Source organism: Flavobacterium sp. (genome assembly GCF_028689845.1).
In the GTDB taxonomy this organism is placed as follows: Bacteria; Bacteroidota; Bacteroidia; order Flavobacteriales; family Flavobacteriaceae; genus Flavobacterium.
In genome coordinates this window covers 1-57,671 of the sequence record NZ_JAQVCH010000014.1, presented here as the reverse complement: position 1 = coordinate 57,671, position 57,671 = coordinate 1, and the positions used below count along the sequence as shown (strand labels likewise).

At 33.3% G+C, this 57,671-nt stretch carries 51 protein-coding genes, 1 tRNA gene and 4 pseudogenes (1 of these 56 running past the window's edge); 15 read left to right on the top strand and 41 right to left on the bottom strand.

The window, feature by feature from the left end:
• Nucleotides 1-265: the final stretch of a DNA repair protein RadA gene (gene radA / locus PHR76_RS07225; RefSeq protein ID WP_300060265.1), read on the top strand. 1,097 nt of this gene lie to the left of the window's left edge; 265 of the gene's 1,362 nt are visible here — the last part of the coding sequence; its start codon lies off the left edge, out of view; it ends in the stop codon at nucleotides 263-265.
• Nucleotide 266: 1 nt separating this feature from the next.
• Here the strand turns inward: radA and PHR76_RS07220 are convergent, their stop codons facing one another.
• A complete protein-coding gene (locus PHR76_RS07220) occupies nucleotides 267-1,022 on the bottom strand; it encodes a LytTR family DNA-binding domain-containing protein (protein ID WP_300060262.1) in 756 nt (251 codons plus the stop codon).
• Complete coding sequence (locus tag PHR76_RS07215) at nucleotides 1,019-2,818, bottom strand: histidine kinase (RefSeq protein ID WP_300060260.1); 1,800 nt, start codon at nucleotides 2,816-2,818, stop codon at nucleotides 1,019-1,021. Before PHR76_RS07215 ends, PHR76_RS07220 begins: the two co-directional genes overlap by 4 nt.
• Nucleotides 2,819-2,974: 156 nt before the next feature.
• Here PHR76_RS07215 and PHR76_RS07210 point away from each other — a divergent pair, with 156 nt between their 5' ends.
• Complete coding sequence (locus PHR76_RS07210; RefSeq protein ID WP_300060257.1) at nucleotides 2,975-4,150, top strand: vWA domain-containing protein; 1,176 nt, start codon at nucleotides 2,975-2,977, stop codon at nucleotides 4,148-4,150.
• A gap of 176 nt (nucleotides 4,151-4,326) precedes the next feature.
• Nucleotides 4,327-5,703: a PQQ-dependent sugar dehydrogenase gene (locus tag PHR76_RS07205; RefSeq protein WP_300060254.1), complete on the top strand. Its 1,377-nt coding sequence runs from the start codon at nucleotides 4,327-4,329 to the stop codon at nucleotides 5,701-5,703.
• Between the two features lie 64 nt (nucleotides 5,704-5,767).
• Here PHR76_RS07205 and PHR76_RS07200 read toward each other — a convergent pair whose 3' ends face one another.
• The 3 genes from PHR76_RS07200 to PHR76_RS07190 are packed head-to-tail and all read right to left on the bottom strand — an operon-like array spanning nucleotide 5,768 to nucleotide 8,587.
• Nucleotides 5,768-6,802, bottom strand: a complete 1,035-nt coding sequence (locus tag PHR76_RS07200) for an aldo/keto reductase (RefSeq protein ID WP_300060251.1) — start codon at nucleotides 6,800-6,802, stop codon at nucleotides 5,768-5,770.
• Between the two features lie 31 nt (nucleotides 6,803-6,833).
• Complete coding sequence (locus PHR76_RS07195) at nucleotides 6,834-7,799, bottom strand: OmpA family protein (RefSeq protein WP_300060248.1); 966 nt, start codon at nucleotides 7,797-7,799, stop codon at nucleotides 6,834-6,836.
• A gap of 26 nt (nucleotides 7,800-7,825) precedes the next feature.
• The gene (locus tag PHR76_RS07190) at nucleotides 7,826-8,587 is read right to left on the bottom strand and encodes an exodeoxyribonuclease III (RefSeq protein ID WP_300060245.1); all 762 of its coding nucleotides are present in this window, start codon (nucleotides 8,585-8,587) and stop codon (nucleotides 7,826-7,828) included.
• 177 nt (nucleotides 8,588-8,764) lie between these two features.
• Between PHR76_RS07190 and PHR76_RS07185 the strand changes: the two genes are divergently transcribed.
• Nucleotides 8,765-10,564: a lysophospholipid acyltransferase family protein gene (locus tag PHR76_RS07185; RefSeq protein WP_300060242.1), complete on the top strand. Its 1,800-nt coding sequence runs from the start codon at nucleotides 8,765-8,767 to the stop codon at nucleotides 10,562-10,564.
• A 31-nt stretch (nucleotides 10,565-10,595) separates the two neighbouring features.
• Here the strand turns inward: PHR76_RS07185 and PHR76_RS07180 are convergent, their stop codons facing one another.
• The 7 genes and pseudogenes from PHR76_RS07180 to serS form a co-directional block, all read right to left on the bottom strand.
• Nucleotides 10,596-10,883, bottom strand: coding sequence for a TM2 domain-containing protein (locus tag PHR76_RS07180; protein ID WP_300060239.1), 288 nt, complete (start codon nucleotides 10,881-10,883; stop codon nucleotides 10,596-10,598).
• 452 nt (nucleotides 10,884-11,335) lie between these two features.
• Nucleotides 11,336-12,280 (bottom strand): annotated as a pseudogene (locus PHR76_RS07175) (2-hydroxyacid dehydrogenase); the annotation flags it as partial.
• Nucleotides 12,281-12,306: 26 nt separating this feature from the next.
• Nucleotides 12,307-13,659, bottom strand: coding sequence for a magnesium transporter (mgtE, locus tag PHR76_RS07170; protein WP_300060237.1), 1,353 nt, complete (start codon nucleotides 13,657-13,659; stop codon nucleotides 12,307-12,309).
• The gene (rsmA, locus tag PHR76_RS07165; RefSeq protein ID WP_300060234.1) at nucleotides 13,649-14,428 is read right to left on the bottom strand and encodes a 16S rRNA (adenine(1518)-N(6)/adenine(1519)-N(6))-dimethyltransferase RsmA; all 780 of its coding nucleotides are present in this window, start codon (nucleotides 14,426-14,428) and stop codon (nucleotides 13,649-13,651) included. Before rsmA ends, mgtE begins: the two co-directional genes overlap by 11 nt.
• Nucleotides 14,429-14,474: 46 nt before the next feature.
• The gene (locus PHR76_RS07160; RefSeq protein ID WP_300060231.1) at nucleotides 14,475-14,804 is read right to left on the bottom strand and encodes a DUF4286 family protein; all 330 of its coding nucleotides are present in this window, start codon (nucleotides 14,802-14,804) and stop codon (nucleotides 14,475-14,477) included.
• A 45-nt stretch (nucleotides 14,805-14,849) separates the two neighbouring features.
• On the bottom strand, nucleotides 14,850-16,628 hold the full coding sequence (locus tag PHR76_RS07155; protein ID WP_300060228.1) for a tetratricopeptide repeat protein: 1,779 nt from the start codon (nucleotides 16,626-16,628) through the stop codon (nucleotides 14,850-14,852).
• A 74-nt stretch (nucleotides 16,629-16,702) separates the two neighbouring features.
• A complete protein-coding gene (gene serS, locus PHR76_RS07150; protein WP_300060225.1) occupies nucleotides 16,703-17,974 on the bottom strand; it encodes a serine--tRNA ligase in 1,272 nt (423 codons plus the stop codon).
• 192 nt (nucleotides 17,975-18,166) lie between these two features.
• Here serS and PHR76_RS07145 point away from each other — a divergent pair, with 192 nt between their 5' ends.
• The 4 genes from PHR76_RS07145 (at nucleotide 18,167) to PHR76_RS07130 (ending at nucleotide 23,495) form a co-directional block, all read left to right on the top strand.
• Entirely contained in the window at nucleotides 18,167-19,768 is a 1,602-nt protein-coding gene (locus PHR76_RS07145; protein WP_300060222.1) for a fumarate hydratase, read from the top strand.
• A gap of 210 nt (nucleotides 19,769-19,978) precedes the next feature.
• Entirely contained in the window at nucleotides 19,979-21,931 is a 1,953-nt protein-coding gene (locus PHR76_RS07140; protein ID WP_300060219.1) for a M1 family aminopeptidase, read from the top strand.
• Between the two features lie 78 nt (nucleotides 21,932-22,009).
• The gene (gene rseP, locus PHR76_RS07135) at nucleotides 22,010-23,329 is read left to right on the top strand and encodes an RIP metalloprotease RseP (protein WP_300060216.1); all 1,320 of its coding nucleotides are present in this window, start codon (nucleotides 22,010-22,012) and stop codon (nucleotides 23,327-23,329) included.
• Between the two features lie 92 nt (nucleotides 23,330-23,421).
• Nucleotides 23,422-23,495 (top strand) — tRNA-Asn (locus PHR76_RS07130).
• A gap of 315 nt (nucleotides 23,496-23,810) precedes the next feature.
• On the opposite strand, the gene PHR76_RS07125 is transcribed toward PHR76_RS07130, so the two are convergent.
• The 3 genes from PHR76_RS07125 to PHR76_RS07115 all read right to left on the bottom strand — a co-directional run bounded on the left by PHR76_RS07125 (nucleotide 23,811) and on the right by PHR76_RS07115 (nucleotide 28,807).
• The gene (locus PHR76_RS07125) at nucleotides 23,811-24,974 is read right to left on the bottom strand and encodes an NUMOD4 domain-containing protein (protein ID WP_300060213.1); all 1,164 of its coding nucleotides are present in this window, start codon (nucleotides 24,972-24,974) and stop codon (nucleotides 23,811-23,813) included.
• A gap of 259 nt (nucleotides 24,975-25,233) precedes the next feature.
• Nucleotides 25,234-25,911 (bottom strand): hypothetical protein, encoded by a 678-nt coding sequence (locus tag PHR76_RS07120; protein WP_300060210.1) that lies wholly within the window; start codon nucleotides 25,909-25,911, stop codon nucleotides 25,234-25,236.
• Complete coding sequence (locus PHR76_RS07115; protein WP_300060207.1) at nucleotides 25,904-28,807, bottom strand: N-6 DNA methylase; 2,904 nt, start codon at nucleotides 28,805-28,807, stop codon at nucleotides 25,904-25,906. The genes PHR76_RS07120 and PHR76_RS07115 overlap by 8 nt, the downstream gene beginning before the upstream one ends.
• A 290-nt stretch (nucleotides 28,808-29,097) precedes the next feature.
• Here PHR76_RS07115 and PHR76_RS07110 point away from each other — a divergent pair, with 290 nt between their 5' ends.
• From PHR76_RS07110 to PHR76_RS07090, 5 genes are all read left to right on the top strand, one after another.
• On the top strand, nucleotides 29,098-29,715 hold the full coding sequence (locus tag PHR76_RS07110; protein ID WP_300060204.1) for a hypothetical protein: 618 nt from the start codon (nucleotides 29,098-29,100) through the stop codon (nucleotides 29,713-29,715).
• 14 nt (nucleotides 29,716-29,729) lie between these two features.
• Nucleotides 29,730-30,857: a hypothetical protein gene (locus tag PHR76_RS07105; protein ID WP_300060201.1), complete on the top strand. Its 1,128-nt coding sequence runs from the start codon at nucleotides 29,730-29,732 to the stop codon at nucleotides 30,855-30,857.
• A 19-nt stretch (nucleotides 30,858-30,876) separates the two neighbouring features.
• Nucleotides 30,877-31,350 (top strand): GNAT family N-acetyltransferase, encoded by a 474-nt coding sequence (locus tag PHR76_RS07100; protein WP_300060198.1) that lies wholly within the window; start codon nucleotides 30,877-30,879, stop codon nucleotides 31,348-31,350.
• Nucleotides 31,350-31,949 carry a hypothetical protein gene (locus PHR76_RS07095; RefSeq protein ID WP_300060195.1) on the top strand — a complete coding sequence of 200 codons (600 nt, stop codon included), beginning with the start codon at nucleotides 31,350-31,352 and terminating at the stop codon, nucleotides 31,947-31,949. Before PHR76_RS07100 ends, PHR76_RS07095 begins: the two co-directional genes overlap by 1 nt.
• A 177-nt stretch (nucleotides 31,950-32,126) precedes the next feature.
• Nucleotides 32,127-32,585, top strand: coding sequence for a hypothetical protein (locus PHR76_RS07090; protein ID WP_300060192.1), 459 nt, complete (start codon nucleotides 32,127-32,129; stop codon nucleotides 32,583-32,585).
• Between the two features lie 239 nt (nucleotides 32,586-32,824).
• Here PHR76_RS07090 and PHR76_RS07085 read toward each other — a convergent pair whose 3' ends face one another.
• From PHR76_RS07085 to PHR76_RS07055, 7 genes are all read right to left on the bottom strand, one after another.
• On the bottom strand, nucleotides 32,825-33,334 hold the full coding sequence (locus PHR76_RS07085; RefSeq protein ID WP_300060188.1) for a hypothetical protein: 510 nt from the start codon (nucleotides 33,332-33,334) through the stop codon (nucleotides 32,825-32,827).
• 19 nt (nucleotides 33,335-33,353) lie between these two features.
• Nucleotides 33,354-33,968, bottom strand: a complete 615-nt coding sequence (locus PHR76_RS07080; RefSeq protein WP_300060185.1) for a TauD/TfdA family dioxygenase — start codon at nucleotides 33,966-33,968, stop codon at nucleotides 33,354-33,356.
• Nucleotides 33,969-34,209: 241 nt separating this feature from the next.
• Nucleotides 34,210-35,259, bottom strand: coding sequence for a carbohydrate kinase family protein (locus tag PHR76_RS07075; protein WP_300060182.1), 1,050 nt, complete (start codon nucleotides 35,257-35,259; stop codon nucleotides 34,210-34,212).
• On the bottom strand, nucleotides 35,252-36,388 hold the full coding sequence (locus tag PHR76_RS07070) for a hypothetical protein (RefSeq protein WP_300060179.1): 1,137 nt from the start codon (nucleotides 36,386-36,388) through the stop codon (nucleotides 35,252-35,254). The genes PHR76_RS07075 and PHR76_RS07070 overlap by 8 nt, the downstream gene beginning before the upstream one ends.
• The gene (locus tag PHR76_RS07065) at nucleotides 36,388-38,277 is read right to left on the bottom strand and encodes a hypothetical protein (protein ID WP_300060176.1); all 1,890 of its coding nucleotides are present in this window, start codon (nucleotides 38,275-38,277) and stop codon (nucleotides 36,388-36,390) included. The genes PHR76_RS07070 and PHR76_RS07065 overlap by 1 nt, the downstream gene beginning before the upstream one ends.
• A gap of 2 nt (nucleotides 38,278-38,279) precedes the next feature.
• On the bottom strand, nucleotides 38,280-39,368 hold the full coding sequence (locus PHR76_RS07060) for a hypothetical protein (RefSeq protein WP_300060173.1): 1,089 nt from the start codon (nucleotides 39,366-39,368) through the stop codon (nucleotides 38,280-38,282).
• A gap of 1 nt (nucleotide 39,369) precedes the next feature.
• Nucleotides 39,370-41,271 (bottom strand): HAD hydrolase family protein, encoded by a 1,902-nt coding sequence (locus PHR76_RS07055; RefSeq protein ID WP_300060169.1) that lies wholly within the window; start codon nucleotides 41,269-41,271, stop codon nucleotides 39,370-39,372.
• 714 nt (nucleotides 41,272-41,985) lie between these two features.
• Between PHR76_RS07055 and PHR76_RS13170 the strand changes: the two are divergent.
• Nucleotides 41,986-42,090 (top strand): annotated as a pseudogene (locus PHR76_RS13170) (type II toxin-antitoxin system RelE/ParE family toxin); the annotation flags it as partial.
• 358 nt (nucleotides 42,091-42,448) lie between these two features.
• Here PHR76_RS13170 and PHR76_RS07050 read toward each other — a convergent pair.
• Nucleotides 42,449-43,792, bottom strand: a complete 1,344-nt coding sequence (locus PHR76_RS07050; protein ID WP_300060166.1) for a DUF262 domain-containing protein — start codon at nucleotides 43,790-43,792, stop codon at nucleotides 42,449-42,451.
• 169 nt (nucleotides 43,793-43,961) lie between these two features.
• Between PHR76_RS07050 and PHR76_RS07045 the strand changes: the two genes are divergently transcribed.
• Entirely contained in the window at nucleotides 43,962-44,270 is a 309-nt protein-coding gene (locus PHR76_RS07045; RefSeq protein ID WP_300060163.1) for a hypothetical protein, read from the top strand.
• A 202-nt stretch (nucleotides 44,271-44,472) separates the two neighbouring features.
• On the opposite strand, the gene PHR76_RS07040 is transcribed toward PHR76_RS07045, so the two are convergent.
• The 18 genes and pseudogenes from PHR76_RS07040 to PHR76_RS06985 all read right to left on the bottom strand — a co-directional run bounded on the left by PHR76_RS07040 (nucleotide 44,473) and on the right by PHR76_RS06985 (nucleotide 56,508).
• Nucleotides 44,473-44,598 (bottom strand): hypothetical protein, encoded by a 126-nt coding sequence (locus PHR76_RS07040; protein ID WP_300060160.1) that lies wholly within the window; start codon nucleotides 44,596-44,598, stop codon nucleotides 44,473-44,475.
• An 840-nt stretch (nucleotides 44,599-45,438) separates the two neighbouring features.
• A pseudogene (locus tag PHR76_RS13165) lies at nucleotides 45,439-45,585 on the bottom strand (immunoglobulin-like domain-containing protein); the annotation flags it as partial.
• 168 nt (nucleotides 45,586-45,753) lie between these two features.
• On the bottom strand, nucleotides 45,754-45,975 hold the full coding sequence (locus PHR76_RS07035; protein ID WP_300060157.1) for a hypothetical protein: 222 nt from the start codon (nucleotides 45,973-45,975) through the stop codon (nucleotides 45,754-45,756).
• Nucleotides 45,976-46,098: 123 nt separating this feature from the next.
• Nucleotides 46,099-46,908 carry a hypothetical protein gene (locus PHR76_RS07030; RefSeq protein ID WP_300060154.1) on the bottom strand — a complete coding sequence of 270 codons (810 nt, stop codon included), beginning with the start codon at nucleotides 46,906-46,908 and terminating at the stop codon, nucleotides 46,099-46,101.
• A 225-nt stretch (nucleotides 46,909-47,133) separates the two neighbouring features.
• Nucleotides 47,134-47,280, bottom strand: coding sequence for a delta-60 repeat domain-containing protein (locus tag PHR76_RS07025; protein WP_300060291.1), 147 nt, complete (start codon nucleotides 47,278-47,280; stop codon nucleotides 47,134-47,136).
• 66 nt (nucleotides 47,281-47,346) lie between these two features.
• The gene (locus PHR76_RS13160; RefSeq protein WP_366143575.1) at nucleotides 47,347-47,472 is read right to left on the bottom strand and encodes a delta-60 repeat domain-containing protein; all 126 of its coding nucleotides are present in this window, start codon (nucleotides 47,470-47,472) and stop codon (nucleotides 47,347-47,349) included.
• Between the two features lie 27 nt (nucleotides 47,473-47,499).
• Nucleotides 47,500-47,580: pseudogene (locus PHR76_RS13155) on the bottom strand (delta-60 repeat domain-containing protein); the annotation flags it as partial.
• Nucleotides 47,581-47,673: 93 nt separating this feature from the next.
• The gene (locus tag PHR76_RS13150; protein ID WP_366143581.1) at nucleotides 47,674-47,781 is read right to left on the bottom strand and encodes a delta-60 repeat domain-containing protein; all 108 of its coding nucleotides are present in this window, start codon (nucleotides 47,779-47,781) and stop codon (nucleotides 47,674-47,676) included.
• A gap of 45 nt (nucleotides 47,782-47,826) precedes the next feature.
• Nucleotides 47,827-47,934: a delta-60 repeat domain-containing protein gene (locus PHR76_RS13145; RefSeq protein ID WP_366143580.1), complete on the bottom strand. Its 108-nt coding sequence runs from the start codon at nucleotides 47,932-47,934 to the stop codon at nucleotides 47,827-47,829.
• Nucleotides 47,935-47,979: 45 nt separating this feature from the next.
• On the bottom strand, nucleotides 47,980-48,087 hold the full coding sequence (locus tag PHR76_RS13140; RefSeq protein WP_366143579.1) for a delta-60 repeat domain-containing protein: 108 nt from the start codon (nucleotides 48,085-48,087) through the stop codon (nucleotides 47,980-47,982).
• 252 nt (nucleotides 48,088-48,339) lie between these two features.
• Nucleotides 48,340-49,197, bottom strand: coding sequence for a bile acid:sodium symporter (locus tag PHR76_RS07020; protein WP_300060151.1), 858 nt, complete (start codon nucleotides 49,195-49,197; stop codon nucleotides 48,340-48,342).
• Nucleotides 49,197-49,592 carry a hypothetical protein gene (locus tag PHR76_RS07015; protein ID WP_300060148.1) on the bottom strand — a complete coding sequence of 132 codons (396 nt, stop codon included), beginning with the start codon at nucleotides 49,590-49,592 and terminating at the stop codon, nucleotides 49,197-49,199. Before PHR76_RS07015 ends, PHR76_RS07020 begins: the two co-directional genes overlap by 1 nt.
• A 134-nt stretch (nucleotides 49,593-49,726) precedes the next feature.
• A complete protein-coding gene (locus PHR76_RS07010; protein ID WP_300060145.1) occupies nucleotides 49,727-50,503 on the bottom strand; it encodes a LytTR family DNA-binding domain-containing protein in 777 nt (258 codons plus the stop codon).
• A 258-nt stretch (nucleotides 50,504-50,761) separates the two neighbouring features.
• The gene (locus tag PHR76_RS07005; protein ID WP_300060142.1) at nucleotides 50,762-51,103 is read right to left on the bottom strand and encodes a hypothetical protein; all 342 of its coding nucleotides are present in this window, start codon (nucleotides 51,101-51,103) and stop codon (nucleotides 50,762-50,764) included.
• Between the two features lie 160 nt (nucleotides 51,104-51,263).
• A complete protein-coding gene (locus tag PHR76_RS07000) occupies nucleotides 51,264-52,805 on the bottom strand; it encodes a recombinase family protein (protein ID WP_300060139.1) in 1,542 nt (513 codons plus the stop codon).
• Nucleotides 52,806-53,033: 228 nt separating this feature from the next.
• Nucleotides 53,034-53,852: a hypothetical protein gene (locus PHR76_RS06995; RefSeq protein WP_300060136.1), complete on the bottom strand. Its 819-nt coding sequence runs from the start codon at nucleotides 53,850-53,852 to the stop codon at nucleotides 53,034-53,036.
• A gap of 28 nt (nucleotides 53,853-53,880) precedes the next feature.
• Nucleotides 53,881-55,698, bottom strand: a complete 1,818-nt coding sequence (locus tag PHR76_RS06990; protein ID WP_300060132.1) for a hypothetical protein — start codon at nucleotides 55,696-55,698, stop codon at nucleotides 53,881-53,883.
• Nucleotides 55,699-55,725: 27 nt separating this feature from the next.
• Nucleotides 55,726-56,508 carry a hypothetical protein gene (locus PHR76_RS06985; RefSeq protein ID WP_300060129.1) on the bottom strand — a complete coding sequence of 261 codons (783 nt, stop codon included), beginning with the start codon at nucleotides 56,506-56,508 and terminating at the stop codon, nucleotides 55,726-55,728.
• Between the last annotated feature and the right edge of the window lie 1,163 nt (nucleotides 56,509-57,671).

Sequence of the window (57,671 nt, the reverse complement as noted above, 5' to 3'; positions counted from 1 at the left end):
GATTGATTTGGCTGTTGTAGCGGCAATTTTATCCTCGAATGAAGATATTCCTGTTGGCAAAAACTTTTGTTTTGCAGGAGAAATTGGATTAGCAGGAGAAATTCGTCCTGTGAATCGTGTTGAACAACGCATCTTAGAAGCAGAAAAACTCGGTTTCTCCACAATATTTGTTTCAAAATACAATAAAATCTCGCTGAAAGACACCTTAATTCAAGTGAAATTAGTGGCGAAGATTGAAGATGTAGTGGGGGAATTGTTTGGATAAATCATTTAAAAACTTTCAAGAAAACTTCTTTATAATTCACTGAAATCTCAATTTCAGTTTCATCAAAAAGCATCACATAACCACCCAACGATTTGTGATAGGATTTTACATAATTTAAATTGATGATGTGCGATTTGTGCACACGCATGAAAGGCAAAGACAACATTTCTTCAAAATGTTTCAAAAACCGACAAACCATTTTTTTGCTTCCATCTTTTAAATAGATGTCGGTGAAATTACCGTTGCCTCGCAGGCGAACGATTTCGTCCATTTTTACGACTTCAAAACCTTCTAAAGTGGGCAAAATAACTTGTTGCTTTTCGATTTTGGATTCGCGAAAATTTTGAACAATAATTTCATTTCTATTGAACACTTCGTATTTTAACAGTTGTTGTTGCACTTTATTGACGGCCAAAATCAATTCTTCAATGCTTAACGGTTTCAACAAATAATAGGCCGCACTTTGGTTCAAGGCTCGTAGCGAATATTCTGAAAAAGCAGTGACAAAAATGGTTTCAAAAGTTAAATTTTTACACCCTTCTAATACATCAAAGGCATTTCCGAATGGCATTTCTACATCTAAAAAAACCAATTGTGGTTGCAACTCCTGCAACAACGGAATTGCTTCTTTAGCATGATGAGCTTCGCCAACAATCTCAATTTGCGGACAATATTTTGTTAAATAATTTTTTAAAGCTTCGCGAGCTGCCGATTCATCCTCAACAATAACACTTTTTATTTTCTTAAAATCATTCATATTATTTTAGTGGTTTTTAAAAAATAAAGGTTAACCAAGGTTCCAACCCCATCGGTTCCGTTCGAAATTGTATAGGAAATTTGCTGATGATACAAATCGTTCAACAAACTAATGCGTTCTTGCACATTGTTCAACCCTCTAGATTCGTGCACTTTTTGATTTTCTGTTTTCAACTCTTTACTTTTTTCAAAGCCAATACCGTCATCTACAATCGAAACTTTTATAAAATTATTTTCTTCCACAAAAGTCACTTTTAAATTTCCGATGGTTTCTCGGTACCGTAATCCATGCCAAATAGCATTTTCTAAATGCGGTTGAATCAACATATTCGGAACTAAAATACTATCCGTTTCTGTTTTATCGTCTATCGTAATCTCGTAATTAAATTTGTCTTGAAAACGCAAATGTTCTAAAGCCAAATATTTTTTTATTTGTTCCACTTCATTCGTCAAGGTAATAAAATCTTTGTTGGAGGATTCCATCATGTTTCGCATCAAATTAGAATAGGAAGTCAAGTATTTATTGGCTTCCAATTCTTTATTTTGAGCAATAAATTGGTTGACGCTGTTTAAACTATTAAAAATAAAATGCGGATTCATTTCTCGCCGAAGCGATTGTAACGCAATTTTTTTGTTTTTGGTTTTGATGGAAAACAAAGCTTTGGCGATCAATCCCAATAAAATCAACATTAAAATCACGGAACCAATCAAGACATAATTGAATTTATTTTTCTTGGTAATTAATTCGTCTTTTAAAGCTCTTTCCTTTTCTAATTGCTTAATTTTTTCTTCGGTAACTTGAAATATTTTAGCATCTACCAACGAACTATCCGCTAGCACCATTCGGTCAAAATCATTTAAAAATTGGTCGTATAATTCAATCGCTTTGGTTTCATTCCCTCGTTTTCTATAATAATCTGAAAGAGCCAACATCGCTTTCTTGGCATCAAATGTTCGTCCGTTTTTTAACGCTAAGCGATAGGTTTCTTCTAACACTAAAACGCCTTTGTCATCGTTTTTATTTTGAAAATATAAACTTGCCAACGTTTGCTGTTGTTCGATTTGTTGAGCAATACTTCCCAATTTTTCTGCATCTGAGATGGTGTTTTTAGTAATCTCGATGGCCTTTTCTACTTCATTATCAGAAGCATAAACTTTAGAAATTTCACTTTTTAATTTTAAAATTTCTTCTGGTTTATCTTTAGAAACGGCGATGGCTTTTTCATAATTTTCAATCGCCCTACTTTTATTTTCCGATTTTAAATCGACTACCGCTTTCTGTTTATAGACTTCTGCCGCAGCTTCTAAATTCCCTTCTTTTTCTAAAATTTTAACATTGGATTCTAAATATTCCGATTGAACACTTGGGTTTGAATTTTGCAAACGGCTTGCATCATTCGAGTTTACCCTAGAATAGCCCGCATCTATCGTTTCTTCACTAGCCGACTGGTAATTAGAAATAGCTTCCTTATACTTTTTTTGTTTCTCTTGAATTTGAGCAATGAAACGGGTTGTGCTGGCAATTTTTTCTTTGTTCTTTTGCTTTTGATAAATTGGCAATGCTCTTTTTAAATAATCCTCCGCTTTCGCGTAAGCCTCTTTTTTTTCCAATTCCTTAGCTAACTCTACATACTTATCAGCGGTCGCTTCTGGATTGCTTTTAGCTAGCGTTTCCTCAACTTCTTTTGCTTTTTTGCTCACCGAAGATTCACTCACTTTTGTTTTGATGCTATCTTGAGCAACCATTAACAAAGGGAAAAGCAAAAAAAGAATAACAATTTTCAGACGATTAGGCATATCATTTTTATTATAGTGTAAAGTAAGAAAATAAAATTGGGTAAAAAAACACCTTTCACCAAGTCAAAAAAGGGTTTCACCAAGTTGCTCCATTTCCCTTATTGGTAGTTTTTACTTTTACTGAAATTAATCGTTTAACCACAAAAATAAATCCATATGAAAAATGTACTGCTCACTTTCGCTCTTTTCACCTCAACCCTTATGATGAGTTGTGAAAACAAAAATCCCGCTCTACTTTCTATCAACAGACCAGAGCCGATTGTAATCCACGAAAACAAGCCGGATGAAACCAAAGGGAACATTCAAGTTGCCTTACTGTTAGACACCTCAAGTAGCATGGATGGTTTAATTGACCAAGCCAAATCGCGTTTATGGAATATTGTCAACACCTTAACGACTTTAAAGTATGAAGGAAAAACGCCTTCCATTGAAATTTCACTTTACGAATATGGAAACAGTGGTCTTAGTCCGTCAAGCGATTATATCCGACAAATTGTTCCTTTAACAACCGATTTAGATTTAATTTCGGAACATTTATTTTCTCTACGCACTAATGGCGGCAGCGAATTTTGCGGTGCAGTTATTAAAGAGGCAAGCAGCAAATTAGCTTGGAAAGAGGGCAGCCAAAACATGAAATTGATTTATATTTCGGGCAATGAACCTTTTAATCAAGGAAGTATTTCCTATAAAGAAGCGATTGCCGATGCCGCTAAAAAAGGAATTTACATCAACACGATTTTTTGTGGCAATTACCAAGAAGGCATTCAAACATTTTGGAAAGACGGAGCCGATGTAGGTCAGGGAAAATATTTCAACATCGATTCCAATGCCAAAGTAATTTATATTGCAACGCCTTATGATGACCAAATTACAAAATGTAATACACGATTAAACGCGACCTATATTGGCTATGGCTCGAAAGGTGTTTCTAAAAAAATGAGTCAAGAAGTTGAAGATTCTAATGCTCAATCCATCTCAGGAGCCAATTATGCGGAACGAGCGGTAAGTAAATCAAAAACTGTTTATAAAAATGAAAGTTGGGACTTGGTTGATATGAACAAAAAAGATACAAAAGCGCTTGAAGCCTTAAAAAAAGAAGATTTACCAGTAGCCCTTCAGTCGAAAACTAAAGAAGAAATTAAAGTCATTATTGCCGAAAAAACAAAAGAACGAGAGACAGTTCAAAAAGAAATTGCAACATTGGCCAAAAAACGACAAGAATTTATTGATACTGAAACAAAAAAAACCAAATCGCAAGACGATTTAGGCGATGCAATGGCCGGTTCTATTGTTTCTTTAGCGAAAACAAAAGGTTATATTGTGGAGAAATAATTTTATTTGAATAGTCTAAAAATGTAAGCCTGTTAAACACAAATTTAGCAGGCTCTCATTTTTTACTGATTATAATTCACAGAATTCTAAAAACAAAACAATTGAAAATCTATAAGTTAGCACCGTTTTAAATTATTTTTAATTAAATTTACCCTAATAAAAAACAATTTAATACGATGAAAAAAACACTGCTTTTAATTTTATGCCTTATTTCATTTCCGATTTGGTCGCAAACCATCGGGCTTCAGACCTTTGCCACTGGCTTATCCAATCCTGTTGCGGTTACTCATGCTGGCGATTCGAGGTTGTTTGTCGTTCAACGAAGTGGAGCCATCCGAATTGTAAATACAGATGGTTCAATTAATGCTACTCCATTTTTAACGTTAACTTCTAGTACAATATTATCAGGAGGAGAACAAGGGTTATTAGGACTCGCTTTTCATCCTGATTATGCCACGAATGGAAGTTTTTATGTGAATTATACTAGAGCTGGAGATGGGGCAACCGTGATTGCACAATATACTGTGAGTGATTCAGACCCAAATAGTGCGAATCCTAATAGTGCATTGGTATTACTAACCATTCCACAACCTTATGGAAATCACAATGGCGGTTCTTTAGTTTTTGGGCCAGATGGTTATTTATATATCGGAATGGGCGATGGCGGCAGTGGTGGCGACCCTCAAAACAATGCTCAAAACATTAATTCGTTATTAGGAAAAATGTTACGAATTGACGTTGATGTAGCCACTGGATATGGAATTCCTTCTGATAACCCTTTTGTTGGAATAGCAGGAGAGGATGAAATTTGGGCGATTGGCATGCGAAATCCATGGAAATTTTCATTTGACAAACAAACGGGCGATTTATGGATTGCCGATGTAGGTCAAAACACACGAGAAGAAATCAATAAAATTGCGAGCCCATTAACGCCAGGACTTAATTTTGGCTGGAGATGTTATGAAGCAAATCTTACTTATAATACTACGGGTTGTTTGCCTGCTTCCAACTACACAATGCCTATTTCTACTTATAATTTAGGCAATGGGTTTTGTTCTATTACCGGGGGATATGTATACCGTGGCAGCACTTACGCAACGATGCAAGGAAAATATTTTTTATCTGATTATTGTGCGAGTAAAATCGGATGGGTTAGCAATAACAGCGGAGCAATTACTTGGACCTCAAGTTTTGGCGGCAGTATTGTTAGTTTTGGCGAAGACATTAACGGCGAATTATATGTTGTGGGTCTTTCAAACGGAACTATTTCAAAACTAATTGATTCCGCTTTAAATATTTCTGATTTCGAAAAAAGCGGATTATTGTTATCACCTAATCCTGCCTCTACTTTTTTTACGATTAAAAACGTAAACGGATTGGCTCTAAGTCAATTAGCGATTTATGATTTGACAGGAAAAATGGTTAAAAAGCAAAGCCTTAACAACGCCGAACAAACAACTATTTCTACAGAAAATCTAACTACTGGATTATATTTCGTATCGGTTGAAGATGAAAATGGAAAACGCTTTCAGACAAAACTAGCAGTAAATTAGTTAGCAGTTTACGGTCGCAGTTTTCAGAAACACTGTAAACTGCGACTGTAAATCACTGACTTAATTAAGGTGCAGGATTAGGAATTAATTCATGAATTTTTTCAATTTCCAATAAAACTTCTGGAGATAATACCGTATCAAACGCATGAATATTCTCTTCCAGTTGTGCTAAGCTTGTTGCTCCAATAATGGTTGACATTACTAAAGATTGTTGGTTCACAAAAGCCAAAGCCATTTGTGTTGAAGTCATGCCATTTGCTTCTGCTAAATTTTTGTATAATTGAGTTGCTTTAAAGCAGTTTTCATTGGTATACCTTACAAAGTTCGGGAAGGTTTTCATGCGGGATTTTTCAGGAAAACCAGTTAAATATTTTCCGGTTAAAAAACCAAAACCTAGCGGAGAATAGGCCATTAAACCAACATTTTCTCGCAAACACATTTCAGACAAACCTACTTCATACAGACGGTTTAATAAGGAATAGGGGTTTTGAATTGTTACGATTCTTGGTAAATTATGGCGTTCACTTTCTTGTAAAAAACGCATCACCCCATACGGATTTTCGTTTGAAAGACCAATGTGCTTGATTTTTCCTTGTTTGATTAAACCATCATACGTAGTAAGCACATCCAAAACAGAATCGCTCCATTGTTCATCAAGCTGCTGAAGGCCTCTTTTGCCAAACATATTCATGATTCGCTCTGGCCAATGCATTTGATATAAATCGATATAATCCGTTTGTAGATTTTTTAAACTAAGTTCAATGGCATCCGTAATATTTTTCTTTGAAAAATCTAATGGTTTTCGGATGTATTCCATTCCTCTGTTTGGCCCAGCGATTTTAGTCGCCAAAACCACTTCTTCTCTTTTACCTGATTTTTTTATCCAAGAGCCAATATATCTTTCTGTACTTCCAAAAATTTGAGCATTTCCGCCAATCGGATACATTTCGGCAGTATCAATAAAGTTTATCCCTTTTTCTAAAGCATAATCCAGCTGTGAATGAGCTTCTGCTTCGGTATTTTGATTACCAAAAGTCATTGTTCCCAAACAGATTTTACTGATTTTTAGGGTGGTGTTTGGAAGGGTGGTGTAGTTCATTTTCTAAGTTGCTGAGTATCTTAGTAACTTTCTACAAATCATTCAACATTTTAGAAATTTCATCTAATTTTGGCGTTAAGATAATTTCAATTCTTCGATTTTTGGCTTTCCCTTCTGCAGTTTCATTAGGCATCAATGGGGCAAACTCACCACGACCTGCGGCAGTTAAATTCTTTTTATCAATTCCTTTGTTATCTGCTAAAATATTGACAATCGCTGTGGCTCTTTTAGTCGATAAATCCCAGTTATTTTCAATTCCGCCACCAATCGAACCTAGAATTTTATCATTATCTGTATGTCCTTCAATTAAAACGGTAATATCTGGGTTTTGAGCCAAGACTTTTCCAACTTCCACCACGGCTCTTTTTCCTTCCGTTCCAACGGCCCAACTTCCGGTTTGAAATAGTAATTTGTTTTCCATAGAAACATATACTTTTCCGTTTTTTTGTTCCACTGTTAAGCCTTTTCCTTCAAAACTATTTAAGGCTTTTGATAAGGTTTCTTTCAGTTTTCGCATGCTTTCTTCTTTTGCAGAAATCATGTTTTCTAAATCGGTTACACGTTGTGAGCGTTCTTTTAAATCGGATTGTAATTTATTTAAACGGTCTTGTTCAGCAGCCAAAGCTTTTTCTTTTGCATCTAATTGAGCCAATAGTTCTCTGTTTTTCTGCATGTTTGCTTTTAAAGCTTCATCTGAATTTTTCTCTAAAGCAGAATAAGAATCCGTTAAGGTTTTCATATTATTAGTCGCAGTTGCTAAATCATTTTGCAATTTATCACGTTCCGCTTTAATTTTAGCTAACTCCTCTTGATTGGCTTTTAAATCGACTTCTAATTTGTTTTTTGTTTTTTCTAAACCATGATTTTCATCATTTAATTGCCGCTGCTCTTTTTTAAGATTGGCATATTTGCCTTCTAAATCGTTGTACACTTTTTTAGAAACACAAGAAGTAGACAAAATGACTACTAATAACACGAGGGAAACTTTTTTGAACATAAGGCTTAATTATTTGAGGTTTTTTGTTAATCAATTTCTACTACGATTGGACAATGATCGGAATGTTTAGCTTCTGATAAAATAACCGCTCGTTTTAACCTACTACGCATCGGTTCGCTTACCAAATGGTAATCAATTCGCCATCCTTTATTGTTATTGCGAGCATTTGCACGATAACTCCACCACGAATACTGATGCGGTTCTTTATTAAAATGGCGAAAACTATCGATAAATCCGCTTTTCATAAATCCGTCTAGCCAGCGGCGTTCTTCGGGTAAAAATCCAGAAACTTTAGCATTCCGAATAGGATCATGAATATCAATGGCTTCATGACAAATATTATAATCGCCACCAATAATTAAATTGGGAATTTCTAGTTTTAGCGTATTGATATAGGATTGAAATTCATCCATATAATTGAACTTATGTTCCAATCTATCAAAATTTGTTCCCGAAGGTAAATACAAACTCATTATCGAAAAATCTTCAAAATCGGCTCTGATGTTTCTGCCTTCCAAATCCATCGAAGTAATTCCGGTTCCGTAAACTACGTTTTTGGGTTCTGTCTTGCTTAAAATGGCCACACCACTATATCCTTTTTTTTGAGCAGAAAAATAATACTGAAAAGGATAACCCGCTTTAGTAATTGCTTCTGTATCTATCTGATCTACCGTGGCTTTAATTTCTTGTAAACAAATCACATCTGGATTTGCTTGGGTTAACCATTCCAAAAAACCTTTCGTTATGGCTGCCCGAATGCCATTCACATTATAAGAAATAATTCGCATGTAACGTTTTTATAAAGTTTCTCAAAAATAGACAAAAACACGGACTAACAAAACGGTGTAATAGAATTATAATAAATGTTTAACAAGTTCACTGTTTTAAGTTTTAATTTAGAATTTACTTTCTCTATTTATTACTATATTTGTTTCTTGTTCCTATAATAAAAAACAAGTAGAAGAATGGGTTTAGTAACCGCAAAAGAAGTTGCCAAAGCAATCAATGTCGATAAATACGGTTTCGCAGGAACATTCATCGGATGGGTTTTGATGAAAGCACTTAAAATATCTACCCTTAATTCCATTTATGATCGCAACAAGCATTTATCTGATGTCACTTTTTTAAATGCTATTTTAGATGAATTCGAAATTAAGTTTGATATTCCTGAAGAAGATTTAAAACGATTGCCAAAAGAAGGAGCATACATCACTATTTCTAACCATCCGTTGGGCGGCATTGATGGCATCTTGTTGTTAAAGCTAATGTTAGAACGTGAACCAAATTTTAAAATAATTGCTAATTTTCTCTTGCATCGGATTGAACCCATGAAACCCTATATCATGCCGGTTAATCCATTTGAAAATCATAAAGATGCAAAATCGAGTGTGATTGGAATTAAAGAAACGCTGCGTCATTTGAGTGATGGAAAACCATTAGGAATGTTTCCAGCAGGAGAAGTTTCTACTTATAAAGATGGCGTTTTAGTGGTAGACCGACCTTGGGAAGAAGGAGCAATAAAGGTCATTAAAAAAGCTCAAGTTCCGGTAGTACCAATTTATTTTCACGCCAAAAATAGTCGGCTTTTTTATTTTTTATCCAGTATTAGTGATACGTTTCGCACCGCAAAATTGCCTTCAGAATTATTAACACAAAAAAAACGGGTTATTAAAGTTCGGATTGGAAAGCCTATTTCTGTCGCAGAACAAAAAGAATATACCACGATTCAAACCTATGCTGATTTTTTGCGAAGAAAAACCTATATGTTGGCCAATGCGTTTGAAAAAGGAAATAGGTTGTTATCTGCTCCTAGTTTAAAAATACCTAAAAGCCCGAAAGAAATTGCAAAACCTGCCAACCACGACAAGATTTTGGAGGAAATGGCGATGCTTAAAGAAAGCGATTGTCGTTTATTGCAAAGTAAGAATTATCAAGTTTATATGATAACCGCAGATAAAATTCCAAATATTCTGCATGAAATTGGTCGCTTGCGAGAAATTACTTTTCGAGCGATTGGAGAAGGCACAAATGAATCGTTGGATTTAGATCAATATGACAAATATTATCATCACATGTTTTTATGGGATGATGATGCTCAAATGATTGCTGGGGCTTATCGAATGGGATTAGGTTCAAAAATTTATGCAAAATACGGAATTGAAGGGTTTTATCTCCATGAACTTTTTCGTTTTGAACCCGAGTTGTATGATATGATGAGTAAGTCTATCGAAATGGGAAGAGCTTTTATCATTGAAGCATATCAACAAAAACCGATGCCTTTATTTTTACTTTGGAAAGGAATTGTACACACGACGCTTCGTTTTCCTGAACATAAATTTTTAATTGGCGGAGTGAGTATTAGTAATCAATTTTCTGATTTCTCAAAATCGTTGATGATTGAGTTCATGAAATCACATTATTATGACCCTTATATCGCTCAGTATATTCATCCGAAAAAAGAATATAAAGTCAAATTAAAAGATGCCGATAAAGATTTTGTATTCAATGAAACAGAAGCCGATTTGAATAAATTTGATAAAATTATTGATGAAGTGGAGCCTGGTAATTTACGCTTACCAGTATTAATCAAAAAATACATCAAACAAAATGCAAAAGTAGTCGCCTTTAATGTTGACCCCTTATTCAATAATGCGATTGATGGTTTAATGTATATCAAAATTGCTGATTTACCTGAAAGCACCGTAAAACCCGTTATGGAAGAATTTCAGGCTGAGCTAGAACGGAAGGAAGAAAAGAAGAAATAAAAAAAGTCTCCAAATTTGGAGACTTTTTTGTTTAGAACCAACCTTTCTTATTCACTTGATAGGTTTGGTAAAATTCTTCATCTGATTTGGTCAAATAGATAATCCCTTCTATAAATGGAATCAAACCACCAATTCCACAAGTAAAAATTGAAATAACAATTTGAATAATTCCTTCATTGGTATAACCTAATACAAATTTATGCACTCCAAGTCCACCAACTAGCAAAGCTAAAACGCCAGCCATAATTTTTTTATTTTCTTGAACTGGAGCTTGCGAATTAGGGCTATTCCAATCTTCATTTGATTTTGATGTTTCCATTTAAATATTAATTTTGGTTAGTTAATGGCATAAAAATATAAAAATTATTGAAATGCTTGGTCAATTGGTTCCCAAAGTTCAATTTTATTTTCTTCAGGGTCTAGAATCCAACCAAATTTACCATAGTCATAACTTTCCATTTCGCCAACAATCGTTACGCCTTCTCTTTTTAAATGCTCTAAAAGCAGTTCTAAATTTGCTACTCTAAAATTTTGCATAAACGGTTTACTTGAAGGCGAAAAATAGGTTGTTTCCTCTGCAAAAGGCGACCATTGTGTAGAACAATCGTTTCCCGCTTTATCTTTCCACCAAAAAGTAGCTCCATAGTCATTGGTTTCTAAACCCAAATGCTTACCATACCATTCAATTAATTTTTTTGAATCGGTTGTTTTAAAAAAGAATCCGCCAAGACCTGTTACTCTTTTTAGCTCTACTTTTATTTCAGACGGAAGATAAATCGCTTTGATTTTGTTTACAATAACTTGAGCTAATTTTTCATGACTTTCAAACGTCCAGCCCGCAATATGTGGTGAAAGCAAAACGTTTTCTGCTTCTAATAAATACGTAAAAGCAGCTGGTTTTTCATCTTCAAATAATTTTTCGAAAGATAATTTCTCATATTCTAACACATCTAATCCAGCACCTAAAATTTTTCCTGATTGCAGTCCTTTTACTAAATCTGCGGTAACAACCGAATTTCCTCGAGCAGTATTGATAAACCAAAATGGTTTTGCAAAAGCAGTTATGAAATTATGATTTATCATTTTATCGGTTTCAGCCGTCCAAGGCGTGTGCAACGAGAGCACGTTGGCTTTTTGTTGTAATTCTGCTAACGAAACTTGTTTCGCATTTTCATCACCCACATTCGGTAAAATATCATAACACAGTACTTCTACATCAAAACCACGCAATTTTTTTGCAAATGATTTTCCCATATTACCATAGCCAATGATGCCGACGGTTTTACCTTCTAATTCGTAACCACGATGTGCTTCGCGAATCCAATTTCCTGATTTGACAGATTGATTGGCTTGATTGAGCTTGTTCATCAATGAAAGTAACATTCCTAAAGCATGTTCGCCCACAGCATTACTGTTTCCTTCTGGAGCGGCGATGAGTTTGATTCCTTTGGCAACAGCATAATCACAATCGATGCTTTCTAAGCCCGCTCCTACTCGAGCAATAAATTGAAGTTGGCTTGCTTTATCTAAAAAAATTTGATCAATTTTAAACCGACTCCGAATGACAATTCCGTGATAATTTTGAATTTTGGCCTCAATTTCTTCTTTAGAAGAAGTAAAATCGTGATGGTTTATAAATCCAATCTCTTCTAATTGATTCCATAACAACGGATGATTTGAATCGAGATGCAAAATGTGTATATCGGTTGGGTTCATTTTTAGAATTTTTTGATGAATTGTTATTAAAAACCTAGAATCAATTTAGCAATGGAAAAATAAATTAAAATCCCGAAGATATCGTTGCTTGTTGTGATAAAGGGTCCAGTAGCCAAAGCGGGATCAATGCCATATTTATTTAAGGTAATTGGAACAAAAGTACCAATTAAAGAAGCTATAATTATCACCGTAATTAGCGATATGGACACGGTTATTCCGATAATATAATCAACGCCAAGTAAAAAGTGACTTCCTAACAATAAAATAAACGCTAGGATTAATCCGTTAAAAATACTCAGTTTCATTTCTTTATACAAGCGTTGCCAGATGGTTCCGCTTAGCGTATTATTGGCCAAACCTTGTACGATAATTGCAGAAGATTGTACGCCAACATTTCCTGCCATCGCTGCGATTAGAGGTGTAAAAAAAAATAATACCCCAAATTTTTCCATCGCATCGCCAAATTGACCTGAAATTTTAACGGCGATAAATCCGCCAAACAATGCAAGCACTAACCAAGGCAAACGGGCTTTGGTTAATTGAATGATACTATCATCTGCTTCTACGTCTTGCGAAATACCAGCCGCTAATTGGTAATCTTTATCGGCTTCTTCCTTAATTACATCAATAATATCATCAATCGTAATCCGACCCACGAGTCTTCCCATTTCATCCACCACTGGAATCGCTTCCAAATCATATTTTTGCATAATTCGGGCAACCTCAACGTCTTTCGTATTTACTTTTACATAATCTACTTTAGGAATATACACCTCACTAATAGGTGTTTTGGTAGAGGTTGTGAGTAAATCTTTCAACGATAAACGTCCTTTTAATCGGTTTTCATCGTCTACAACATAAATGGAATGTACGCGAGAAACATTTTCTGCTTGAATACGCATTTCTTTGACGCACGTGAGTACGTTCCAATTTTCATTCACTTTTACTAACTCTTTTCCCATTAAACCACCAGCAGAATCTTCGTCATAACGAAGTAAATCCACAATATCTTTGGCATGTTCAACATCTTCGAGTTCAGAAATTACCTGCTCTTTACGACCTTGAGGTAATTCGGCAATAATATCGGCGGCATCATCGGTAGATAACTCATCTAGCTCTTCTGCTATTTCTTTAGGCGATAAATCGCGTAAGATTTTTACACGAACTTCTTCATCGAGCTCAAGTAAAATCTCAGATGTAGTTTCGCTATCTAGAATCTTAAAAATATAACTCGCTTCATCATGGTCCAATTCTTCCATGATTTCGGCAATATCAGCATAGTGAATCTCATGGAGTAAATCATGTAATTCATGCTCCTTATTCTCTTTAATTAATTGCTCAATATTGGTGAGGAATTCTCTGCTGATTTTAAACTCCATCGGCGGCTATTTTTTGCGTGAGTTCGATAAACTGTTCTACCGAAAGTTGTTCCGGTCTGAGGTCAAAGATACTATCTTCTTTTAAACTATCGGATAATTGATAGGTTTTTAAACTATTTCGCAAGGTTTTTCTTCGTTGATTAAACGCGGTTTTTACCACCGTAAAAAACAGTTTTTCATCACAGGGCAAGGTAAAGTTTTCTTTTCTTCGCAACCGCAAAACACCCGATTTTACTTTTGGGGGCGGAATAAAAACGTGTTCGGAAACGGTAAATAAATATTCTGCTTCATAAAAGGCTTGGGTCAAAACCGAAAGAATACCATAGGCTTTTGTCCCTTTTTTTTCGCAAATTCGCTCTGCCACTTCTTTTTGAAACATACCAGAAAATTCTGGAATTTGGTGACGTAATTCTAAGGTTTTAAAGACAATTTGTGTCGAAATATTATACGGAAAATTCCCAATAATAGCATAAGGCTCTGTTCCCATAACTTCTGAAAGATTGTATTTTAAAAAATCTTTAGAAATAATTTTACCTTCTAATTTGGGATAATGTTTTTGCAAATAGGCAACCGATTCTGTATCAATTTCAATCACAAAAGTAGTAACCGGTTTTTCTAAAAGATATTTTGTTAAAACACCCATTCCCGGGCCAATTTCTAAGATGTTTTGATATCCTGAAAGCGATAATGAATCGGCTATTTTTTGAGCGATGCTTTCATCATTCAAAAAATGCTGTCCCAGGTGTTTTTTTGCTTTTACTTTTTCCATATTTTCTTGAATCCATTCGAGGAAACGAGCCTTTTAAATTAGTCGTTTATTGTAGGGCCGATTGTGGAAAATGCTCACTAATGACTTGCAGTTCTGTTCTAAACGCAAGCATTTTATCGCCAAACAAAGCAAGTCCTTCTTGCCGCAATTGTGGAGCATCCTCTTGAAAATAGCGATTTAATTTTTCCTTATTTTCGGTTGTATATTGAATAGAATAGGTCATACTTCCTTCTTCTTCTACTAAAACTTTCACCATTCGAGCTGAAGAAAATTTTCCAGTTGCTAAAACATCATTAATGTGTTTGGTTTGCATCCAATGCATCCACTGGTCATGAACACTACTATCAATATTGATGGTTACGTTATATAAAATCATATTTTGAATTTTGCTTTTAAATGAAAGTGAAAAAATCAATTCGCTTTATAAATTAGAATCGCCTCGAAGTTGTCTAAATTTCTTTCGAGCTTCTACATAATAAATGCTATCTTGGTGATTAAACAAAACGGCTTCATACAATGGTTTTGCTTTTTCGGGTTGATTGAGGTATTTATTGTACACTTCTGCAGAGAAGAACAGTGCTTCGTCACGATAAATACTTTCTGGGAAACCATCAATAATTTGTTGATAAAACGATAAAGCCTTATCATAATCGGTTAGTTCTTCATAGGTTTTTCCGAGGCGTAATAAGGTAACTTCTTCAATTGGATCGCCTTTATGTTCCTTTAAGATTTGTTGAAAATGTTCCAACGCTTCTTGTTTTTTATTTTGATAAAGTAAAAAATCTGCTTTTGCAAATTTCTTTAAAGCCGTTTGCGTTGAATCGGAAACTGTATTGTCATTTATTAGTAAAAACAACTCCAATGCATCATTGGCAATAAGTTGGGTAGAGGCCGATTTAAGCACTTTTAACTGTGTTAACGCCCAAGCAAAATCGGTTTTATAATAACTCGTTGTGGCTACTTTTAAACTAGCTTCATGACCAAGTACATCATTTTTTAAATCGTCTTGAATTTGAGAATAATACAATAAAGCTTGATTAAATTTCTCTTCAAACAGTAAAATATCTGCCAATTCCATCTTTGTTTCTGCAGCTTGAAATTTAGTAAGCGGTAGTTCCATTGCTCGTTGTAAAATTGCTTTTCCTTCTTCTGGATTCTTCATTTTAAAGGAAACGAATTCGGCTTGCAATCGCTGTAAAGAAATGGTATACGGACTAATTCCATATTGTTTTAAAAGCGATTCAAATTGGTTTTTGATGGAAGTATAGTCAGCTTCTTTCGCTTTTTTTATTTGAATTGCCATTAAAAACTGTTGTGCATAAATTTGCAAATCGACATCTTGTGTATTGTCTAAAATAAAATTTAAAATCTCAATTGCGATAACATCTTCCTCTTCTTCAATCGCTAATTCGGCTAAATTAACAATATTCGAAAACGAATCAGGTTCTCTTTTATAGATTGCTTTTTCTTGTACAAACGCTTTTCCGTATTCTTTTTGTTGCACAAAAAACCAACTTAGCATTTGATTCCAAAAAACCGATTGATTCTTTTGCACTTGAATCAAAAGTGCTTTTCGAAGCATCGGATTAAAAGTCTCATCCGAATCATCGTTCATAAAACGCGTTAACTGATTTTGAACAATCACACTGTTTTGTGGGTTTTCATACATTTCGTCTAAATACTTTTCAATCATCAATTCAGGTTTTCCCATTTGGCCATAAAGCAAAGCCATTTGATAATTAAATTTGTTTCTAGGGTCGATGGAAATGGCGAGTTGATAGGCTTGCAAGGCATATTCTAACAACACTTTCTGTTCAAAAGAGCTCGCCACACTGTAGACGTTTGAACTATTTTCCTTAATTTTTTCAATTGCTTCTTTGTAATTTAATTCGGCTTTTGCTTGTTGTTTCTGAAGTTGGTAATTGTAACCCAACTCCACATACATACTAGCCATTCGGAATTTTGTAAGTCGGTCTTGAATGGTTTTTTCAGCTTTATCAAATTGAAGTAATTGCTGATAACAATCGGTCACGCGTTGAAAATAAATGCTGTTTCCGGGTTGACTTTTTAAAAGCTCTTCATAACTTAATACCGCTTTTTCAAATTCTCCTTTATCGTAATAGTTTTGAGCCAATTGTTCGTTTTGAGACGAAACCAATAGGGAACAAAAGAAGGAGAGTAAAAGAAAAATTTTCTGCATAGCTAAAAAAAACAATGTACTAAAGTAGCTTTTTTTCGCTAATTAGTACATGGTTTGTCTAAAGATTAACTTTTTTAATTGATGATATCAAATCCGGTATACGGACGTAAAACTTCAGGAATCACAATTCCGTCAGGTGTTTGGTAATTTTCTAAAATTCCGGCTAAAACTCTAGGTAAAGCCAATGAACTTCCGTTTAACGTATGAGCCAATTGATTCTTACCATCTTTATCTTTATATCGCAATTTTAGTCGATTGGATTGAAAGGTTTCAAAATTAGAAACAGAACTAATTTCTAGCCAACGTTCTTGAGCCGTAGAATAGACTTCAAAATCATAGGTTATAGCCGATGCAAATCCCATATCGCCACCACACAAACGCAAAATTCGATATGGTAATTTTAATTCGTTAAGTATCATTTTTACATGTTCAACCATTCCATCCAATGCTTGATGTGAATGATCTGGATGTTCAATTCGTACAATTTCTACTTTATCAAATTGATGTAAACGGTTTAATCCGCGAACGTGAGCTCCATAAGAACCGGCTTCTCTTCTGAAACACGGCGTATACGCGGTACATTTGATTGGCAATTCACTTTCATTTAAAATGACATCTCTAAAAATATTCGTCACCGGCACTTCTGCAGTTGGAATCAAATATAAATTATCGGTTGCATCGTGATACATTTGCCCCTCTTTATCAGGCAATTGACCCGTTCCAATTCCAGAAGCTTCATTTACTAAATGCGGCACTTGGTACTCCAAATAACCAGCATCGGTATTTTTATCTAAAAAATAAGTAATTAAAGCCCGTTGCAACTTGGCTCCTTTTCCTTTATAAACCGGAAAACCAGCACCAGTAATTTTTACGCCTAATTCAAAATCAATGATGTCATATTTTTTGACTAATTCCCAATGCGGTAAAGCTCCTTCATGTAAGCTTGGAACAGTTCCTTCTTCATGAATAGTTAAATTATCTTCTGGTGTTTTTCCTTCTGGAACAATTTCTGTAGGTGTGTTTGGTATTTTATATAATTCTTCAGAAAGAGCAGTCGTATAGCCGTCTAATTTTTCTGCTAATTCTTTACTTTTTTCTTTAAGTTGAAGCGTTTTTTGTTTGACAATTTCAGCTTTGGATTTTTCACCCAATTTCATCATTTCACCAATTTCCTTAGAAAGCAAATTGGATTCTGCCAAAATAGTATCTAATTCTACCTGCGTAGCTCTTCTTTTTTCATCTAAATCTAAAACCGTATCGACTAAGCTTTGAGCATCTAGATTTCTTTTCGCTAATGCTTTGATTACGCGTTCTTTATTCTCTCGAATAACTGCTAATTGTAACATATCAATTTTGTTTATATCGGGTGCAAAGGTAAGGAATTGTTAAAGAGCAAAATGCAACTTTTTTACTATTTTTTTTAAAGACAATTAAAGGTAAACTTTTTATAAAAATAGCTCGTTGACGTATAATTTTTAAGATTTCTTTTTTTCAATCTTTTAATAAATCTTAACTTTACCTACTTAATTTAGTGAACCATGGAATTTATATACCAAGACGCTTATCCAATTTTAAAAGACGACACCAACTATCGAAAAATCACGACTGATTTTGTAACCGTTGAAAAATTGGGTGACCGTGAAATTTTAAAAATCGACCCAAAAGGCTTAGCTCTTTTAGCCGAAGAAGCGTTAAGCGATGTTTCGTTTATGCTTCGTTCTACGCATTTAGAAAAACTTCGAAAAATCATTGACGACCCTGAAGCAACCGACAACGACCGATTTGTGGCGTATAATTTATTGCAAAATGCGGTGGTTGCGGTTGAAGGAGAACTTCCTTCCTGCCAAGATACAGGAACGGCGATTGTTATGGCCAAAAAAGGCGAAGATGTTTACACCGGTGCCGATGACGGCGAATGGTTATCGCGAGGGATTTTCAATACCTATCAAAAACGGAACTTACGCTATTCGCAGATTGTGCCAATTTCCATGTTTGAAGAAAAAAATTCGGGATCTAATTTACCCGCTCAAATTGATATTTATGCTAAAAAGGGAAATTCGTATGAATTCTTGTTTTTAGCAAAAGGCGGTGGCTCTGCCAATAAAACATTTTTATATCAAAAAACGAAATCGCTCTTAAATGAAAAAGCCATGGATGCTTTTGTTCGAGAGAAAATTATGGATTTAGGCACTTCGGCTTGCCCTCCTTATCATTTAGCGTTGGTTATTGGCGGCACTTCTGCCGAAGCCAATTTAGCAGCAGTAAAAAAAGCGTCGGCTGGCTATTTTGACCATTTGCCAACCACTGGAAACATGGCGGGTCAAGCATTTAGAGATTTAGAATGGGAAAAACGTGTTCAACAAATTTGTCAAGAAAGTGCTATTGGAGCTCAATTTGGCGGAAAATACTTAACGCATGATGTTCGTGTAATTCGTTTGCCACGACATGCGGCATCTTGTCCTGTTGGCATGGGTGTTTCGTGTTCGGCTGATCGAAATATCAAAGGAAAAATCACGAAAGAGGGCATTTTTGTAGAACAATTGGAAACCAATCCGAAACGGTTTTTACCAGAAACAGCTCCCCATCTAGAAGATCCTGTGACGATTGAGTTAGACCGTCCGATGAAAGAAATTTTAGCTGAATTGTCTAACTATCCAATCAAAACAAGATTAAAATTAAACGGAACATTGATTGTTGCTCGTGATATTGCTCATGCTAAAATTAAAGAATTACTAGATTCTGGGAAACCGATGCCTGACTATTTTAAAAATCACCCTGTTTATTATGCCGGACCAGCAAAAACCCCTGAAGGAATGGCTTCGGGAAGTTTTGGACCAACAACTGCCGGAAGAATGGATGTTTATGTAGAAGAATTTCAAAAACACGGCGGCAGTATGATTATGTTGGCAAAAGGCAATCGCACCGACGAAGTTCGACAAGCTTGTCATCAATATGGTGGCTTTTATTTAGGTTCTATTGGTGGCCCTGCAGCTATCTTGGCCAAAGAAAATATTTTATCTGTTGAAGTTGTGGATTTTGCAGAATTAGGGATGGAAGCCGTTCGGAAAATAACAATTAAAGATTTTCCTGCTTTTATCATAACCGATGACAAAGGAAATGATTTCTTTGCGAATTTATAACCCTAAAAAGCAATCCTAAAATAAAAAGGACTTCATTATTAAGGTAAAGAAGTCCTTTTTTTATTTTATTAACCGTCAAAAACTGGCCTATTAGTTGAATAAAAAGGTTCAAGTAATTGATTCAAAGCATTAAACAAATGCTAAATAATAGTACAGAAAAGCCATTCGTAACTATTTTTTTTTACATTTGGACATCAATTTCCCAATTCAATGAAAAAAATCCTGCTTTTTGGCTTTCTGTTTGCTATTCAACTATTTTATGCTCAAACTTTTGTAAATGAAACAAATGAAATTGCAGAATCCGAATTAAAATCTTCTTCCCAAGTCATTAATTTTCAAGCAAACCCCAACACGGCAAATTATGATGTGGTTTATCAAAAATTAGAATTGAGTGTTAATCCTGCAGTCTATTTCATCAGTGGAAATATTACAACACATTTTGTGGCATTAGAAAACATGAATACCATCACATTTGATTTAAGCACCATCACAGATACAAGTGATAGCTATTACAGCAACCGACTTACTGTAGGTTCTGTGATGAGAAACGGACAATCGTTGTCTTTTAATCACAATGCTTTAACAAAAGAATTGGTCATCACTTTTCCAACAACGTTAAATGCTGGAACAACGAATATTGTTTCGGTAAGTTATGCTGGAGCTCCAAATTTTGAAGAAGATGCATTTACCTTAGACACGCACAACGGAACACCAATTCTTTGGACACTTTCTGAGCCTTTTGGAGCAAGAGAATGGTGGCCTTGTAAACAAGATTTGAATGATAAAATTGATAGTATTGATGTATTTATTACCGCTCCTTCGCAATATACTAGTGTGACGAATGGCATACAAATGGGAATCGTTGATAACGGTAACGGTACAAAAACCACCCATTTTCAACACAACTATCCTATTCCTGCCTATTTAGTAGCCATTGCCGTAACAAATTATACCATTTTTAACCAACAAGCAGGGACAGCTCCTAATCAATTTCCGATTGTAAATTATATTTATCCAGAAAATATAATTTCTGTTCAAAATAGTTTGGCCGTTACTTTGCCAATTATGAATTTATATGAGGAGTTGTTTGAAACATATCCTTTTTCCAATGAAAAATATGGGCATGCTCAATTTGGTTGGGGTGGTGGTATGGAACACACTACGGTTTCGTTTATGGGCGGTTTTAGTCGTGGCTTGATTGCACATGAATTAGCTCATCAATGGTTTGGCAATAAAGTTACATGTGGCACTTGGAAAGACATCTGGTTAAACGAAGGTTTTGCAACCTATTTAGCCGCAATGGTTATTGAAAACCTCGATGGTTCAGAAGCGTTTATTGATGAAAAATCAGACATGATTAACTTTATTACTTCGCAATCGGGCGGTGCTGTTTATTTAAGTGATTCACAAGCATTAAGTGCCAATAGAATTTTTAGTAGCCGATTAAGTTATAATAAAGGAGCAATGGTTGTGCACATGTTGCGATGGAAATTAGGTGATGCCGTTTTCTTTCAGGCCTTAAAAAATTATTTAGCAGACCCTTCGTTAGCCTATGGACATGCAGTAACTGATGATTTAAAGTACCACTTAGAAAATGCTTCTGGCCTAGATTTAACAGAGTTTTTTAACGATTGGTTATACAACCAAGGTTATCCCTCTTATACGATAACAGTGGCAAATAATGCTATAAATCAAGCCCTAATTACGGTAAATCAATCCCAATCAAATAGCAGTGTGAGTTTCTTTGAAATGCCAATTCCAGTAAGGTTAAATGGTGCTACTGGTCAGACGTTTGACGTCGTTTTAGAACATACTTCAAATGGGCAACAATTTATAGTAAATGTTCCTTTTGCAGTAACCAGTGCTACTTTTGATCCAGAAAAACACCTCATTTCAAAGAATAATTCAACTACTTTAGGCATTCCATCTTTAGATTGGGCAAATGTTATCCAACTAATTCCTAATCCTACCACTAATTATCTTTCTATTGAAATTCCAGAAACGATGTTGCTTGAAAAAGTGGTTGTATTAAATCAATTAGGACAAACGATTCAAACCGGTTTCGAAAACAAATTGAATGTTAGTAGCCTTTCTAACGGTGTTTATTACTTGAATATGCACACTTCGGCGGGGACATTTTATAAAAAATTCATAAAAAATTAGTGTCAACCGTTTTATTCTGTTCATTTGTAAAGTGAAAACCTTACTTTTGTGAGCAATTTTGAATTTTAAAACGCATTCATGGAAATACTTATTCAAATAACACAATTGATCTTGTGTTTGTCTTTTTTAGTGATACTGCATGAACTTGGTCACTTTTTACCTGCCAAATATTTTAAAACACGTATTGAAAAATTTTATTTATTTTTTAATCCTTGGTTTTCTTTAGTTAAAAAGAAAATTGGTGAAACAGAATATGGAATTGGATGGCTTCCTATGGGTGGTTATGTAAAAATTGCAGGAATGATTGATGAAAGCATGGATAAAGAGCAACTCAAACAAGAGCCTCAACCATGGGAATACCGAAGTAAACCAGCCTGGCAACGCTTAATCATCATTATGGGTGGTGTTATTGTAAACTTTTTCTTGGCTTGGATAATCTACATCTGTTTGTTTCTAAATCACGGTGATAATTTTATTGATAATTCTAAAATTACGCATGGCGTAGCTGTAGATTCTGTTGGAAAGATTTTAGGTCTTCGCAATGGCGATAAAATTCTTAAAGTAGATGGAAAGACGCAAACAAAATTTGATCAATTGCCTTTAGAAATTTTATTTGGAGACAATATTACGGTGGAACGCGAAGGAAAAGAAGTAACGTTTGATTTAACCGATGAAGGGAAACGTGACGTAATTAAACGTGCAGGGAAAAACTTTTTGGCGGCCCGCGAAGAAATCATTATTGATTCGATTGTACCAGGACGACCTGCTGATTTAGCAGGCTTGAAAAAGGGCGATAAGATCATTGGACTTGATGGCATTCATCTTGAATATTTTGACGAATTTGCTTCAGTGATTCAATTACATCGCAACGATAGTATTGACTTAAAAGTAATCCGAAACAACGAAACAATTACCATTAAGGCCTTAACGACTGAAGATTCAAAATTAGGGTTTTTGAATCAGTTTCATACCTTACAGGATGCTTATGTAACCAAAGAATTGAGTTTTTTAGAAGCGATTCCTGCTGGTTTTAACAAAACAATTTCAACCTTAACGGGACAAATCAAACAGTTTAAAATTATTTTTAATACAAAAACAGAAGCTTACAAACAAGTTAGTGGCCCGTTGCGGATGTTTAAAATATTCAAACCAGAATGGGATTGGACATTCTTTTGGTCCTTTACGGCGATGTTTTCTGTATGGTTAGCTTTTTTAAATATTCTACCAATTCCAGGTTTAGATGGCGGTCATGCCGTTTTTATCTTAATTGAAATGATTACGCGTAAAAAACCAACCGAAAAAACATTAGAGGTTGCTCAAACTATTGGTGTTGTTATTCTATTGACCTTAATGGCTTTAGTGTTCGGAAATGACATTTGGCATTTAGTGACGGGTTAAAAAGAAAAAGAAAAGCGGAAAATTTTTCATTATTTATTTGGAAAGAAGAAATTTCGCTTTATATTTGCACTCGCAAAAAAGGTTATATACCTTCCTCCTTAGCTCAGTTGGTTAGAGCATCTGACTGTTAATCAGAGGGTCCTTGGTTCGAGCCCAAGAGGGGGAGCTCTTCTGGACATGCCACCTAAAAGGTGGCATTTTCATTTTATAACGTTTTGTTTTTAAAATAGTTACAAACAAAAAAATCCGTTCGAGAATTTGAAATTTCTGAACGGCATTTTTTTGGGATATATCGAACGGAATTATGCCTAAGATAGCCCTAAATCGATTTTTAAGCCACGCTGATTGCCTTATTTTGTTGAGTCCAGCATTTCTAGCTTTTTAAACCTAGCTCGATAAAAAGCCCAAAAAGAGTAGTGTAATTTATTCTGTATAATATAAGTACAGTCGATATTATTTTACTAGGTCTTTGTATTCCCTTTTACTTTTTTTTCAAGGCAGAATTTACGGGTCGCAATGAGAGTTTTGTAATATCTATATCCCAAAATGGCTCATTACGATTAATCACAACATTTTTTCTATTCTTTATATCGAATTCTTTAACAAAGCAGTAGTAAAGTAAACGAGTAGTCGTTTTTTTGTAAATCTTTCCTTTGTGCAATAATACCACATAGAGATACATCTTTTTTTCATATTTATCATCCAAGTTTTGTGACAATATTCGCTCTTGTAAAAAAAACTTTTTAGCCCCCGAAGTCCAACCACCTAAATTTTTTACTCTTCCTTTATTAGAAACAGCAAAAGAATCTTCAAAATATGGAATTGCCCGCCATTCTTCCCCAGGAAGATCTTTAAGAGAAAGATTCAAACAAGCAGGTGGGTTGTTTAAATCAATTGGTGGTTTGCCTAACTTCTCCCAAAGTAACTCATTAAACTGTTTTTCTGAAGATTGCGATTTCGGTTTGACAATAAAATCTTCACTCTTTGGTTGGTAATCTTTTAAAAACCATCGAAACCCGCCAGCAGTTAGAAATTCCTTGTTTATTACATCTTGAATGCTTTCGCATCCAACTCCAACAACTCTTTCTGCTTCATAGATTGTTTCATAATCTGCTACTAATTTTCCAGAAACAGTATATTGACTCACTGGCTTTATATAATCAACCCGACGAGTTCTTGCTCTATCAGACTCGTATGTTCTCAATCTTTTGGTACTTACAGAAATTTTCTCTAAGTTATCAAAATGCACGTTTAGTTTATCATTATCCTTAAAAGATATAACGATAGAACGATCACTCAAATCAAACTTTTCTACAAAATGAAAGTAAACTAATCGTCCAATTGACTTACGGTATTTTTTACTTTCAAATGACAGTGTACAATGAACATTATAATCGCTGCGATTGAGATAATAGTTAAACTGTTTAACAAAAATCAACTTCATGATCAGTTCCGGTTGATTTCTCTCTCTTCCATTAAATGAAAGTGTATTCCGCTCTAGACTCTTTACCCGCCCATAGTTGGAAATAGCATAGTTTTCAAAGTTTTCTATCAGTTTCCACTGCTCATCAGGTAAATCTTCTAACGAAGTACTACAAAGTGCTTCTCGAGCATATTTGCTTTTTATTTCTAAAGGTGGATACATGGGTTGTAACTATTTTTGCTCACAAATTAACTGATATAAGTTGAGCCGGAATTTTCAGTATTATTAAACCTATCTTTTGTATTAAATTATGATAAAGATTTTAAATTTAAAAAATAAAACAAAATATTGATTTGTTTCTTAATAAACAAAAAAAGCGAAACCCGAAGGTCTCGCTTAATAATTTAAGTTGTAATTTAAATTTATGAAAAGTGAATGCAAATATAATCATTTTCTAAAAATAGAAAAAATCCTCAAAAAATTATTTCAAGTCTATAAAGTAATGCCAAAGTTCTATATTATCAGTTCCTTTAACCCTAGGGTGATTTGAAAAGTATTTCACAACTGATACAAGATTAGAATGTTTTAAAAGCTGCTCCTTTTCAATCCATGTTATTGTAGAATCGGAATTGTTATTAAATTTATCTGTTAACCATCCATTTACTTTCGTAAACCATTCATCTATTGTACGACTTTGTACGTAAGCAAACATGCCACATACTTTCAAATGTGATGAATGATGGCCTCGTTTAAAACGCTCAATCCCTCCTCGATTCCCATACACATACTGCTCATTACTTGAAGACTCTGAAAAACGTTTTGCTTCAAATTCCAAAAGAGGATAAGGCTTTCTCCCTCTAGTTAATACAAAAACGCCAATATCAGTCTCCTTCGTTGATTCCTCTTGAGTTGGATTTTTCCTAAAATCGTACGGAAAATAATCTAAATTATTTTCAATTTTACACAGTTGAAAGTGATGTACTAAGAAATCGCTAACCCTATTTTCACGATCTGAATCTTTTATATTTTTATAATAATTGGGAAATCCAGATACAAAATTGTCTACAAATAACAAAATCTGTTCTACCTCATGATTATCCGGTACAGACAAATCATTTGACAAAGGTAATTGATATGGAGATTGACTATTTCTAAGCATGTGGATAACGGGCTTTTACATAGTCTGCAAATACTTCATCAGCATCTCGTAGTGCAATTGAGGGTAACCAATATCGTAATTGCTTTGGCTTTACCAAAATAATACTATCCTTGCCATATACTTTCATTATTTTTTGAATATGTATCTCTTGCTGGTTAGTATTACTTTGAGGAATAGCTTCTTCTATATATTGTTCTAAATCTGAAATTTTCTCTTCTTCATAGTTAAATACATTCTCACCATACTCAAAATGCAAAACATAATAATCTCCGGCATCCAAAATTTTGTATAGTTGAAATTGATTATTATTTGAATAATAGATACTATTTAGCGTTTTACTAAACGTTACAGAAAAAGAATTGAGCTCAGTACTATTAACAATTTTCTCAGAATTAAATTTTGAAAATTGATATTTTAGGATATCCTCTATAATTACTTTTTCAACTTCTGAAGTTTTTAATAAGTTTAAATCTTCTGGAAATGGTAAATCCATAAAATCTTCAGTCATGGGTACTGAATGCCGACTTACCTTAATTTGACTACTTGTAGCGAGAATTATAAATCTTAAGAGTTGTCCAAACTCTTTAAAATAACTTTCTATTTCTAATAGTAAATTTTTGTCTTTTTGAGGAGCATGAATACTAATTATTTTATTCCTAAAGACAAGGTATTCATCTGATAAATGTGCAACTAATTTACTTTGTCCAATGTGTGCTCTAATTAATAAATGAGGAGGCGTAAAGATTAATTGATTTGTTTTTCTATGAAACTTTTTAACATCACAAAGGATTATCTCATCAGTATTTATTTTGTCTTCCTCTAAAGCGAATGCGGGCAAATAATTCTCGCCAGTTATATACTCAATTATTTTTCCGCTTTTATTTTCAATAAATCCTTCTCCTCTTACCCATCCTTGACCTCTCAAAGATTCAATGAACTGCCCTAAAGTTCTACTATTAGATAACCTTTGTAAAAGGTTAACTATTCGACCTCCTCCTAATAGATTAGCTTTCCAAATAAAAAGATTATCCATTATCTCTTCTTTAGTGATAAAATGAAAATCATAATGATCGAACTCTAAAAATAACCTATTGGTATTCGAAAAAGTACGATTAGCAATTAAGTGCAACACAGGTTCAGAATCTGGCACAAGTTTTTGAATAAAAACAGCTGCTGTGGGAACATTTTTCCCACTCCATAACTTATCGGAGAGTTTTGTAAAATCTATTACTTGTAAAAGATTATACATAGAGAATAACTCACACCTGAAAACTTTATCCTTCTGATATAAGATTGGAACCGAAGGTTGAATCATTGATAATACCCCTTCCGCTTTTAACAATTTCATCGATTGTACCAAAAAATGAAGTGCTGGGTTTTCATCCGGAATAATTATGTCGCTCTTGTATCCTATTTTTTGATTTAAATCTTTAAAGTACTTCTTTCTACTTGGTTCCTTCCCATCTACTTCAGCTAAATTAAAGGGAGGATTTCCAATCACTAAAGAAAAATCATTTGGAGCATTATTAGTTATAAACTCAAAAAAGTCTTTAGTTACAACATTTCCACTCATGTCAGGAAATTTTAGTTTACCCCATGTTGGAGGATCTAAATTTACCTCGTCCAAAATAGCTAACGCCAAACTAAAAATGGATAATCGTATAGCGTCTTGTTGAATATCTACTCCATGTATGCTTTTTAACAATAAATCTTTTAATACCGGAAGAGATGGCTTTTCTAATTTCCCTGTTTTTTGCCACTGTTCGTATCTCCACCATTGAACGATACGCTTGTAAGCTTTTACTAAAAAAATGCCTGAACCACAACTTACGTCGATTATTTTAAAATTCTTTTGAGGAACTTTAAGTGGCATACACTCATCAACAAGAGTCGATACAATCATCTCTGGTGTATAAACAATGTCTTTACTATTAGTAAGTAATTCTTCATATACAGAACTGATTACTTCAACCGGGAGATGAGAAAACGAATAAAGTCTCCACAGGACCAGTTGACCGTTGTTATTATTTCCATCTAAATAATCTGCTAATCTTTGTACTTCAACCTTTTGAATGGCTTCTCTAGCATCCGATTCATCCCTTTTATGCCATTCAAATATTTTTCCATTAAAATCTTCTGCTAATTTATCTAATAAAAGTAGCAATTTACCTTTGCGAATGGCATCACAAAAATCAGTACATTGAAAATTATTTTTGAAGTAGGTTCCTGCAAAATAACCGCTTTTAGAATCTTCATCACGCTCTTCCAGATACTTAATCAATAAACTTTGTACCAAAAGTTTTAACGCAACATGTTTATCTAAATTGGATTCCTTCTGGAAACCTTCATATACATTCTTAAGTCCTCGAATCAAATCTCGAGTAGCTGACTGATCAAATTGAAAGCGTTTTTTATTAACCTCTTCTTCCCAAAACAAACCGTCATCAAAACTTTGTGCATTAAACGATTTTAATGCTTCACCTGTCTTTGTGATAATTTGCTCTGCATAATGTTCTTTATCTTCGTTAGGTTTTTCTCTCGCATCGAATACACTGACAGTAGATTTTTCTATAATAATATAAGCAGGAACTTGATAACCGTTCCACATGTTTCTATGGATGCGGTTTCTATCCTCTGTTGTTAATGTTTTGTTTGTATAATCAAAGATGTACAACTGAGCAACAGCAGCTCTCCCGTCTTGAAAGTAACGAAAATAAACAGCGTCTGCTTCAAATTTAATTTTTGCCGTTTCCAATGCAAATAGTATATCCGGACTAGATATTGTCTGCGAAAGGTTCTCGTAACTTTCTGTTAACAATACGCCGCTTCTACCTTTGTCTGTAATAAAGGTGAAATTAAGTTCTTGAATATTGTTTTCAAAAACTGTTGTTGCCATTTAATTAATCGGTTTATTTTTGTGTAAATATAGGGATTTAAAAAATAGATTCATTCTATATAAGTTGGTTTCAAAAGTTAAAATCAAGGGACTTTTTTCAATTAATTATAGAAAAAAGCTTTAATGGTTGTTTATAAATACTTATTATAAACACATACGAAAACCAAAATATTCTATATCTCATATTTGTAAATCGTCAGCAAAAAGTGTACTGATTTGAATCTCTAGGCGTATTGTTAAATAATCTATATATTTGATAGACAATTATAAAAATTTAAAATATTACGTAAATGAAAGGTGTTATTATAAAATATTTCTCTGATAGAGGTTATGGCTATATTCTTGGCGAGGATGACAATAGTTACTATTTCCATATTTCAAAATTCAAAAACAGAAATGAATTCAAGGAAAACTTTCAGGAATACTATCGCCACCGTTTCGACGATACTTGTTACCAAATAAATTTTCTTCCAAGCACAAGTGACCAAGGTCTATGTGCCATAAATATTAATCTTACGGATGAGAAAATAAATGATAGGGAAAGCAAAGAAATATTTGATGCAAAAATCGCAGAAATAAAGAATGAGATTCATACTGTATCAAGAACGGTTTCGGGAATAAAAAAAGGAGAAAGTGCACCGATTTTTGCCACAGCAGGTGGAAATGGAACATACCGCTTGGGATACCCTGAAACCTTCAGAAATTTGTATTTATACTTTTCAAGAGAAGATAAGCAAGGCTGGGGTTTGATTGAAGTTCGTGATTTATTTTTAGAAGTGAACGAAAGGTCAAAAATAACAACTAAATCAATCGAATCATTAAAGGGAAATCTATTAAACAAAACCATTCAGATTACATCTAATGGCAAAGAATGGGTTCTTGTGGATGAGAAAGTATTAAAAATATAATACAGCACACTAAAATGGATATTGAAAACTACTATAAGAGCCTTGAACGTCTCGCAGTTAAAATTAACGATTCTGGCGTAGCCACACATGATTTTTTAAACAGCGAATTAAACAATGGCAATAAGGATATTAAGGATTTGTTGGACTTTAGAATTGATTTTATTGATGAGAGAGAAATCGAAATGGTCAGCGGTTATCTGATAATAGGTAATTTTCTAAACTTTAATGGAATGGAAAGGATTACCTGTTTCATGATGACATTTGAAATTGATGAAATAAAATCCAAACTGAGTTGGAAAAGAAGATGTGAAATTTATGAAATGTCACAACCGTTATTCCAAAAAGAGCCTAGCTTATTTGATGCAATCAGAAGAAAAGAAAACGGAGTTCAAGATTTTGAGCTGATTAAAAGTGATGCTTTTAGTCAGATAAATAATTCTGAAATTTTAAGGATAAATAATTCTTTTACACTTATTGATTCCGAATTGAATCCATTATTATACACTTGGACTAAGGCAAACTTTACAGACAAGCCTTTGTACATAAGAGCCAATCCATATAAGGCTTATGATGATATTCCACCCCAAAGAATGTTTGAATCCATCTCAATGCCTGCAAACCCAAATTGGTGGAGGAACTTATCAATATATAATCGTAACAAAGAAGGTGCTTGCTATATTTTAGATGACTGTTCGCCAAAAGAAAATTACAGACAATATTGGGAGTTACATATCAAAAAGATTTTAAGGCTCGAGGTTATTGTGAAAAGGAATAATAATGGTAATCTCTCTATGATGATAGAAGAAATTACAGCAATCAACAACTATGGACTAAGATTCGGAAGAATGATTCATTTAGATACTGATAGTCCGTATGGAACCGATTTTGAAAACGCTACTCTAAACCATTTGGATTTAGCAATAAACGTCTATGAGGGAGAAAATGCTGTAAGCAGAGGAAATGATAATCTGGCTTCGGGGGATAAAACAACCGATGCATCATTCAGGACACATTTATTGAGAATTGAAAATATTCCGTTCAAGGCTTTATTTGGATTTGTAACTTCATTTCTTAAATCGCAAACACTCATTAATCTGTGGTTGGAAGATCAATTTCAAATGCCTCCTATTGAGAGCGAATAATTAAAATTACGACACCACTATGGGAAAAACATATTTATTGAAAAAAGAAGATTTTAATTATGATGAAGAATTAAAAAATGAATTCATTTTAAAAGAAACGCTGACTAATGATGAAGCCAAAGGATTAATAGAACTTCAAACAAAAGTATCATCTGAAATAAGTGAGGAAATAACCATTTTAACCGAATCAGCATTGACGACTAAAAGCCCATATTCATTCCCTGGACTCATATACTGTTTAGTGAAATTTGAAAATAAATGCATCGGATATGGTTACGGCTATATTGATGATGACAAAAAAACATTTTACATTTATACAATTGGTGTGGATTCAGAACATAGGGGTAAAAAAATAGGAACTGAAATTAAATTAAAACTAATTCGACACGCATTCGAAAACCCAAAAATTGAATATGTAAAAGCAATTACCCAAGATGACAATGAAAAGACAATTCATATAAATACAAAACTCGGATTTAAAGATTCTCTGTAATGAAATTAGAAAGTACTTTATTAGAAACCCTTTTACAGAAGCAAGATTACAGAAAATCATTTGCTACCATAGTGGATAATTTTGAGGAGAAACTTGCCAATTTTGATCCTGTAAACAACTGTGTCGAAATCGAAAAGCACTTTAGTACCGGCAATGGATTGGCTTCTATTAGAAAAAAACTTTTAACAGACAACGTTTTCAAATCCGAAGACATCTATACTTACAAAACCAAAGGCGGAAAAAACAAAACCGATGTAAAAGGACTGTATGTTTTCGTTCATGGAAGCGAACCAATTTATGTTGGGATATCAAGAGGGATAATCCATAGGACATTACAGCACTTAAGAGGCAAAAGTCATAACACATCTACATTGGCTTATAATATAGGTTTGATTAGACATCAAATTTTAAATGGCGAAGAATACACTGGAAGGCGTAAAGAATTTGATTTTAATAATAATGTTACCCCTGCGAAAGATTTCCTGTTTAAACAAAAAATAGCTTTCCTGCCAATTGAAAACAGTGAAGAATTATATCTGTTTGAAATATTTTGTGCTATGAAACTCGGATGTTGGTTAAATAAATTTGAAACTCATTAAAATTATTTGAATGAAATTTTTATATTTGTGGCAGGTTTTTTTGGTAAGCCTGCTCGTTCGTGCGAAGATTTCATCAACCAATAACTAGATAATATAACCTTCAGAGCTTATTATCCGACCAAAGAATACGAACGCAAAATCTCAGGGTAATAATCTTTGAAATAAAAGGATTATATTATGAATACTATTGATTACTTCAAACTTCAAGCAAAAAATCTACACAAAGATTTTAAAACGAAAACTCCTGTTTTAGACAAAACAGCTACTGCTTTTCTTTACGAATACACACCAAAGTATTTCGACATAGAAATGGTTATTGCGGACTTTGACATTGACGAAGAAAATTTCAGTCTTATGAATGCACAGCACGTCATTGCAAAAATTGCAAACTTTGATAAATGGGCATCGCTATTAAAAGCACCACCATCAGAATTGGAGCTTGCAAAATTATTGTATGACAATCAAAATAGAATTGACCTTGTAGGATGGCAATTTTACATTGCCGAAGCACAGTCTATGAATGAAGATGAACTCGATGCAGAAATTCAAGTGGATATATTTAAACAGGTTGTTATCGAAGAAAACATCTTTGATTATATGGAAATAGAAAGCTATCTATTGAAGCACAAGGATTAAGGATTTCCAAAACGATGTACAACCATCCGACTTTGAAATTAGGTTTCTAAAATAGTAAAATCTCTTGCTTTCTTCTTCATTTTGGTTATGCTGACCCAAATTTCAGTATAACTGAAAGCAAGATTATTTTTGATTAACTTTGTATAAATCAACCTTATCATGAGCAAAGAAAAAGCAATTGAAAAATTACAGTCGATGGCGGATGAGCCGTAGTGTCTTTCGTTTTTTGTGTCAATCAATTATTTATTAGAACAAGCATTCCAACATCTGTTCTGACAATCATGCCAACATTTCATTTCTTGACTTTCTCTAGTCATTTCTTCCCCAAATGTTTGGGCGTATAGTTCCTTTGTCTTGTAAAACGCATTTTCTAAGTCTTTAGCATCTTCTTCTCCCCGCATTCCAAAATATGGGAAATGATGTAAATAATGTCCGAAAATAGTCTCGCAATCTTTGTGATACGCCCTTGTGTCAAGAATATGATAATGCCAAAATTTATCTTGAATTTTATTGGGCACAATTCCTTTACCAAAAATCAAACATAAATTCAAGTATCGTTTGTATTCAACTTCTGCACTTTCGCATTGCTCGGGTGTCCAATTTTCTCCTTCTTCGGGTTCGCGGAGCTTCATTTTAATCATCTCAAAATCAAGTACTGCAATTTTAGAGTCAATGTTTTTATCGTTAATTAAGTAGGATATTCTTTCCTTACTAATTGGTTCGGGATACATAAGTGTTGCTTGTTCCATTTTTTGATTGTTTTATAATTTATAAATTTTTATTTGATTCCACTATCCAATACCTCTTTAGAAAACGATTTTTGCTTCCTTCTATCGCTTTTCTTCCGTGAAAAACTCTATGGTTGTCTACAATCAAAATATCTCCCTCTTGCAATTTGATTTCTGTAGCATCCGTTTCCTTTATAATTTTTTGAAATTCCCTTAAAGCTACATTACTTCTATCCTCATCTTTAACAAGCCAAAAAGAGTAGTAGAACTTTTTCTTACCCTTTTCATCTAAGGCGACTAATGGATAATATTCTTGATCGTCCGGGAATACTTTATGTTCAAAGAGATTAATTTTTTTTAGTTCTTCCTGAAATTCTAGTGATAATTTCGAATACACTTTTTCGGCATCAATGATGATGCTTTCCCCGCCTTTGTCTGTTTGTTTATAACAATACCATAAAATATATTTTGCCTTATGGTGATCTGTATGATAATCCAAGCCTAGGGCTGTGGTTACCATACCTTTGCTTTCGGTCTTTACAACCACATCTGTAGTCATGATGACATCGCCAAGGGAATTAATCACACTTTGTAGCTGTTCTTGGCTTTGGTTTGTCAAATGAATAAAGCCATTTTTACTGAGTTCTGTTTTCATTTTATAGACTTTATAACCGTTTATTTTTTGGCAATGTTACTATAACACCATGAGAAAGTAAAACCTTCTCTAAAAACAAAGAAAGCGAAACTTTCAAGTCTCGCTTCCAATGATTATTAACAATAATATTTTATTTTGAAAAAATTTAGTCAAATTTAAAAGTAATTTTTGAAAACTCAAAATAAAATTAATTGTAGTATCTAAAAAAATGGCAAGTAAAATTTTAAGTTACTTGGAATAATTAAAGAATTAAATCAAATTTAAAATTACTAATTGAAGAAATTTTAATTGGGCTTTGTTCAATAGTTGGTATTTTTTTATTCTGATTGAGAATCGCCTGTGCCACATCAATAAATGACTGATAAGACATATTATACATTATACCTCTGGCTCCGTCATAGCTACAATTAATACCTCCCATTACTTGACCTATAGTAAGAGCTCTTTCGATTTCACTTTTATCAGATTTCATAAAAGATTCTAAACCATCAAAACCAAGTTCATTAATTATTCCAGCTGTACACCAATCACCAGCTCCAGCTGTATCTTTAATGTCCTCAAATTTAAATGAAGGTATAGTTTTCCAATAAGGATTTTTGTCTGATTTCAATCTATAGCGTAAACCATCTTTCCCTAAAGTTTCAATTTCAAGTTGAGCAATTGGTACAGGAAATAAGTCAGAATAATTTTTTATTCTATCGCTTGAAAATTTAATAATATGAGGTATATCCAAACATTCAACAAATTGTTTGTCGTCTTTAATTGAAGATGGCTCAAAAACAATTAAAGCTCCCTTTGATTTATAATATTTTGCCAAATTGATTGTTGATCTAGAAACTCTATCAAAATAAAAAACTTTACACTCTGATTGTAAAGAAATTAATTCATTTACTGCTGAGGCCAATACCGGTCTATACATAGGTAACCAAGCATTAGTATCTGGGACTCTAAACTCAAATTTATGCTTAGGATTTCCTTCCTTATCTTTCAAAATACGATGGATAATTATTGGAGTTGTGCCGTCTTTTGATGTTGTTATGAGGGAAGTATTGACCTCGATATTTAAAAAGTCATCGAAAAGCTTCTCAGATGCATTATTATCCGCTAGTCTAGCAATTGGCATCGAGTCCCATCCTAAAAATGCTAGTATCGATAGCACGTTTCCACAAGAACCTCCTGCACATAATTTAGCCGGAGTAGATGGACTACCATTAACAATTACATCTAATGCCACAAGACCACTTCCTACACAAGTAGCCTCTCTTTTTTGTATTTTTTTTATGCTAATCATTGTATGGTTCTCCAGTTAGCCAAGTTACAAAAAGTTCACTTTCTAACTTGATTTTTTTTACTTCATTTTTATCAACATAGTCATACCCCTGAGAATCAACATTTAATACCCCAATATCATCTCTGTTTTCATAAGCCGCTAATAAGGTGCCGATAGATAGTAGTTTACTAGAAAAATTAGATAACGCTGCCTTACAACCTTTTATTATTTCAAGCGATTTTTTATAATTTTTAATAGCATTACTTAACTGAATGTAGGCTTCAAATGGATTCCTCTCAGAAATATACATAATATTTTGAGGTTCTATTCCAAGTTCATCAAATAATAATTCGTGATATTCTATCAATATAGAATCAGAACGCCTCGGGTCTTTAGATGGAAAAGGAAAAGTTGGGCAAATTTCATACAATCTATTTTTCGTCTCTGTAATCTTTCCAAATGCTTTTCTAACGTGTGATAATTTCTCTTCTCCGAGAATGGGAAACCAAACTAAAGGCTTATCAATTTCAGAAGTTATCTCAATTCCTCCACCAAAACCATGTAAAAAATTTACATCTCCTTCTGTTACTTTTTCTTTTGTTAACTCATCTATTTTTGCATTCTCAGATATACAAACAAATAAATTTTGAGTGTTATCCGAATATTTATCTATTAATGTAAGTAGCTTTCCTATTAAAGAAAAGTAAACACCTCTGGGAAGTGCACTAATATCAACAATTATATCTGTGTAATTCTTAATCTCTTCGTATCCTTCAATTAAGTTCGATGCTTCTCTATCGCCAATTTTTACTTTCTTCTTTCCTTTGGAACTCCACAATTTTAACTCCTTTTTTATAATTTTTTGATTGACAAGAAGAGAATTGATTTCATCGATATTCTCATCTACTAAATCTTGAAGTTTATGAGAACTTGAGTCCTTGCCTTCATCAAGTCCAATTAATAAACAATCCAAGTCTATATTTGGACAAATTTCAATTAAACTTTGAATTCCTAAATTCATTCTGACATCAAATCCTTTTCCTAGTATAAACAACACTTTCTTGTTGCTACCATAAAAATGATTACGCCATAATTCTTTGACACTCTCATCTTGCAATAAAACATAAGGATTCCATCTGTTTTCTTCCATTATTTTAACCATTTAGTTAATTCATCAGGCGACTTATGTCTCCATCCCCCATAAGATAAAGGCAGATCAAATAAAATGCACAACCATCTATTAAGATAATATACATCCCATGATTGATCTTTTTTTCCTTGATTTGTAGATTGAACTTCCAGCAAGTTATATGCAACGCATGTTGATAAAACATTTATTAATGATTCATATACTAAATCGTCAGTCCAATGCTCAGTATTATTAATTAATTTGGGCTCTTTATTAGGTTTTATTGCGAAACCATTCACTCCTGGAGAATATGGGGCATTTGGCTTAAATGTTTCCTTCTTAGAAAATTCGCCAATTGCGGTTAAGAAATTAATTACTTGTTCTTGAAAAGGAATTATTCTTCTTAATTCTTTCCATTTTTGAGTAGCTATTTCTTTTAAGACATCATGTTGTTCAGCATCTGTTAACACTAAATCTTCTCCTGATATTTTCTTTGAAATCATTTCTTCAAACAGTCCTCCTGAGAAGGTTAAAAACTGTTCAATATTTGATGAGGAAGATTTTGCTAGTGTATTGAAACCAAAATAGTAGGGTAATTTCATTTTTGTAGATAAAAACAAATTTGCTGCAACACCAACATCATGACTATTTTTATGTTTCAACTCTTCGACGGTAAGCGGAAATTCAAAACTTAGCTGTTGCTTGCCAATATTTCTATGTATAAGAATCTCCAATTCACTGACTGCCTGAGCTCTTTCAAAATCACTAATCTGTAAATTCGTAATATAATCTATCCACTCATCAAATTTATTTGAATATGTAGAAATTTGATTAAAGTACTCTAGTTTGGAACTTGTAAAATTTTTCAAACTTTCCTTATTTCTCTCTTCATTAAAATTATCTGACAGATAATTTTGAAATGAAGAAACATCCTCTGTAGAAATATTTGCTCTTTTTTCAGAAATACTTCTTACAATTTTTTCAAATTTAGCTGGATGTTTCCTCCAAAAATCTTCAAGATTTATTTCATTATAATCTCTTTCCAAGCTAGACCCTAAGTTCTCTATCGATTCCAAAGCTTCTAATCTTTCTGATATCCAAATTGTAAAATCCCCCCTTTTCTCAGCTAAATATTTTTTTAGTCTTTTTCTTTGATCAGTTGATAATTTATGAGCATCATCCAACACAAATAAGATTTTTGTGCAAATAGGGGTAGCATTATAAAGAATATTAGATGGGGTTAAGGTAATAAGTGAAAATAATTCGTCGTGTCCCTCTATTTCATTATCCTCTAAAGGCAAAAAACTATCGATTGCTTTATATATATTTCTTTCAATCGTAGAAGCCCAATCGTATAATTCTTTCCCAGTGCATGGCAGATTTAATGACTTGAAAAAATTATCTGAATTATTGTAATTAAATACAATCTCTTCTAAATCTTCCGGAAATCTTTTGTTTATCATTACACAGGCACTTCTCAAAGTTGCAATAGCAATTCTTGAATTTAATAATGAAAAAAAGAGTCTTGATTTCTGTGCAGGACTGATATTTAACTCTTCTAAAATTTCATAATTTCTTGTACATTGCATGGAAACACTAAGTACTTCAATCTTATCATTATTAATCACATCTATCCTTTTCAGGGAGTTGAATAACTCCTTGAAATCTGGTGATGATTTACTATTGATAAGAATTTTTAACGTCGATGGTTCAAAAACTCTTATTAATGAAGATTTTCCTGCACCCGGTGAACTATGTATATACAATACATTATCCCACAATTTTCCGGATTGAAATTTCTCATTTAAAGATTCTAAAACTAAAGGGCTAAATAATCGTAAAAAACCGGCTTCTGAATCAATTTTTTCAGAAGCTCTTATTTTAAAAGGATTTCTCAGTTTATTACTCATAATTATTTGTGACGTGTAACTCTTGGGAATAGACCAATGAATTTTTTATCGCTTGATACCCACCATAATAGTGGCATCGAATTATTTGGAGTGTTGTGAACAAGAATTAATGGTAACGCACACTCATTGTAACCTAAAAAGTAATTTTCGTATTTCGCTTTTTTAAAATGAACATCAATAATACTTTTATCAATATATTTTTTTGATAACTCAACAAATTCTTTGTCCTCTTCTACACTTATTTTTGAACCTCCTTCAATTTTTTGAACAACTTCAATTGTAAAATTAAAATTACTATTAAATTCTTCTTTCCAAGTATTTATTTCATTTCTTAGTTTATTGACAGACTCTTCTGTTGCAATGTAAAAAATAATATTTATGTCTACTATTTCTGTGTGGTCAATTAAACCATAGAGCTCTGCATCTTGATTATGCAATGCACTATTTATCACATTAAATATCTTCCCTTTTCTTTCACTGGATTCCTGTCTAAAATAACTAGTTCCACTAGCAGTAAAATCATCAATTAAAAAAACAGTATTGTAACTATCGGTTACATTACTTTTTTTTAATTCAGCCTTCATGTCTTCTACTTTTTCTTTTCCTATCTGATATGTTGGAATAACTTGCTCATTATTAAGTCCACTATAACGTCTTAATTGATCAATTCTTGAACCGTCACTTAACCCAATAAATAAACTTCGACGAGTTATGGTTTTATATTGATCACTAGAAATTATTTTTCTTACTAGAAAGGGATTAATATTTAGGACACCCGCACTTTTCCTAATCAAAAAAGGATTTATTTTATCACTAAATGTAATATTAACCAAATGTAACATCTGGTCATTAGATATAAAAATCAATCTGTTCTTAATGAAATTATATGCAATATCTTTCTCTTCTTTTGTCTCAAATTGATTAAGCCATTTAACCAATGATTCCACAAATCTAGTTCCAATTGAAAACTGTTGGTATTCATTATATTTAAAACTTGATAACGCCTGAATAAGAGGTCTTTCCTCGCTTATTTGGTTGGAACTCCAACCCATAATCTTAACTAGTAACTTTTCTGCGAGAGCTGTCCTCATATCAAATTTTCATTTTAAAAAAACCATAATCTAAAACCTGAAAAGCATCAAAATACTCTAAGGTAGTCTCAACACAGTTGTTTCCTAAAGAGGATAAATTCCAACACGTGTGAGGATCAGAAGAAACTTCATCTACACTTAAAGAAAATCTATTTGAAAGCAATTGAAAATCATTTCCTGGCCATTTTCCTCTGTCACCAATTGATAAAAAAGAAAACTCTTTTTCTTTGTCGTTCAACACCATTCTAATGTATTGAATAATCGAGTTTTTAGTTGTAAACGTAGAAATAATATCTATTGAATGGCTAGATTCTAAAATTTGAATTTCATTTGGATATAATCTTATTAAAATATCTTTCATGATACTCTTAACGATATGAGAATTTTTATTCTCCTTCACAATAACAGTCAATTGACCTTTTCTCAATTCTAAATCGACAAACTGGCCTACTAATTCTTCGTTTTTTAATACTCTTTCAATGTCATTAAAAAGCATTTGATCATTATCTTTTATAGGCAATAGATTATCATTAAGAGTACCAATTTGAGCACCATTGTAGTATCCTATATAAAATTTATCCCAATATTTTACATTAATTACTTTCTGCAAAGTTTCCCTTACTGATTTTCCACGTCCTGTTACAACCCCTACCGTAATACCATTATTTAAAAAGAACTCTAATTTATTAATAATTTCTTTTCTGGGGTTTAAATACCTTTCTTCAGTTGAACATAAAGTACCGTCATAATCCAGCAAAACTCCTTTAAATTTCGTTTTCTTTATATTTGAGACAAAAGTATTATAGGACTTAATCCATAAAGGTAAAAAAATCTCATTCGATATGTTATCTGTATCACCAAACTTTCTTCTAATAGCATTTTTTACTTTACTATTCAAAATATCTTTTTTGACAAACGTTTTTGAGTACTTAAGATGATACAACTTACTACCGTATGGAGGAACGCCGGGTTTTCCGGGATCAATCCCTTTAATTTTACCAACCTGATTTACCAAATAAAATGACTTGGAAAGCAAGTCCAAACTTGCATTTGACTCTGAATATTCAGAAATTATTCTTAAGATAGGAATTTCGCTAGGAATTAAATTAAGGGTCATATCTGCTAAAGCTTCATCTTCTTCTGTAATCAGTGCAACAATAGCTGACTGCTTTTTTTTCTTATCGAGCCAATTATGCCTCCCGTGACCAAAATTCCTGTAGTCCGTCAACAGCACATTACCTAGACCAGCTTCAGAAAATTTGGATTCTATATCTAATGCAACCGGTTTACTCCAACCGCTGTAAAGTACTGTTACAGTAAAGTCGCTATGTAAAGACAAAGAAAATAATCTAACTTCTTCTAAGAATTCATCAGAAGGGATTAAGGTTTCAATATTTCTATTATTATCAAAAAATCTAGCGATAATTGTAAAATAAGCTATCGTAGAATTTGTTGCTAAAAAACCATCTTTACCAACTGGATTATCTAATTCAATTGTTTTAGAAATTGAATAATTTGAGCTTTTATTGCTTAAAAGCGAGCCTTTCTTCATGCAAAAACTGACAATATTTGAAGGTTCTTGCTTCAAAGCAGTATCAAATGCAAATAAAATATCTGTATTTTTTCCACTAGCACTAATAAAAAAAACACTTGTTTTTTTATCGATAGAGTTTTTAACATATTGAAGCTCTAAGGGGGTAATATAATTTGCTGTTCTTCCGTTTTTCTGTTGCAGCATAGAAAACAAACAACAACTACAAGTAGACCCCCCAGAGCCAACAACTAAAAGAGATTTATCATGTAAAATGTCTTTTATAAAATCCATTTCTTCAACAGGAACTTTTAATGCCCATTGATAAGTATAATCAATCTTTTTTAATTCCTCTTCGAAAGGTTTTCCCATCACAGTATTTATTAAATATATCCCTGAAATTAAATTATAATTCTACTAACTATGGTAGAATAGTTACAAATGTATCAATTCTTAAACTAAGAAACAATCAAGTAGATGTTGCTACAATTAAAAAAGTATATTGCTCTTTAAAGAGAGTAGTTCACTGCTCAAAATGTATTTATAAAGAACCCCCCTAAAGTATTATGAATTATGTATTATTTCTTTATCAATTCAAGTAAACTATAAAATCTCTTGCTAAAAAAATTTAAAAAGATATACTAACTTTAATTTATAATTTTCCCTTATTCAAATGTCCACAAAAACATTACCTGTAACCTTATCAATCAGAAAATGAATCAATTTTTTAACTAGTCCAAATGGAACAAAAACGGCTGTAGTATTCGATTTAAAAAACAATAGTATAAAGGAAATCATGGAGGATTTTTTTGATAGTTTAACCGCATTAGAAAGAATAAATGAGCCTACTGTTTCTTTGGATGAAGTTAAAAAACAATATTTATCATGAAATAGAATCGCGTAATGTGACAGTATGCGATTGTCTTCAATAGAAAAGCTCAAAAAGAACTTGAAAAGCTTCCCTTTTCTACTAGAGTTAAGATTATTGCACAAATTGAAATTCTACAAGAAAATCCATTTCCAAATTGATGTAAAAAAATAAAAAACTTTTACTTGACCTGATTTGAAGGAACTTCTTTATATAGGCTTAGAGTTGGAAACTACAGAGTAGTGTATTCGATTCAAAATAATGAACTCAAAATAGAAATTATCAGAATCAGCCACAGAAAAGATGTTTACAGCAATCATTAAATGTACAATATAATGAATTTAAAATAGAGGAGTTCTAGTAATCGCTCTATAGCTAGATTTTTCAATCCTTTATCTTCTCTTGCAATTGGTTAAATAAATCATATAAAAAATATAGTCTCATCAAATCGAGACTATAACTTTTTAAGTCATAAGTGAAGCTTTACAAAGCCCAGTGAAAAGCTATTTTTTTGCTTTCCACAATGTACCTTGTGCAAAGTAAAACATATTTAATAAAATTAGTCGCTTAACAATTGAAATCAAAACTAAAGATATTGAGTAACTATATAAATTCAAAATAAATCAATCTTGTTGCTTTTCAATCTAGTTCAGAAGAAATGATTTAGTAGTCATGAGTGTGTTATGAATTAATTTTTTCTTTCCATTTATTGTAAAAAATAACAGCAGCTTCTCCTTTAGGATGGCAGTCTTTATGAACAGTTAATCCGTTTTCTAAAGTTGTTTGTCCTCCTTTGTGATGTTCCTCAATATGATGAATTTCTAAATCATGCCATTTAACAGGTACATTACATACCGCACATAATTTACTATCTCTATAATATATAATCTCCCTTTCTAACTGCCCATAACCTCTTAAAGAATCTTTTATCACTGGCTTTAAGATAAAAAACATCTTCTCGTTAAAAAAAGCATGTCTAATTTGAATTGATTTCGCTTGAGATGATTGTGTTTGAGTTAAAGAACCGTACTTAAACCAATAATCTCCAGATTTAGATTTTTTACCTATTGCACTATTTGCCCTGAAATCATCAAAAGCTTTAACAAAGTTAATCTGCCAACCTTTAGCGTAATCATCTAAAAGACTATCTATCAACAAAACAATATGGATCGCCTCGTGTCCTTTCAATTTTGGTCCTTTGTAACCTTCAAATAGCTCCACTGCTAGATCCAATACTTTTGAAAATCTTTTTACTTCGACAGAGTTAATCTTAAACCCTAAGTTCCTATAATAAAAATTATCTAATGGTTCAGTACCAATATCTAGCCACTTCCCTTTGGTAGCACCTTCAAAAAAAAGCATACCAATTTGAGCACAAAGCTGTCGAACTTGTCCTCTGTCTGTATTTAAAATTTTAACGAAACGTTTAAAAAAATCATGTCCTGGGTATCTAGCAATTTCTTTTTTTCCTCCAAACTTTAAAACAAAATCAGTATAACCCCCAGGCCAAGCATCTCTTTTTTCCTGAGCATTTAATGGTAATCCTGCCTGAAGTCTTATAAAAAGATCTCTTACTTCGTCTTCATTATCTGTCAACACCTTAACAACAAATAACTTTGTTTGGTCAAATTTTTCTCTCAACTCATCTTCAAGACTGATATAATCACAGTGTGCCCAAGAACATGGTGTTTGATTGATAAACTTTGGAAATCTAGCAACTGCATCATCCTTGATTGGATCAAATAATTTAAATGCATTTTCTGCAAACAAAAAAAGTGCATTTATCCTTTGTTGACCATCTATAATCTCCAAATCTTCTCTTTGCATTCCGGCAATTTCTTTCTTTTTATAATGAAAATAAATTAAGGGCAAAGGATAGCCCCTAAGGACACTATCAATCAGCTTTTTTTGATGTGACTCTTTCCAAACAGAACCTCTTTGGTATTCAGGATTAACAACAATCATCCCATTACGTTTTAGTTCTAATAGCTTTTTTATACTTAAAATATCTCCTATTAATTCCATTATAATTACAGTCAGTTATGAAAAATTTAACTTTTGGTCTAAAACAAAAATAACAAAACTAAATTATTTAAAAATTTATAATCCGATTTTTTGACAATAGTTAATAGAAATTATCTTGAAATCCCACTCTGATTTAGATATACTAAAAAAGTAATTTTAAGTATATGGCATGAATACATTAGGCAATTGGTTGTATCAACCACAAGAAAAAGAGGGCTCGTATGAGTTCTCAGGAACATTGTACCTCACTGTTGGTGTTCAGCAAGGATTAAGTGAGCAAGAGATTTTTCTAATTTACCGCTTTATTAAACTGCTGGTTTTCGACAAAAATAATCTTGATTATTTACAGGTATTTGTTCACAAAGAAACAGGGCAAAAATTATTCTTTATCGACCAGCTCAATAAAGAAATGGTCAACTCAGGACACTACTCTTCTGAGGATAATTACTGTACTTTACTCTTTGCTCATGAATATTAACCAAAGTAAGTTTTCTTATTTTGGTTTTTTTTCGTTTATAAAAAAATCACTTTCTCCTCACTATTGGAAGAAAAAATGATTTTCTATTTAATTTGTATTCTTAATTTACAAACTCCTCACGGGTTTTTAATACAAAGGATTCGTAATCGATATTTTGTAATGAAAACACTTGGTTCTTGTAAGCTCTGAATAACATGATACTTCAATCGTTTCTTACTACCGGTGCTTCGCCTGCTCCATATTTTATAATTTCAAGTTGCGTAGAAACAGAATTATACTCTTTATACCATTGCGTATCATCCTCCGGTAAATAAGCCTTTAGTATCATACGAATTAATACCGCATTAAATTCTGCTTTGGTAATGGTATCAAAAGGTCTAAATTTTCCATCCTCTGATCACTTCATAAGCCCAAGCTGATATGCCTTTTTGATGTATGGCTTTAAAGTGGCATCTGCATATTCAACATCGCTGTAAGTTATTCTTAATGATGTGTCGGGTTTTCTACACAATACATTGATAGCAAAGTTTGAGAATATTTTTGATGCTTGCTCTCTCGTTAGATTTGAATACGGTTTAAATTCATCTACCTTGTTAAACATGGTCATCTCATGGTTGTATAAGAACGAAAGTGCTTTTTTAAACTCTAATGTAGTCTTTAGCTTTGCCGAGTCAATTATGCCAACGTTCGATTTTCTAGCGAAACAGTACCCCTCTGGAATCGATGGATTATAGATATCAGCCAAATCAAATTCAATAGGTTCTTCAACTGCTCATGTGGACTGCTCAGGCTCAACTCCACACGAATTATCATAATAACTACTTGAATAATCCCCCATAGGACAATTATCAACCTCTAAAGAACTTCAGCCTCATCCTCACGCAAACCTAAGCTTGTCAACAACAACTGTTCTCTCTATAGTTGATGAATTAGATGAAGCGTCCAAACATGTATATGTAACTGTATAGTTTCATGGTTCTGTTGTGTTAATTAAATTATATCCCGAAATGGTAACAACCAAATCAGTACCTGACCAATAGTTATCACTACAACTTATTGAAGGATCATCAAACACTTTTCCGTAAGCAACCAAATAGGAGTTTGCTCCGTTTAAAGCAATTGTTGGAGCTGTGGTATCTACAATTGTTATTGTTCTTGTTGCCGTATTTCATACATTTCCCAAAGCGTCTATTGGAGTATAATACAAAATATATTCTCCCAAAACCGAAGTATTAACAGCTCCTGTTACAAGGACAACAATATCATTCCCTGTTCGATAATTATCGCTCACAGTATATCCATACTCTTCATAAGGTAAATGAACCTCTTGGGTGTAATTTCAACCGCTTAAGGAAACAATACTTGGTCCAACAACGTCTAATAAAAGTGGTTGACTTGTACCAAGATAGGTAGTATTTCCCACGTGGTCTTTGGCTTGGAAACAAAGATATTGCCCATTATTTGCGTCTTCATCAATGTAAATTCAAATACCTGATTGATAAGGATATAAATAATCATCTGACACATCACACAGAGCATCTGGGCTGAATCCATACAACAAACTTAACTCATCAATTTGAATATCATCACTTACATTCACGGTAATCGTATCTCCGGAATTTAATACCGGATTTACATCATTAAGTAGTGTAATTACTGGATAAACTGTGTCTACAATATAGCCACTTTGCGATTGTGTAATCATATTTCAAGCTGCATCTTGTCATTCAATGATTATTATTCCATCATCATCTATTTGTAAAGTACAATCCACCGTAGTAGAATTTGTTTGTATACAAACAAAATTTGAAATTAGAGCCGTAGATGCTCACGATAATTGTACTCCCGTGGCATAAATCAATACATCATCCGTTACACGAATAGTTGTATTTGAAATTCCGGTATGACTTACAAGTGTAGGGGCTGTAATAGAAATGCTTGGACTTACCGTATCAATTATAAAAGACATCGAATTCTGCCCAACTGCATTAGTGAGAACATCTCTGGCATCGATTTGAATGGTCATGCTTTGGGTAATTCCTTCAAGGCTACATGTAACAGGTGAAAGGTATTGCCCAAAGACACCTGTGATTGGATTACATGCTCCTAGAAATGCTCCACTACTATTGGAGGTCAAAACAATCGAGTCAATATCATTCCCATTGGGGCTCGTAATGGTTACAGTAGCATCAGTTATGGGAGTATTACTTATTTGGGTTGGAGCATTAAAAGCAACAATGGGTGGAAAGGTAATACTGTTTTGGGCAAAATTACCAGCGGTATCAAAACATCTCACGGTAATGGTATGGAGAATCTGGTCTGGGTCAAGAGCAACAATAAGTGGACTTACAGCAGGATTTATACTCGTGAGTGCTCCACTTGTAGTGCCCACCACGTTGTCATCCTCAAAATAGTTTAATAAACAATAATCAATAGCGATATTATCGGTAGAATTAAATTCTACCAGTGGCGAATTAATCGAATAAGGCGTTTGAATATCTACCATTAAATTAGGAACACTTGGTGGAATTGTATCTATTACATAGTTTGATTCGCTTTGGGTAATGCTTGCTCCGTTGGCATTTATTGCTCTAATTACTAGCGTTCCACTACTATCTATACTAATGGTACAATCCACTTGAGTCCCACTGGTTTGGGTACAATTTAGATTGCTGGCACTCGCTGTCGAAGATAAGTCAATACTTACTCCTGTGGCATAAATACTTGATGTCCCTGTTACGGTAATAGCTGTATCTGTTATGGATGTATTGGATAATTTGGTTGGTGCCGTTATTGAAATTGATGTGCTATATCAAAGACGTGCCACACGTGTGCGACTCACTCCATTATAGGAGGTAAAATTTCAACCTAAAATAATTGTTCCGTTTGAAAATAATGCAATAGATCTAATTTCATTATTAGTTCCTACTCCTGATATAAAAGTAGTATCGAGTGTACCATCTTGATTTAAACGAGCGATACGATTTTTTGTCACACCGTTATAGTTAATAAAACGTCATCAAATAATTACCTTATCATCGGGTCAAACAACTATCGGAAAAATAATATTATCCACTCAAGCACCTACATTAAATGTCAAATCAAGTGAGCCATCTTGATTTAAACGAGCTATACGATTTCTTGATTGTCCATCATAATTCAAAAAATATCCTGCTATAATTATCTTCCCTTCTGAAGTCAAAGCAATAGAGGTAATATCATTATTAGGTCATATACCCGTATTAAAAGTGGTATCCATTGAGCCGTCAGGATTTAAACGAGCAATACGGTTTTTTGCTTCTCCATTGTAACTTGTAAAACTTCATGCGATTAAAATTTTCCCGTCTGACATAACAGCTATTGAAAAGATAGCAGTATTTAGTGGATTCATCGGATTATTAGCTCACAAACCGATATCAAAAGTAGTATCAAGTGTACCATCTTGATTTAAACGAGCGATACGATTTCTGGGTACGCCATTGTAACTTGTAAAACTTCCAGCTATAATTATTTTACCATCTGGTAAAACCTCTAAAGTATTAATAGTATTATTAGCTCATATACCGATATCAAAAGTAGTATCAAGCGTACCATCTTGATTCAAGCGAGCAATACGATTACTACTAACACCGTTATAACTTGTAAAACTTCCGGCTATAATTATCTTATTGTCTGGTAAATTTGTTACTGAAAAAACAGTATTGTTAGGTCATAAAAGCGGATTAAATGTGGTATCCAATGTTCCATTAACATTTAAACGAGCGATACGATTTCTAGATACGCCATTATAACTTGTAAATGCTCCTGCTATGATTATTTTTTCATCACTTGTTTCATCTATTGAGTAAATAAAACTGTTGGCTCATCCTCAGGGAGTAAAACTTGTATCTAAGCTTCAATCGCTGTAATTTGAAGCAAAAATGGTTGAAACACCGCATAAAAAAAACACCAAAGCAATAAATAGTTTTTTCATTTGAATAGAATAAATATAAAGAACAACTTAACTAGTAATATGAAATTGCTTCACAAAATCAATTCTTTAATGATTTTAATCAAACGAGTTACAAATTCAATTGATTTTTTTGATTATTGCACAAAAAAGTAGTGCTGTCCAAAATGAGAACATGGCATACACTAGAGAAACCTTTCCATAATCATCATTGTGTAAAAGTGTTCCAGAGATTAAAAAAGCTAACGTAGTATTGTGAACTGCTGATTCTATGGAAATGGTGATGCAATCATTGATATCTAATGAAAAGAAGTTGGCAACGCTGTAGCCAACTAAAAGACATAAAAAATTTAATAGGATAGCAAATGGTAAAATCTCAGTTATTTCTTGTTGGGTTATTCCTGATTTACCATCGGTTCCAAAAAATTTTAATAAAAAAACAACACCTAACAAAACAATCATAAGTGGTTTCATTACTTTGGCTAATTGTAAAGCCAACGTATTGTTTATCCTTTTAAAAACAATACCAATGGATAGTGGGATAATGGTAAGGACAACTATTTCCTTTAACGTATCAAAAAAAGGCAGTGTGAAGATTGCCTCAGATTGTTCAAAACTCCTAATGGCATAATTCACAATAAGAGGAATTGAAAACAAGGTTAGGACTGAATTGAACGTTGTTAATGTTATTGAGAGAGCAACATTGGCTTTAAAAAGATAGGTAATAAACCCTGAGGTTGTTCCTCCGGGGCTTGCGGCTAAAATCACTAAACCAATTTTGAGGTAATTGGGGATGTCAAAAACATTGGCAATTAGAAAGGCTAGTATTGGGAGTAAAATCATCTGTGATGACAAACTCACAATAAGAGCCTTTGGTTTTTGGAAAACAAGTTTTATATCCTCCAATGATAACGAGATACCTATTCCCAGCATTATTAGAAACAGAACCAACGAAACAAGTACATCGATCAATTGCATTACAAGCGGTATTTCGTACTAAGGCAACCGTATTTCTTATAAAGGTATAATGCCCTAATGGATGAACGCAAACTATTGTAGTAATAATTTGTTCCGCTTGAGTCTTCAACAAAGTAACGTCCTGAGTTTCCTCCTTTAAACAATTTACCTCTGGTTCCGTCTGAGAATTCTATAATTGCCTCATAATACGTGCCGTCAAACAGTCCTGATTTTTGAACCCATTGTTCATAGCCCTCTGGTGATAAGTTCATCACGTCATCAATTGTAATGTGGTCATACTCCTGACAATCGTTTACCATTTTTTCTTCGCCCAAAGTAAAACTTGATAGGGTAAAAATACTGCCTAAAACTAAAGTTAGGACAATTGAAATTGTTTTTAATTTTTGTAAATTCATCTGGTTATTATTTTAAAATTATAGTACAATTTTAAAACAAAAAACCTCGATTTGACAGGCGAAAACGAGTTATTTACTCAACAGGTAATGGGTGTGTTTAAACAGGCAAAAACATGCCACAAACCGGAAATAACTCAAAATGTTTTTGAAGTTAAAAGTGCATGCTTTACCTTTTCTAAATAAATTTCTCCCACCGGAATTTCAATAATGGAATCCTTAATTGTAAAGGTTTCATCTAATCTGATTTTACTTTTTTCGGTAATCTCGAAGAGTCCGGTTCTAAAATGTAATGTAATTAATCGGTTAGTGGTGTTGATTTTTTCAATATAACTCGTATTGATTATATAGGACTTATGCACTCTGAGAAAAACTTTTGGAAGTAAGGATTCAATCTCTTTAAGGGGTTTTGAAACAGTAATTTTTGAATTATTCAGTCGGTTAATTACACAATACGAACCATCACTTTGCACAAACAATATGTCGATGTATTTTATTAACCAATGAGCGTTTCTGTCTTTAATACTGATGTGGCTTTTAAGTTCTGAAAAACGCTTTTTAAATTTATTTAGGGCTATAGCGAGTTTTAAAGCATTAATGGGCTTGTCTAAATAAAAAAGAACATCATAATTAATGGCTTTTTTGGCATATTTTTCATTCTCCGATAGAACAATTACAAAAGGAGGCTCACTAAAAAAACAAGCTGTTTCTTTGATGATTTCAAAGCCGATTTCACCCCCGAGTTCAACATCTAAAAAAATGATATTAGGTTTTTGAGTAAGGGTTAACCTTATGCCTTCTTGCACTGAAGCAGCAATTCCTTTGCCTATAAATTCAGGGTAATTCTTTAACTCCTTTTGCAATGCAACTAAGGGCTCTTCTTGGTCTTCTATGATAATGTAACTATAATTCATGATATCCCTTTTTAAGCAAACATCATCGAAAATAATCACATAAAAAAGAAGCACAAAGTGAAAGATAAGTTAATTAAAAAAAAGTTTATGAACCAGTTAAATAAAGGTATAAAAGACAGAAATTAACGAGTTTAGATAGTGGAAACACAGACAAGTTTGTCGAAAATAACTAATTCATTTTTACACAGACCTCTCTTTTCTATCAGTGTGAAATTGATTCTAAGTCTCAGAAAACAATAGTACTCAACTTCTAATTAGCTATTTTATTGATTGTTTTAATTCTAAAATTGATTTTTCCAATTCTTGAATTTTCTGCTTTTGCATTTTTAGAAGTTCTAGACTTATATCAAATTCTGAAGATATGTTTTGTTCTATCTCAACTCCTCCCTTTGATAAGATGAGCCAGTTAAGTGATAATTCGGGATAAACGCTAACCAAAGATCTGATATGGTTTATGCCTACATCCATTTTTCCGCTCTTTAAATTGGTAAGCTCTGATTTATTTATACCAAGGACATCAGCCAAATCAGAATAGGTCTTTATCCGACCTTTTCGCTTTAAATACTCATAGGCGTAAAATAAACGTTGGTTGTCAGTCATTCTTAAAAAAGTGAAAAGAGTAATTCTAAAATTGATTATTTTGATATTGGTTAAATCAATGTTATATCAATACCAAATCTCCTACGAGCAAATATAAAATTTATTTTTAATTCAAAAAAGTATCAAAAGTGTCGAGCAGTAATTTAATCAAACCCATGATTTATTTCGCTATATTACTCATTTGCCTTTCCTTTTTAAAATCAAAATCCTTACCATCCACTTTTACGTATTTTAGCTTCTTTGTATTCAAAAGAATATAACCTATAAACTCATCTAACTCTGATGTTTTAAAATACGTTTTCTCAAAGATTAATTTATCGGGAAACAATGCACCTAGAATTTTTTTCTTTATCGATGCAGGAGCATTCGTAAAGACTGAGTCAATGGTCTGTAAAAATGAAATCCCTCTTTTGAGATGGTTTTCAAAATCCTTTTCTAAAGCATTTATCGTTTCAACTTGAGCCTTTAAATGGGCTATTTGGGATTCTGTTTTTCGCTTCATTGTGTTATACACTTTTATATCAATTTCATTGTCAAAAAACTTCTCTTCTATCGAGTCTAGCCTTACACTGAGTTTATTGATTTCTCTCTTTAAAGACTTTAGCTCAGATTCTCTATCCCCTGCTTGGGTTTTGAATGTTGTTTGGAGTATTTTTTTATAAACTTCTTTACTATCCTGGTTTATGACAAATTCCCTTAAAAGTTTTTCTAAAACACGATGAACTTCCTCAGCCTTATAACGCACTTTACAAGGGGGATTACAATGGTAGTAATAATGCCTTGTTACACCGCCACCCATTGACCCGCTTCCTGTTAAAGTTCTACTACAGGCTGGACATTTTAAAAAACCTCTCAAAGGTAAAATCTCATCTATTTCTTTATGCTCTAGAACCGGTTTGACTTGCTTTGCTAAAAAAACTTTTTGCACTTTCTCAAATGTTCTATTATCAACAATTGCCTCATGCAATCCTTGAACCACGCAAGCGTCTTCTTTTTTCCACTCTTGAATAACAATCTTTCCGGTATATGTCGGGTTTTTTAAAATGTTTAGCAAGGTATTTTTAGAGACTTTGAGTCCTTTGTTGTAATATTTCTTTCGAATTTCTTCTGTAGAATAAACCCCTATAGCATACTGCTCAAATGCTTTTTTGATTAGTGGTGCTACCTCAGGATTGGGTTTGAGTGTGGACTTCCCTTGCTCATTTCGGTGATGTAAATAACCAATAGGAGCTGCTCCCGTATAGCAACCTTCTTTCATTGCTCTTCTCATGCCCTCTTTGGTGCGGATTGATATCTTATCATTCTCAACCTCAGGTAGAATTAAATAAATTCCGAGCATTACTTTACTATCGGGCTGACTGGTATCGAGTGGTTGCTCAATAGCATTCACATCTATACCCAATGCTTTGAACTCTCTGATAACCCGATACGCTTCTTCTGTATTACGTGAGAACCGATCCCACCGAGTAAATAAAATGGAGTCGATACTTTTTTTGTTGGCTTTTACATAAAGTAACAACTTTTTCCACTCGGGTCTATCAAAGTTTTTTGCCGAATGGTCTTCAACAAAACATTTTAGAATCGTATCGCCTTTTTGTTGACAATACAACTCTAATACGGCTTTTTGATGGCTCAAAGAAAATCCACGGTCCGCCTGATCATCTGTACTAACACGCACATACGTTAAAACTTGTTTTTGCATAGCCTTGTGTATTTATAGTATTCATATTCAATTCTAGCCAATTGGTGTAATTTGTTCACAACACCCTCCCACACAGAATCGGGACAATTTGTCAGGTTGTCCTTGGTTTTTTGGGTCTTATGGGATTGGGATGATTTCATAGCTAAAATAATGCTTACGTGTTCTATATCAAAGTAAACAAGGGTAAAAAAGTCAGATTTTGGCTGATTTTGGCTTAAAAAAAGGGCTTCACAACGAAGCCCAATTTACCGATTGAGAATAACCGAATTTGGCAAAGAATTCATCAAAATAGTAAGGTATATTAACTAGTGTCTGAGGATTGGTTTTTGGGGGAACCAGCACTTGAATCAATTCAAAGTTCATAAGAAGATTTGGGTTGACAGAAAATTGCTTACTTATCTTTAGAAAATCTTCTCGAGCAAACTGCTCTGCTTGTGCTTTGGAAGCCGGCATGTTTTTACTAAAATCTCGTATTGGACTTTCTTGAAAAGCATCTGTAATTAGTAATAATTCCACTTTATCATATCCTTTGGTTATCCGCTCAAGCTGAGGCATGAGTTCTATGATTTGTGTTTGATGACTTGGAACTTTGGTTTTGTTATCAAAAAGAAGCTCTAAGAGTTGTTTTTGATTCCTTTTGAATTGCAAGTTATTATCCATCTCCTTTTGGCTTTGTTTAAGCATTTGATCGGTTTCAGATAAATACTCATCCGCTTGCTGCTCTTTGCTTTTTTTCCAAAGCAGTTCTTTATGATTCACTGCACTGGATGAACTAGCGTTTATAAAAAGTACAAGGATGTCCTCTTGGGGTTCGTAATGCTGATGTAAGTATTTTTTAAGCCATAACCTTTGCTTTTGATTATCAGTTTCAGTTTGGCTTATCGATGCTGACTCATCTTTAATAATGACCAAACATTTTTTTAATTGCGGATGTTTTTTTTTGGCATCCGATTCAAATAAATCGCAGGAAGATACTAGCAGTAAACAAATAAAGCCACAAATTAGTTGAACATTCTGGGAAATTCCCTTTCTTAAAATTGTTTTCATAAAATAGGTATATTAAAAATTAAACGTCTTATGTTATTGGATTACTTTTTTGTTCTTCAAGGGGTAAGGGTGTATTGATTTCTTCTTGAGTTGTTATAGTGTTCTCACTGGGTTTATACAGGGCATCTTTTGGACTTCCTTGTGTCAATCGTCTTAAAAATTCTAACTCCCCTACAAGACCACATATATGAAAGGCTTTGTGTCTAAAAACAATTATCGCTTGTTTTTGAGCAGTGAACTGGGACTCACTTTGAATGATAATTTTGGTTGCCTTTTCTAGTTTACTTCTAAGGTGATAGGAGCTTGAGAAAATAAGCGACATGGCAAAAACACACGAGGAGAAAAGAAGTACGATAGCTCCCGATAAACCGATAGTAAATACTTTAAGCAAACTAGGGCTATCACTTTGGGAAGTCATTTTCATTTTTGCTTGCTGTGCCTCTTCTTTGGCTTTTTGCAGTTCTTGGTTCAATTCTGCCGAGCCACCTTGCTCATCCAACTGTGCCTCCTGTTGCATTTGTGTTGTAGTCTGTTGCAACATTACATACTCTTTGGTGGCTTTCTGCTCGTCTTTGTAGGATTTAAACAAAAGCCCAATAGCAAAGCAATACACTAATGATATGCCAAATAGGAATAAAAAAAAGCGGTTGATTTTTACCTTTCTAAATTCAAAAACCTTGGATTGCTTTTTAAAAAAATCAAGTACAGTGCCATACAAAATCATGGCATTCCCTTTTCCAAATAGTAGTACTACTGTTCCTGCGAGTAGAGCTTTTATTCCACTAAATTCAAAAATGGCACTAATGATTGCGGAATAAATCAAATATTCGGGAATCATAGCCAAGAAAACAATAATAAAAGTTAAGGTAACTTTAGATTTGGTGATTGACCCCAAAAAGGTTTCGCTCACTTGGGGAACATCTAATGCTTTTTGAGCAGTTGTGGAGAGTTCTACCTGCTCTTCAAAGGCGAGAGCGGGAAAATTACTTTTGGCAAAGTACATCCCATAGGCTTGTTGTGCCTTTAAAAGTTGTTGCTCGCTTGTGTAATATTCCGGTCCATGACCTATCGCAAATTCAACTTGATGAGTAATGCTGGTTTTGTCTTTTGATAAAAAAAATGGAGTATGAGTAGGTTTTTCTAACTCTTTCACTGGAGCTGGCTGGTACTTGTTTTCATAGTCATGTGTTTGGGTTTGCTCATTTAAAGGTTCTGGATAATTGGGTAAGACAGACTCATAGATAAATCGTTTATTGTCCCTTAAAATGGCCTCAGCTTGGTGATTGGCTTTTTCAATAAGTTCTGCTTTGTATTTACTGTGCAATTCAATTTCTATGGCTAAGTTATCGACAACCTTATTGTGATGCTCCGCTTTTTTAAGTCGTGAGGCTGATTCTAAGGCTAGGATGTGGGCATTATTGATATCTGTTTCTGCCTTCGTTCCTTCCATGACAATAGCATGGTTTTCTATGGCTTGTGCTTTATTTTTAACCCACTGGTTTTGAATGGCTCTCTGCTGATTGATTTTTATAATCTCACATTGACTACTGGGTAGAACAAAGTCCCATAATTTTGTACGATACTGCTCCGCTAAGACCACATTGTGTTCAAAAAGATTTTTGATACTATGAAGCTGATTGTTTGCTTGGACTAGTGTAGATTCATAAAACGAAAAGAGCTTCGCTTTTTTGAACGAGGATTTAAAAACCGTCCACCGTGAATAAAAAATACGTTTTAGGTCTCTTGTTTCAAGGTCGATTCTCTTTTGTAATTCAGTTTGTTCCTGCGTAATTTTTTCTTTATTAAAAAACGGAACCGCCATCCATTGAAAAGGTTTTGTATTCATGATTTCTATCGTTTAAAGGGTTGAATATTATAGTAGGTCGATTGAACGCTGCAAATGAGCAATCTCAGAGAGGACTTGTTCCCGTTTATGCTCCAAATCTTCCTGTGAAGATTCTTCTACAAAGGGATTGTTAGGGTCCAAGGTCAGTGAATTGAGATTAGAAAATTCCATCTTTTTTTCTAATAATCGCATTTGCAAGTGTTGAAGTAATTGCTGGGTTTGGGCATCAAGTTTAGCGTCCTGATTTCTGTTATAAAAAAGATGGTTTAGCATAGGGAGAATTGCCCAGAGAAAAAATATACTTCCAATTAAAAACCGAAGGCTTTGAACTGTTCTGCTCTGGTTGGTGTTTAAGGATTGTAAAACCCTGACTAATGATTCGGATAGCTCTAAAGAGGTGCTACTACTACCCAAGGCATGAATTTCTTTGTCTAAGTAGTAATATAAAAAGAGTCGAGTTTCTTGATAGGTAAGTAATAAATAGACCAAAACATAAAACCCGATTGCAATCGCCTTTGATTTGGATTTTGCCTCACTGTAAATAAAAGAAGTTCGATTAAAAAAAATAAGAAAGAAAAAAATGATGCAACCCAATAGGATAGAAACAGATTGGTATTCGATGTATTTATCCGTGGCGAGTCCCAGTAAAATAGCATTGGTGATACTGGCCAGTAAGGAAATTGCACCCGTTGTGATCACAGCCCTATTATCTTTTTGAGTAAAGCGAAGGGAGTCGGTACGCTCTCTTCCCGAGAGAAAATACCACAAAGAAAAAGTGCGTGGGTTATCCGAAGAATTATAAGTTTCCATATCGAAGATTTTATGTTTTAAAGAGAAAAGGCTTCTTCCCCTTTTTAGGAAAAGTATATGGAAGAAGCCCAAATAGCCAATTTTGCTATCCTGTAGTTGTGTTGTTGGCTTATGAAAAGCTAGCAAAGAGAAGAGTTTGGCTATTGAAGTTTAGTATAGTTTAAATTGTAAATCTATAGGTTAATCAGAGCTGTAGAATTATTGACAGTGAGCATTAAACACTCTTGTTGCGTGTCAGTACCATAATCTAAAAACTGCTCTAGAACATGAGTTATATTTTTAAGACTTAAGTTTGTATTAAAGTTGTGAAAAGTGTAAATCTGAATTTGTTCTTTCATGACGTATCCTTGCGTATTTTTAAAATACCCATCTATTGTCTGAATACTGAGGCCACCAAATAAATTGATAATACTAGTTTTAACCCTCTCTAAATGGAAATTTAACTTGTCTGAGCATATCAAATTACTGTTGGAATCACGATTTGAGAAATAAAATGATAAGCAAAAAGAAGAATGCCGATAGCTCTTGAAATTAGAAATTAAGTTTGAAGGGGTCAAACGTTTAAAGTCAGCGTTTTTTGCTTGAAGTAAAGATTGAATTAGCAAATTGGTAGAAGTTTTCATAAGTACAGTGAGTTAATGGTTATTAATTCACTGACAAAAAATAAAGTAGACTTGATTTCATTATCAGAATATATTCAATAAACCGACTGGGTATCTTTTGTCAGAGGAGGTATCTCAGTTAAATGAAAAAGTGAGTGAGGTAACTTTTTCAACCGGACTGTTCGCTTTTGCGACAGTCCGTTTTTGAGCTATTTAAAAATGGATAAGAACTTTTACAGGACAAATATATAACAATATTTTAATTGGACAAATATTTTAATACAAAAAGTTTAAAATAATTATTTTACTTTAAATGAATTTAGTTTATATTAATTATGTTAAATATAAGTTAACTGGTTTAAAAATATTATGCGTATTTATTTTTTTATATCTTTGTTATACTAAATCTTCCGACATGAGTAAAAAAAATAAAAACCCCTTGAATGTTATTTTTGGAGTTTTCTTGCAAGAGGAAAGAAAAAATCTATCTAATTTGAGTATTGATGAAATATGTGCTACAGGAATGCTTGGTATATCTATCTCGCTATATAAAATGATGGA

Excerpts from the sequence above, each read along its gene's own strand:
- PHR76_RS07215 (WP_300060260.1), bottom strand. The coding sequence starts at position 2,818 with ATGCCTAATCGTCTGAAAATTGTTATTCTTTTTTTGCTTTTCCCTTTG.
- PHR76_RS06985 (WP_300060129.1), bottom strand. The coding sequence starts at position 56,508 with ATGGAAACTTATAATTCTTCGGATAACCCACGCACTTTTTCTTTGTGG.
- PHR76_RS07075 (WP_300060182.1), bottom strand. The coding sequence starts at position 35,259 with ATGATTAGCATAAAAAAAATACAAAAAAGAGAGGCTACTTGTGTAGGA.
- PHR76_RS07155 (WP_300060228.1), bottom strand. The coding sequence starts at position 16,628 with ATGCAGAAAATTTTTCTTTTACTCTCCTTCTTTTGTTCCCTATTGGTT.
- PHR76_RS07105 (WP_300060201.1), top strand. The coding sequence starts at position 29,730 with ATGGATATTGAAAACTACTATAAGAGCCTTGAACGTCTCGCAGTTAAA.
- PHR76_RS07000 (WP_300060139.1), bottom strand. The coding sequence starts at position 52,805 with ATGCAAAAACAAGTTTTAACGTATGTGCGTGTTAGTACAGATGATCAG.
- PHR76_RS07200 (WP_300060251.1), bottom strand. The coding sequence starts at position 6,802 with ATGAACTACACCACCCTTCCAAACACCACCCTAAAAATCAGTAAAATC.
- PHR76_RS07095 (WP_300060195.1), top strand. The coding sequence starts at position 31,350 with ATGAAATTAGAAAGTACTTTATTAGAAACCCTTTTACAGAAGCAAGAT.
- PHR76_RS07085 (WP_300060188.1), bottom strand. The coding sequence starts at position 33,334 with ATGGAACAAGCAACACTTATGTATCCCGAACCAATTAGTAAGGAAAGA.
- rseP (WP_300060216.1), top strand. The coding sequence starts at position 22,010 with ATGGAAATACTTATTCAAATAACACAATTGATCTTGTGTTTGTCTTTT.
- PHR76_RS07205 (WP_300060254.1), top strand. The coding sequence starts at position 4,327 with ATGAAAAAAACACTGCTTTTAATTTTATGCCTTATTTCATTTCCGATT.
- PHR76_RS07190 (WP_300060245.1), bottom strand. The coding sequence starts at position 8,587 with ATGCGAATTATTTCTTATAATGTGAATGGCATTCGGGCAGCCATAACG.
- PHR76_RS07055 (WP_300060169.1), bottom strand. The coding sequence starts at position 41,271 with ATGGGAAAACCTTTCGAAGAGGAATTAAAAAAGATTGATTATACTTAT.
- PHR76_RS07010 (WP_300060145.1), bottom strand. The coding sequence starts at position 50,503 with ATGAATTATAGTTACATTATCATAGAAGACCAAGAAGAGCCCTTAGTT.
- PHR76_RS06995 (WP_300060136.1), bottom strand. The coding sequence starts at position 53,852 with ATGAAAACAATTTTAAGAAAGGGAATTTCCCAGAATGTTCAACTAATT.
- PHR76_RS07220 (WP_300060262.1), bottom strand. The coding sequence starts at position 1,022 with ATGAATGATTTTAAGAAAATAAAAAGTGTTATTGTTGAGGATGAATCG.
- PHR76_RS07180 (WP_300060239.1), bottom strand. The coding sequence starts at position 10,883 with ATGGAAACATCAAAATCAAATGAAGATTGGAATAGCCCTAATTCGCAA.
- serS (WP_300060225.1), bottom strand. The coding sequence starts at position 17,974 with ATGTTACAATTAGCAGTTATTCGAGAGAATAAAGAACGCGTAATCAAA.
- PHR76_RS07145 (WP_300060222.1), top strand. The coding sequence starts at position 18,167 with ATGGAATTTATATACCAAGACGCTTATCCAATTTTAAAAGACGACACC.
- PHR76_RS07020 (WP_300060151.1), bottom strand. The coding sequence starts at position 49,197 with ATGCAATTGATCGATGTACTTGTTTCGTTGGTTCTGTTTCTAATAATG.
- PHR76_RS07070 (WP_300060179.1), bottom strand. The coding sequence starts at position 36,388 with ATGGAAGAAAACAGATGGAATCCTTATGTTTTATTGCAAGATGAGAGT.
- PHR76_RS07060 (WP_300060173.1), bottom strand. The coding sequence starts at position 39,368 with ATGAGGACAGCTCTCGCAGAAAAGTTACTAGTTAAGATTATGGGTTGG.
- PHR76_RS07045 (WP_300060163.1), top strand. The coding sequence starts at position 43,962 with ATGAATACATTAGGCAATTGGTTGTATCAACCACAAGAAAAAGAGGGC.
- PHR76_RS07080 (WP_300060185.1), bottom strand. The coding sequence starts at position 33,968 with ATGAAAACAGAACTCAGTAAAAATGGCTTTATTCATTTGACAAACCAA.
- PHR76_RS06990 (WP_300060132.1), bottom strand. The coding sequence starts at position 55,698 with ATGAATACAAAACCTTTTCAATGGATGGCGGTTCCGTTTTTTAATAAA.
- PHR76_RS07210 (WP_300060257.1), top strand. The coding sequence starts at position 2,975 with ATGAAAAATGTACTGCTCACTTTCGCTCTTTTCACCTCAACCCTTATG.
- PHR76_RS07160 (WP_300060231.1), bottom strand. The coding sequence starts at position 14,804 with ATGATTTTATATAACGTAACCATCAATATTGATAGTAGTGTTCATGAC.
- PHR76_RS07195 (WP_300060248.1), bottom strand. The coding sequence starts at position 7,799 with ATGTTCAAAAAAGTTTCCCTCGTGTTATTAGTAGTCATTTTGTCTACT.
- PHR76_RS07185 (WP_300060242.1), top strand. The coding sequence starts at position 8,765 with ATGGGTTTAGTAACCGCAAAAGAAGTTGCCAAAGCAATCAATGTCGAT.
- PHR76_RS07015 (WP_300060148.1), bottom strand. The coding sequence starts at position 49,592 with ATGAATTTACAAAAATTAAAAACAATTTCAATTGTCCTAACTTTAGTT.
- PHR76_RS07005 (WP_300060142.1), bottom strand. The coding sequence starts at position 51,103 with ATGACTGACAACCAACGTTTATTTTACGCCTATGAGTATTTAAAGCGA.
- PHR76_RS07090 (WP_300060192.1), top strand. The coding sequence starts at position 32,127 with ATGAATACTATTGATTACTTCAAACTTCAAGCAAAAAATCTACACAAA.
- PHR76_RS07065 (WP_300060176.1), bottom strand. The coding sequence starts at position 38,277 with ATGAGTAATAAACTGAGAAATCCTTTTAAAATAAGAGCTTCTGAAAAA.
- mgtE (WP_300060237.1), bottom strand. The coding sequence starts at position 13,659 with ATGGAGTTTAAAATCAGCAGAGAATTCCTCACCAATATTGAGCAATTA.
- PHR76_RS07140 (WP_300060219.1), top strand. The coding sequence starts at position 19,979 with ATGAAAAAAATCCTGCTTTTTGGCTTTCTGTTTGCTATTCAACTATTT.
- PHR76_RS07050 (WP_300060166.1), bottom strand. The coding sequence starts at position 43,792 with ATGGAATTAATAGGAGATATTTTAAGTATAAAAAAGCTATTAGAACTA.
- PHR76_RS07115 (WP_300060207.1), bottom strand. The coding sequence starts at position 28,807 with ATGGCAACAACAGTTTTTGAAAACAATATTCAAGAACTTAATTTCACC.
- PHR76_RS07120 (WP_300060210.1), bottom strand. The coding sequence starts at position 25,911 with ATGCTTAGAAATAGTCAATCTCCATATCAATTACCTTTGTCAAATGAT.
- PHR76_RS07110 (WP_300060204.1), top strand. The coding sequence starts at position 29,098 with ATGAAAGGTGTTATTATAAAATATTTCTCTGATAGAGGTTATGGCTAT.
- rsmA (WP_300060234.1), bottom strand. The coding sequence starts at position 14,428 with ATGGAAAAAGTAAAAGCAAAAAAACACCTGGGACAGCATTTTTTGAAT.
- PHR76_RS07100 (WP_300060198.1), top strand. The coding sequence starts at position 30,877 with ATGGGAAAAACATATTTATTGAAAAAAGAAGATTTTAATTATGATGAA.
- PHR76_RS07125 (WP_300060213.1), bottom strand. The coding sequence starts at position 24,974 with ATGTATCCACCTTTAGAAATAAAAAGCAAATATGCTCGAGAAGCACTT.
- PHR76_RS07040 (WP_300060160.1), bottom strand. The coding sequence starts at position 44,598 with ATGATACTAAAGGCTTATTTACCGGAGGATGATACGCAATGGTATAAA.
- PHR76_RS07035 (WP_300060157.1), bottom strand. The coding sequence starts at position 45,975 with ATGATTACACAATCGCAAAGTGGCTATATTGTAGACACAGTTTATCCA.